At 71.5% G+C, this 57,327-nt stretch carries 51 protein-coding genes (1 of these 51 only partly in view); 34 read left to right on the top strand and 17 right to left on the bottom strand.

The window, feature by feature from the left end; all coding sequences use genetic code 11:
• Together ABZ454_RS07750 and ABZ454_RS07745 are read left to right on the top strand one after the other, a co-directional pair.
• On the top strand, positions 1-594 hold the 3' portion of the coding sequence (locus ABZ454_RS07750) for a winged helix-turn-helix transcriptional regulator (RefSeq protein ID WP_359536509.1). The gene continues 90 nt to the left of window position 1, outside the view; the window shows 594 of its 684 coding nt (coding positions 91-684); its start codon lies off the left edge, out of view; the stop codon is at positions 592-594.
• 197 nt (positions 595-791) lie between these two features.
• Complete coding sequence (locus ABZ454_RS07745) at positions 792-1,289, top strand: cupin domain-containing protein (protein WP_359536717.1); 498 nt, start codon at positions 792-794, stop codon at positions 1,287-1,289.
• Positions 1,290-1,343: 54 nt separating this feature from the next.
• Here ABZ454_RS07745 and ABZ454_RS07740 read toward each other — a convergent pair whose 3' ends face one another.
• Entirely contained in the window at positions 1,344-1,709 is a 366-nt protein-coding gene (locus ABZ454_RS07740) for a nuclear transport factor 2 family protein (protein ID WP_356321624.1), read from the bottom strand.
• A 62-nt stretch (positions 1,710-1,771) separates the two neighbouring features.
• Between ABZ454_RS07740 and ABZ454_RS07735 the strand changes: the two genes are divergently transcribed.
• Positions 1,772-2,023 (top strand): hypothetical protein, encoded by a 252-nt coding sequence (locus ABZ454_RS07735; RefSeq protein ID WP_359536508.1) that lies wholly within the window; start codon positions 1,772-1,774, stop codon positions 2,021-2,023.
• An 18-nt stretch (positions 2,024-2,041) separates the two neighbouring features.
• Positions 2,042-2,689: a uridine kinase gene (locus tag ABZ454_RS07730; protein ID WP_356321627.1), complete on the top strand. Its 648-nt coding sequence runs from the start codon at positions 2,042-2,044 to the stop codon at positions 2,687-2,689.
• 15 nt (positions 2,690-2,704) lie between these two features.
• On the opposite strand, the gene ABZ454_RS07725 is transcribed toward ABZ454_RS07730, so the two are convergent.
• Positions 2,705-3,607 carry a sugar kinase gene (locus ABZ454_RS07725; RefSeq protein WP_359536507.1) on the bottom strand — a complete coding sequence of 301 codons (903 nt, stop codon included), beginning with the start codon at positions 3,605-3,607 and terminating at the stop codon, positions 2,705-2,707.
• Positions 3,604-4,545, bottom strand: a complete 942-nt coding sequence (locus ABZ454_RS07720) for a pseudouridine-5'-phosphate glycosidase (protein WP_359536506.1) — start codon at positions 4,543-4,545, stop codon at positions 3,604-3,606. Before ABZ454_RS07720 ends, ABZ454_RS07725 begins: the two co-directional genes overlap by 4 nt.
• A gap of 155 nt (positions 4,546-4,700) precedes the next feature.
• Here ABZ454_RS07720 and ABZ454_RS07715 point away from each other — a divergent pair, with 155 nt between their 5' ends.
• A complete protein-coding gene (locus tag ABZ454_RS07715; RefSeq protein ID WP_359536505.1) occupies positions 4,701-5,066 on the top strand; it encodes a cupin domain-containing protein in 366 nt (121 codons plus the stop codon).
• Positions 5,067-5,156: 90 nt separating this feature from the next.
• Here ABZ454_RS07715 and ABZ454_RS07710 read toward each other — a convergent pair whose 3' ends face one another.
• The 3 genes from ABZ454_RS07710 to ABZ454_RS07700 all read right to left on the bottom strand — a co-directional run bounded on the left by ABZ454_RS07710 (position 5,157) and on the right by ABZ454_RS07700 (position 8,382).
• On the bottom strand, positions 5,157-6,455 hold the full coding sequence (locus ABZ454_RS07710) for an MFS transporter (protein WP_356321631.1): 1,299 nt from the start codon (positions 6,453-6,455) through the stop codon (positions 5,157-5,159).
• A 314-nt stretch (positions 6,456-6,769) separates the two neighbouring features.
• On the bottom strand, positions 6,770-7,312 hold the full coding sequence (locus tag ABZ454_RS07705) for a methylated-DNA--[protein]-cysteine S-methyltransferase (RefSeq protein WP_359536504.1): 543 nt from the start codon (positions 7,310-7,312) through the stop codon (positions 6,770-6,772).
• Between the two features lie 122 nt (positions 7,313-7,434).
• A complete protein-coding gene (locus tag ABZ454_RS07700; protein ID WP_359536503.1) occupies positions 7,435-8,382 on the bottom strand; it encodes a glycerophosphodiester phosphodiesterase family protein in 948 nt (315 codons plus the stop codon).
• 210 nt (positions 8,383-8,592) lie between these two features.
• Between ABZ454_RS07700 and ABZ454_RS07695 the strand changes: the two genes are divergently transcribed.
• The 5 genes from ABZ454_RS07695 to ABZ454_RS07675 all read left to right on the top strand — a co-directional run bounded on the left by ABZ454_RS07695 (position 8,593) and on the right by ABZ454_RS07675 (position 15,884).
• On the top strand, positions 8,593-9,483 hold the full coding sequence (locus ABZ454_RS07695; protein ID WP_356321634.1) for an MHYT domain-containing protein: 891 nt from the start codon (positions 8,593-8,595) through the stop codon (positions 9,481-9,483).
• A gap of 62 nt (positions 9,484-9,545) precedes the next feature.
• Complete coding sequence (uvrB, locus tag ABZ454_RS07690; RefSeq protein WP_359536502.1) at positions 9,546-11,669, top strand: excinuclease ABC subunit UvrB; 2,124 nt, start codon at positions 9,546-9,548, stop codon at positions 11,667-11,669.
• 132 nt (positions 11,670-11,801) lie between these two features.
• Positions 11,802-12,380, top strand: coding sequence for a TerD family protein (locus ABZ454_RS07685; RefSeq protein WP_136328667.1), 579 nt, complete (start codon positions 11,802-11,804; stop codon positions 12,378-12,380).
• Between the two features lie 277 nt (positions 12,381-12,657).
• Positions 12,658-14,622 (top strand): TerD family protein, encoded by a 1,965-nt coding sequence (locus ABZ454_RS07680; protein WP_359536501.1) that lies wholly within the window; start codon positions 12,658-12,660, stop codon positions 14,620-14,622.
• A gap of 251 nt (positions 14,623-14,873) precedes the next feature.
• Positions 14,874-15,884 (top strand): TerC family protein, encoded by a 1,011-nt coding sequence (locus tag ABZ454_RS07675; protein WP_359536500.1) that lies wholly within the window; start codon positions 14,874-14,876, stop codon positions 15,882-15,884.
• A 45-nt stretch (positions 15,885-15,929) separates the two neighbouring features.
• On the opposite strand, the gene ABZ454_RS07670 is transcribed toward ABZ454_RS07675, so the two are convergent.
• Both ABZ454_RS07670 and ABZ454_RS07665 read right to left on the bottom strand, forming a co-directional pair.
• The gene (locus ABZ454_RS07670) at positions 15,930-16,586 is read right to left on the bottom strand and encodes an MBL fold metallo-hydrolase (protein ID WP_356321638.1); all 657 of its coding nucleotides are present in this window, start codon (positions 16,584-16,586) and stop codon (positions 15,930-15,932) included.
• 10 nt (positions 16,587-16,596) lie between these two features.
• On the bottom strand, positions 16,597-17,286 hold the full coding sequence (locus ABZ454_RS07665) for a maleylpyruvate isomerase family mycothiol-dependent enzyme (RefSeq protein ID WP_359536499.1): 690 nt from the start codon (positions 17,284-17,286) through the stop codon (positions 16,597-16,599).
• 175 nt (positions 17,287-17,461) lie between these two features.
• Here ABZ454_RS07665 and uvrA point away from each other — a divergent pair, with 175 nt between their 5' ends.
• Positions 17,462-20,521, top strand: a complete 3,060-nt coding sequence (uvrA, locus tag ABZ454_RS07660; RefSeq protein WP_356321640.1) for an excinuclease ABC subunit UvrA — start codon at positions 17,462-17,464, stop codon at positions 20,519-20,521.
• 256 nt (positions 20,522-20,777) lie between these two features.
• A complete protein-coding gene (locus tag ABZ454_RS07655; RefSeq protein WP_356321641.1) occupies positions 20,778-21,206 on the top strand; it encodes a Rieske (2Fe-2S) protein in 429 nt (142 codons plus the stop codon).
• 59 nt (positions 21,207-21,265) lie between these two features.
• Here ABZ454_RS07655 and ABZ454_RS07650 read toward each other — a convergent pair whose 3' ends face one another.
• Positions 21,266-21,433: a hypothetical protein gene (locus ABZ454_RS07650; protein ID WP_359536498.1), complete on the bottom strand. Its 168-nt coding sequence runs from the start codon at positions 21,431-21,433 to the stop codon at positions 21,266-21,268.
• Positions 21,434-22,271: 838 nt separating this feature from the next.
• On the opposite strand from ABZ454_RS07650, the gene uvrC reads away from it, so the two are divergent.
• The 12 genes from uvrC (at position 22,272) to ABZ454_RS07590 (ending at position 35,484) form a co-directional block, all read left to right on the top strand.
• Positions 22,272-24,434 carry an excinuclease ABC subunit UvrC gene (gene uvrC / locus ABZ454_RS07645; protein ID WP_359536497.1) on the top strand — a complete coding sequence of 721 codons (2,163 nt, stop codon included), beginning with the start codon at positions 22,272-22,274 and terminating at the stop codon, positions 24,432-24,434.
• The gene (rapZ, locus tag ABZ454_RS07640) at positions 24,431-25,396 is read left to right on the top strand and encodes an RNase adapter RapZ (protein WP_356321645.1); all 966 of its coding nucleotides are present in this window, start codon (positions 24,431-24,433) and stop codon (positions 25,394-25,396) included. Before uvrC ends, rapZ begins: the two co-directional genes overlap by 4 nt.
• Positions 25,393-26,424, top strand: a complete 1,032-nt coding sequence (yvcK, locus tag ABZ454_RS07635) for a uridine diphosphate-N-acetylglucosamine-binding protein YvcK (RefSeq protein ID WP_356321646.1) — start codon at positions 25,393-25,395, stop codon at positions 26,422-26,424. Before rapZ ends, yvcK begins: the two co-directional genes overlap by 4 nt.
• Positions 26,415-27,404 carry a DNA-binding protein WhiA gene (whiA, locus tag ABZ454_RS07630; protein ID WP_030919772.1) on the top strand — a complete coding sequence of 330 codons (990 nt, stop codon included), beginning with the start codon at positions 26,415-26,417 and terminating at the stop codon, positions 27,402-27,404. The genes yvcK and whiA overlap by 10 nt, the downstream gene beginning before the upstream one ends.
• Before the next feature lie 258 nt (positions 27,405-27,662).
• On the top strand, positions 27,663-28,673 hold the full coding sequence (gap, locus tag ABZ454_RS07625; RefSeq protein ID WP_136328654.1) for a type I glyceraldehyde-3-phosphate dehydrogenase: 1,011 nt from the start codon (positions 27,663-27,665) through the stop codon (positions 28,671-28,673).
• A 108-nt stretch (positions 28,674-28,781) separates the two neighbouring features.
• Positions 28,782-29,993: a phosphoglycerate kinase gene (locus tag ABZ454_RS07620; protein ID WP_359536496.1), complete on the top strand. Its 1,212-nt coding sequence runs from the start codon at positions 28,782-28,784 to the stop codon at positions 29,991-29,993.
• A 39-nt stretch (positions 29,994-30,032) separates the two neighbouring features.
• Positions 30,033-30,788, top strand: a complete 756-nt coding sequence (gene tpiA, locus ABZ454_RS07615) for a triose-phosphate isomerase (protein WP_359536715.1) — start codon at positions 30,033-30,035, stop codon at positions 30,786-30,788.
• 111 nt (positions 30,789-30,899) lie between these two features.
• Positions 30,900-31,136, top strand: coding sequence for a preprotein translocase subunit SecG (gene secG, locus ABZ454_RS07610; protein ID WP_018104607.1), 237 nt, complete (start codon positions 30,900-30,902; stop codon positions 31,134-31,136).
• 108 nt (positions 31,137-31,244) lie between these two features.
• Complete coding sequence (locus ABZ454_RS07605) at positions 31,245-31,580, top strand: RNA polymerase-binding protein RbpA (protein WP_078622699.1); 336 nt, start codon at positions 31,245-31,247, stop codon at positions 31,578-31,580.
• A 172-nt stretch (positions 31,581-31,752) separates the two neighbouring features.
• Positions 31,753-33,405 (top strand): glucose-6-phosphate isomerase, encoded by a 1,653-nt coding sequence (gene pgi / locus ABZ454_RS07600; protein ID WP_359536495.1) that lies wholly within the window; start codon positions 31,753-31,755, stop codon positions 33,403-33,405.
• Positions 33,406-33,409: 4 nt separating this feature from the next.
• On the top strand, positions 33,410-33,931 hold the full coding sequence (locus ABZ454_RS07595) for a PH domain-containing protein (protein ID WP_356321649.1): 522 nt from the start codon (positions 33,410-33,412) through the stop codon (positions 33,929-33,931).
• A complete protein-coding gene (locus tag ABZ454_RS07590; protein WP_359536494.1) occupies positions 33,928-35,484 on the top strand; it encodes a PH domain-containing protein in 1,557 nt (518 codons plus the stop codon). The genes ABZ454_RS07595 and ABZ454_RS07590 overlap by 4 nt, the downstream gene beginning before the upstream one ends.
• Before the next feature lie 277 nt (positions 35,485-35,761).
• On the opposite strand, the gene ABZ454_RS07585 is transcribed toward ABZ454_RS07590, so the two are convergent.
• Complete coding sequence (locus ABZ454_RS07585) at positions 35,762-36,907, bottom strand: SagB/ThcOx family dehydrogenase (RefSeq protein ID WP_359536493.1); 1,146 nt, start codon at positions 36,905-36,907, stop codon at positions 35,762-35,764.
• A gap of 729 nt (positions 36,908-37,636) precedes the next feature.
• Between ABZ454_RS07585 and ABZ454_RS07580 the strand changes: the two genes are divergently transcribed.
• The 6 genes from ABZ454_RS07580 (at position 37,637) to ABZ454_RS07555 (ending at position 43,501) form a co-directional block, all read left to right on the top strand.
• On the top strand, positions 37,637-38,023 hold the full coding sequence (locus tag ABZ454_RS07580) for an SCP2 sterol-binding domain-containing protein (RefSeq protein ID WP_359536492.1): 387 nt from the start codon (positions 37,637-37,639) through the stop codon (positions 38,021-38,023).
• 54 nt (positions 38,024-38,077) lie between these two features.
• Positions 38,078-39,304, top strand: coding sequence for an acyl-CoA dehydrogenase family protein (locus ABZ454_RS07575; RefSeq protein WP_359536491.1), 1,227 nt, complete (start codon positions 38,078-38,080; stop codon positions 39,302-39,304).
• Positions 39,301-40,296 carry a hypothetical protein gene (locus ABZ454_RS07570; RefSeq protein ID WP_359536490.1) on the top strand — a complete coding sequence of 332 codons (996 nt, stop codon included), beginning with the start codon at positions 39,301-39,303 and terminating at the stop codon, positions 40,294-40,296. Before ABZ454_RS07575 ends, ABZ454_RS07570 begins: the two co-directional genes overlap by 4 nt.
• A complete protein-coding gene (locus ABZ454_RS07565; protein ID WP_359536489.1) occupies positions 40,293-41,222 on the top strand; it encodes a ThiF family adenylyltransferase in 930 nt (309 codons plus the stop codon). Before ABZ454_RS07570 ends, ABZ454_RS07565 begins: the two co-directional genes overlap by 4 nt.
• Positions 41,223-41,315: 93 nt before the next feature.
• The gene (locus tag ABZ454_RS07560) at positions 41,316-42,749 is read left to right on the top strand and encodes an MFS transporter (RefSeq protein WP_359536488.1); all 1,434 of its coding nucleotides are present in this window, start codon (positions 41,316-41,318) and stop codon (positions 42,747-42,749) included.
• 50 nt (positions 42,750-42,799) lie between these two features.
• A complete protein-coding gene (locus tag ABZ454_RS07555; RefSeq protein WP_359536487.1) occupies positions 42,800-43,501 on the top strand; it encodes a response regulator transcription factor in 702 nt (233 codons plus the stop codon).
• A gap of 97 nt (positions 43,502-43,598) precedes the next feature.
• Here ABZ454_RS07555 and ABZ454_RS07550 read toward each other — a convergent pair whose 3' ends face one another.
• Positions 43,599-44,123: a helix-turn-helix domain-containing protein gene (locus ABZ454_RS07550; protein ID WP_359536486.1), complete on the bottom strand. Its 525-nt coding sequence runs from the start codon at positions 44,121-44,123 to the stop codon at positions 43,599-43,601.
• Positions 44,124-44,637: 514 nt separating this feature from the next.
• Here ABZ454_RS07550 and ABZ454_RS07545 point away from each other — a divergent pair.
• Both ABZ454_RS07545 and ABZ454_RS07540 read left to right on the top strand, forming a co-directional pair.
• Positions 44,638-44,874: a hypothetical protein gene (locus ABZ454_RS07545; protein WP_356321660.1), complete on the top strand. Its 237-nt coding sequence runs from the start codon at positions 44,638-44,640 to the stop codon at positions 44,872-44,874.
• Complete coding sequence (locus ABZ454_RS07540; RefSeq protein ID WP_359536485.1) at positions 44,855-46,108, top strand: beta-ketoacyl-[acyl-carrier-protein] synthase family protein; 1,254 nt, start codon at positions 44,855-44,857, stop codon at positions 46,106-46,108. Before ABZ454_RS07545 ends, ABZ454_RS07540 begins: the two co-directional genes overlap by 20 nt.
• 8 nt (positions 46,109-46,116) lie before the next feature.
• Here ABZ454_RS07540 and ABZ454_RS07535 read toward each other — a convergent pair whose 3' ends face one another.
• Positions 46,117-47,844 carry an alpha/beta fold hydrolase gene (locus tag ABZ454_RS07535; protein ID WP_359536484.1) on the bottom strand — a complete coding sequence of 576 codons (1,728 nt, stop codon included), beginning with the start codon at positions 47,842-47,844 and terminating at the stop codon, positions 46,117-46,119.
• A 333-nt stretch (positions 47,845-48,177) separates the two neighbouring features.
• Between ABZ454_RS07535 and ABZ454_RS07530 the strand changes: the two genes are divergently transcribed.
• Complete coding sequence (locus ABZ454_RS07530) at positions 48,178-49,221, top strand: alpha/beta fold hydrolase (protein ID WP_359536483.1); 1,044 nt, start codon at positions 48,178-48,180, stop codon at positions 49,219-49,221.
• 69 nt (positions 49,222-49,290) lie between these two features.
• Here the strand turns inward: ABZ454_RS07530 and pgl are convergent, their stop codons facing one another.
• Genes pgl through tkt form a run of 5 tightly spaced genes read right to left on the bottom strand, consistent with a single transcriptional unit; the run spans position 49,291 to position 55,864 of the window.
• Positions 49,291-50,076 (bottom strand): 6-phosphogluconolactonase, encoded by a 786-nt coding sequence (gene pgl / locus ABZ454_RS07525; protein ID WP_359536482.1) that lies wholly within the window; start codon positions 50,074-50,076, stop codon positions 49,291-49,293.
• Positions 50,073-51,089: a glucose-6-phosphate dehydrogenase assembly protein OpcA gene (opcA, locus tag ABZ454_RS07520; protein ID WP_356321664.1), complete on the bottom strand. Its 1,017-nt coding sequence runs from the start codon at positions 51,087-51,089 to the stop codon at positions 50,073-50,075. Before opcA ends, pgl begins: the two co-directional genes overlap by 4 nt.
• Positions 51,086-52,618 carry a glucose-6-phosphate dehydrogenase gene (gene zwf, locus ABZ454_RS07515; protein ID WP_356321665.1) on the bottom strand — a complete coding sequence of 511 codons (1,533 nt, stop codon included), beginning with the start codon at positions 52,616-52,618 and terminating at the stop codon, positions 51,086-51,088. Before zwf ends, opcA begins: the two co-directional genes overlap by 4 nt.
• Positions 52,619-52,623: 5 nt before the next feature.
• Entirely contained in the window at positions 52,624-53,742 is a 1,119-nt protein-coding gene (gene tal / locus ABZ454_RS07510) for a transaldolase (RefSeq protein WP_359536481.1), read from the bottom strand.
• Between the two features lie 34 nt (positions 53,743-53,776).
• Positions 53,777-55,864 (bottom strand): transketolase, encoded by a 2,088-nt coding sequence (gene tkt / locus ABZ454_RS07505; protein ID WP_356321668.1) that lies wholly within the window; start codon positions 55,862-55,864, stop codon positions 53,777-53,779.
• Between the two features lie 468 nt (positions 55,865-56,332).
• Between tkt and ABZ454_RS07500 the strand changes: the two genes are divergently transcribed.
• Complete coding sequence (locus tag ABZ454_RS07500; protein ID WP_356321669.1) at positions 56,333-57,286, top strand: heme o synthase; 954 nt, start codon at positions 56,333-56,335, stop codon at positions 57,284-57,286.
• Positions 57,287-57,327: the final 41 nt, after the last annotated feature.

Raw genomic sequence — 57,327 nt, 5'->3', positions numbered from 1 at the left:
GGCGACCGGTGGACCCTGCTGATCGTCCGTGAACTGCTGGCGGGCCCCCGCCGGTACACCGATCTGCATGCCGACCTGCCCGGGGTGAGCACGGATGTCCTGGCCTCCCGGCTCAAGGACATGGAGCAGGGCGGGCTCGTCACCCGTCGCAGACTGCCGCCGCCCGCGGCGGCGTCGGTGTACGAACTCACCGAGCGGGGCCACGGGTTGCTGCCCGTCCTCGCGGCGCTCGCCGAGTGGGGGGCGCCGGCCCTCGTCGAGCGGCGGCCCACGGACGCGGTCCGGGCACACTGGTTCGCCCTTCCGCTGCTGCGCGTGCTGGAGGCGTCGGGGGGAGCGGAGGCGGGCGGGGGCGGGGTGGTCGATGTGCGCCTGGACGAGGGCGAGTTCCACGTCCGTACGGGGAAACCGGAGGCGGGAGAACCGGTCTACGGGGACGGGCCCGCCGCACGCGCCGATGCGCGGATCACGCTGGACGCCGAACTGTGTCTGGCGCTGGGGCGGGGCGAGCTGACGTTCGCCGAAGCGGTGAAGGACGGGCGGATCGAGGTGTCCGGCGACGGACCGCTGGCCGTGGAACTGCGCGGCGCGTGACGGGCGCGGTGGCGTGATTCATGCGGTCGACTTCTGGGTAGCGTCGGGGCATTTGGGATGTCCGGGGCGCCGACAGGGAGGAGCCGACCGTGAGATCTGGCAGACAGCAGGAGCATCTGAGCCGACAAGGGCGGACGGGCCGTACGGGCCGACGGGGACCGGTGAGCCGCGAGGAGTGGCCAGGCCGTGAGAGGTGGCTGAGCCGCGAAGGGCGGCGGGGACCGGCGGGCCGTGGGGGGCGGCTGGGCAAGGCGCTCGTCATCGCGGGCTGTGTGGGCGCGCTCGGCTTCGTACCGGCGGCGGCCGTCGCCACCCCCGGCAGCGGGGTGAGCGGCACCCTGGTGGCGGAGGGCACCTCGGCGGGCAAGCTGAAGGTGAAGGCGCCGAAGGGGCGCACCGACGTCACCTTCCGGACGATCACCGTCGAGCCGGGCGGTTCCACCGGCTGGCACACCCACCGCGGCCAGTTGATCGCCGTCGTCAAGTCCGGGACGCTGACCCGCACCCTGGACGACTGCACGGTCGAGGTGACCCCTGCGGGCACGTCCTTCATCGAGCCGTCCGGCACCGGCCACCGCCACATCGGACGCAACCTGGGCACCGAACCCGTCGTCCTGTGGGTGACCTATCTGCTGCCCGAGGGCAGTCCCCTCTCCGACGACGCCGACGCGGTGGACTGCGGCGGGAGCGAGTAGGGCCCGGCACCCGCCCACTGGCGCCCCGGCCGGCGTGCCGCCGGGCGCCGACCGTCAGCGGGCGAGTGTCTCCCCGTACGCGCCGAGGCCGGCGATCACCAGGCCGTCGCGGAAGGTCAGCACCTCGTACACCCGGCCGCCGATCTGATTGCGGTAGTCGATCACCAGCGTGTCGACGCTCGCCCGCACATCCATCACCTCGAACGCGAGGTCGGGGATGAGCTCCAGCCCCCGCGACCAGTACGCGCGCAGCTCACTCTTGCCGTGGACCGTGCCGGAGGCGTCGCCGGTGAACCGCGCGATCATGGGGGAGCTGAACGTCACGTCCTCGTGATAGTGCGCCAGAACGCGTTCCAGATCGTGGGAGTTCCAGTCGTCCTGCCACTGCGTGGCGAACTTACGGGCGAATGCGAGGTCCATGGACCGGATCGTAGGCGACGGGACCGAAGAGGGCTCGACCATTCCGGCTACGGGAGGGAGCCGTGGGAACGAGCATGGAGGCCGTGGGGGAGTGGTGGGCGGTCGTGGGTGAGGGGGAACCCGGGGGCCTCGACCCGGCGTGCCGCCCCGCATCGGCGCAGGAGTTGCCCAGGGCGCTCGGCGCCGGCTGCCCGGGTTCGCGGGCGAAGTCGCACGGCTCCCCGCCCGGGGACGGCGGCCGCGGTGTGCCGTTCCGCTTCGCGAGCCCCACGGTGCCGGACGACGGTCCCCGGCGCTGGGACGGCCGTCGCTGAGACGGTCATGATGGGCACGTGCGATTCGAAGCGATCACCTGGGAGCGGCTGGCGGACGAGCTCGCCGCGCACGCCGACGCGCTGAAGCCGGCCGACGGCGGACCCTGGCTCAAGATCGCCGTGGACGGCGCCCCGGCCGCCCGGACCGGCGAGCTGGCCGAGTCGCTCGCCCAAGGGCTGCGGCTGCTCGGCCGGGCCGTGCTCCCGGTGTCCACGGCGGGGTTCCTGCGGCCGGCCAGTCTCCGGTACGAGTACGGCAGGCGCGACCCCGACTCGTACTACGGCAGCTGGTTCGACACCGGGGCCCTGTGGCGTGAGGTGTTCGGCCCGCTGGAGCCGGGCGGCAGCGGGCGGGTGCTGCCCGACCTGTGGGATCCGGTGACGGACCGGGCCACGCGGAGCGCGTACCGCCACCTGCCGGAGGGCGGAGTGCTGGTCCTGCACGGGCCGTTGCTGCTGGGGCACTGGTTCCCCTTCGACCTGAGCGTCCATCTGCGGCTGTCGGCGGGTGCGCTGCGGCGGCGTACCCGCGAGGACGAGCAGTGGACCCTGCCCGCCTTCGCCCGTTACGAGGACGAGGTGGCGCCCGCCGGGAGCGCGGACGCGGTCGTCCGGGCCGACGATCCGCACCATCCCGCCTGGACGGGGCTGCGGCAGGACGGGTAGGCAGCGGCGGCGGTGTCACTCCCGGGGCAGCGGAGGCCGGCCGCCCACGGTGGTGACGGCCTCCGCGCCTGCCCGGCACCCCACCGCCACGGCCGTCGCGTCGTCGGCGCCCGCCAGCCGGGCCGCCAGGAAGCCTCCGGTGAACGCGTCGCCGGCCCCCGTGGAATCCACGGCCGCGGACACGGGTGCGGCCGGAACGCGAGCGGTCACCGTCCCCGCCGTGGCCAGCAGCGCGCCGCCCTCGCCCAGGGTGACGACCACCTGACGGACCAGCAGGCTCAGTTTGGCGGCGGCGTCCGCCGGGTCGGGGAGCCCGGTGAGCAGCCGGGCCTCGTCCGCGTTGGGCAGCAGGAGATCCGCACCCTCCGTCAGCGCCAGGAACCGGTCGACGCCCAGTTCGGCGAGGAATCCGGCCGACGCCGGGTCGATGCTCACCGGAATGTTCCGCCGCCCGGCCTCCCTCAGCGCGAGCAGGGCCGTCGCGCGGCTGGTGGCGGCGAAGAGGAGATAGCCGGACAGATGGAGATGCGCGATGCCGTCGAGCATCGAAGGCGACCAGTCGTCGGGCGCGAGCCGCAGTACCGCCCCGCTGTCGGTGAGGAAGGTGCGCTCGGCGGACGGATCGACCAGCGCGACGACGGTGCCCGTCGGTGTCTCCTCGTCCACGGCCAGCAGCGCGCGCACTCCCGCGCGTCGGAGCAGGTCCCGGTGCCAGTCCGCGGAGTCCGCTCCGACCCGGGCCACCAGCCCCACGTCCCGGCAGCCCGAACGCACGGCCCAGCACGCCACGTTGGCCCCGGCGCCGCCTGCGCGCGTCCGGATCCTGGCTGTCGTGTCCGTACCGTGGACCAGCGCCGAACCGTGCCGTGCGACCACGTCCGTGACCACCTCCCCGACGACGAGAAGGCCGCCGGTCACCGGGCGGCCCAGGCGGTGGCGATCCGTGCGGCGAGCGCCACGTTGCCTCGGACGGCCGCCAGGTTGGCCTCCAGCGAGGCGCCTTCGGTCCCCCGCATCAGATGGCCGAGCAGATAGGGCGTGACCGCCTGTCCGGTGATGCCGCCCTCCCGGCACGCCGCCAGCGCCTCGGCCAGCACCCGGTCGTGCAGGGCGGGGTCCAACTGCTGCTCCCGCGGCACGGGGTTGGCCACGATCAGAGCCGCCCGCGGACCGCCGAGCGCGTCCTGCGCCGCCATCACCTCGGCCACCTCCTCGGGCGACCGCACGGTCCAGTCGACGGGCTCACCCGAACTGCTCAGGTAGAAGCCGGGGAACCGGTCGGTGCCGTAGCCGAGCACGCCGACCCCGAGCGTCTCCAGACGCTGCAGCGTGGCGGGCACGTCCAGGATCGACTTCACTCCCGCGCAGACCACGGTGATGCCCGTCCGCGCCAGCAGCCGCAGGTCCGCGGACTCGTCCTGCGTCTCGGTCCAGCCCCGGTGTACGCCCCCGAGGCCGCCGGTCGCGAAGACGCGCAGGCCCGCCCGTGCGGCGAGGAAGGCGGTCGCCGACACCGTCGTCGCCCCGCTCGCGCCCGTCGCGAGTGCCGGTGCGAGGTCGCGGTGACCCAGCTTGCGCATCGCCGGGTCCTCGGCGACCCGTTCCAGCTGGTCCTTGTCCAGCCCGACCCGGGCGCTGCCGTCCAGCACGGCGATCGTGGCGGGCACGGCACCGGCCGACCGCACGACGCCCTCCAGTTCCTCGGCGACCCGCAGATTGCGGGGGCGGGGCAGGCCATGGGCGATGATCGTCGACTCCAGGGCGACGACGGGCCGGTGCGCGGCGAGGGCGGCCCGTACCTCCGGGGAGAGGACCGGAGCGTAGGGGGCGGTGTCGAACGACTCGGTCAGTGACATGTCCACATCCCTGTCGCGGGCGGGCCGCACTCAAACGTGTGCCGTCCGGGGCGGCCGGAAGTTGCTCCGTTCCGCGTCCGCCCCGGGGCGTGAGGCCGTCCTTCAGCCCGTCCTGGTGGCGAGACGCCCGGAAGCGGTGGCTAAGGTGACCGGCCATGACCCCATCTGATCAAGCTCCCGTCTCCTCCTTTGCCGTGCACATTCCCGACGCCGAACTCGTACCGGAACCACTCGCACCTGAACAGATCGTCTCCGGTGCACCCGAAGTCACCGGCAAGGTGCTGTGGGAGTCGGCCGACGGCAAGCAGGTGCGTGGGATCTGGCAGATCACGCCGGGTGTGGTCACGGACACCGAGGCGGACGAGCTGTTCGTCGTCGTCAGCGGGCGCGCGACCGTGGTGGTCGAGGGCGGTGCCACGCTGGAGATCGGACCCGGCGACGCCTGCGTGCTGCGGGAGGGCGACCGTACGACGTGGACCGTGCACGAGACGCTGCGCAAGGCGTACCACGTCAGCGTCTGAGCGGCTCCGGCCCCGGCTCCGGCCCCGGGCCCCGGGCTTGAGGCCCGGTCTCGGGAGGGGCGGCCCGGCTCGGGGCGGTGGCCCCCGGGGTCAGGCCTTGGCGCGGCCGGCGAGGGTCCGTCGCAGGGCCAGTGCGGCCATCGGCAGCAGCAGGGACGCGCCGGCCAGGTTCAACCAGCCGTAGCCGGCCTGGGAGACGATCACCCCGGCGACCGCCCCGCCGATGCCCGCCGCCGCGTTCATGGTCAGGTCCGACAGACCTTGTACGGCGGCGCGCGCGGCCTGCGGCACGGAGTCGGTGAGCAGCGCCGAACCCGCGACCAGGCCCGCGGACCAGCCGAGCCCGAGCACGAACAGGCCGGCGGCGGTCCTTCCGTGTGCGGCTCCCGCGGTGCCCGCGAGCAGGGCGGCGAGGGCGAGCAGCCCCGCGGCGAGCCCGATGACGGTGAGGCGGCCGAAGCGGTCCGACAGCCAGCCCATCACCGGCGAGAACGCGTACATCCCGGCGATGTGGCCACTGATCACCAGGCCGATCAACTGGAGGTCCGCGCCGTGGTGACCGAGGTCGACCGGCGTCATCACCATGATCGAGACCATCGCGGTGTGCGAGACGGCCACGGTCACCAGGGCGAGCCGGGCCATGGGCGACGCCCGCACGGCCGCGACCCCCGCGCGCAGCGAACGGCCCCCGGCCGACGGGCCCTCCTGCGGGGCGGCGAGGGCGCGGGCGGTGAGGAGTGGGTCGGGCCGCAGCAGCGCCGCGACCACGACGGCCGCGAGCAGGAAGATGCCGGCAGCCCAGACGAACGGGCCGGCCGTCTCCGAGACGCCGGTACCACGGAAGACCCGGCCCGCCGGGGCCGCGATGTTGGGCCCGAGCACCGAACCGATGGTGGTGGCCCAGATGACGGTCGAGATCGCCCTTCCGCGCCGGTCGGGCTCGGCGAGATCGGCGGCGGCGAATCTGGCCTGCAGGTTGGCCGAGGACCCCGCCCCGAATCCGGCCATGCCGAGCAGCAGCAGCGGGAAGCTCTCCACCACGGTGGCCAGTACCACGAGGCCGGCACCGAGCGCGCCGATCAGATAGGCCAGCACGAGCCCGGGGCGGCGGCCCCGCGAGGTCATCAGCGCGGCCAGCGGCAGCGACAGCAGGGCCGTGCCGGTCACCGAAGCGGTGGGGGCGAGGCCCGACAGCGCCTCGGAGCCACTGACCCGAGTCGCCAGCACGGGGGCCAGGGCGATGCCGATGGGCACGCCGAGGCCGCCGAGTATCTGACTGGTGATGAGTACGGCGGACGTCCTGCGTCGGAGTCCGGGCAGATCGGCCGCGGTGACCGCCCCGGGACTTGGTTCGCCGGGGGTGCCGGGAGCATCGAGGGTGTTGGTCACCGAGGCAGTGTGCCAGGTGGCCCCTCCACACTGAACAGGGCGGACGACACCGGCGGGCGGCGGCCGGGCAGAAGCGCCCGAGGAGAGCCGGTGGGCGGGGCGGGCGGCTTCTGTCCGCCCCGGCCGGAACACCCACGTATGCGTCCGCCGGGCGACCAACAGCGGAAACCGCCGCCCGCCGACAGGACCGTGGCTGAGGCCGCCGTCCGCCGTCTGCCGTCAGGACAACGGCGCTGAGGCTGCCGTCCGTCGTCCGGACAATGGCTGAGGCTGCTGTCCGCCGTCGGACCGACGGCTGAAACCGTCGTCCGCCGTCAGAACAACGGCTGAGGCAGTACTCCCTCCAGAGCCAGCAGCTGCCGCTTGGTCTCCAGCCCGCCGCCGAACCCGCCGAGCCCGCCGTCGCTCTCCACCACCCGGTGGCAGGGCACCACGACGGGCAGCGGGTTCGACCCCATGGCCGCGCCGACCGCCTGGGCCGCCCCGGGCTGCCCCACCCGCTCGGCGAGGTCCCCGTACCCGGCCACCGCGCCGTACGGCACGCCCGCCGCCAGCTCGCGGAGCACCTGACGGTTGAAGCCGCTCGTCAGCGACCAGTCCAGGTCGAGAGAGAACTCCCGCAGCGTGCCCGCGAAGTACTCCGCGAGCTGGCGTATCGGCTCGGCGAGGCGTGCGGAACCGGGCGCCTCCACGGGCTCCGCGCCGAACCGGGCGGCCAGCCGCTCCAGAGCCCGGTCCCGTACAGCCGGCCGGGCGTGGAAGACCACGGTGACCAGGCCCGTATCCGTCGCGGCCAGCATGAGCGGTCCGATGTCGCTGTCGACGACGGCCCACTCGACCACCCCGTTGCTGTTCATGACCACCACCGTACGACCGCCCACTGACAACGGACGGTGGCGGGCGGCCGTCACCGCGCTTCCCGGCGACGCTGAGCAGCCCGGGGCAGCAGGCCTGAGCGGCCGCCGCCGGCGCGCAGCGGTCAGTCGGTGGCCTCACGCACCACGTCGGGAGCGTTGGTGATGATGCCGTCCACGCCGTAGCCGGCCATCCGCACCGCGTGCTCCGCGTCGTCGACCGTCCAGGCGCTGACCTGGAGCCGCTTGTCGTGGGGGCCCTTCAGCGCGTGTACCGCCGCTACGTACGCGCTCGTGACCGAGGCGTACGCCGGGTTGATCTGGTCGGTGAACTCCGCGTACGAGGGCAGAGCGGCGACGGCCGGGGTGCCGAGGAAGCCGGTGATGACGTCCGGGTGCTGCTCGTGCACCGTGCGCACGCTGCCGGCGCCGAAGCTCTGGATCACCAGACGGCTGCGCACGTGCTCGCGGTCGAGCCACCCTTCCTGACGCAGGACCCGCAGGGTCGCCTGCTCGATCCCGGGATAGATCTCGGGACTCTTGATCTCCAGGAGCAGGTTCTGGTGGTTGCGCCCGATCCGGACCAGGTACTGCCGGAGGGTGGGCACCCGTGCCCCGGCATGCGCGGGAGCGAACCAGCTGCCCGCGTCCAGCCTGGCGATCTCGGCTGCCGTGAAGTCCTTGACCGCCCACGGCGCACGGTCCGGGAAGATCTCCTCGGCGTCCGTGGTCCGCTTCAGGCTGGTGTCGTGGACGACGACCGGTACGCCGTCCCGGGACAGCTGGACGTCGTTCTCCACCCAGTCGAAGCCCAGGTCGTCGGCCTTGTCCACGGCCGCCAGGGTGTTCTCCGGCGCGTACGCCGACGCTCCCCGGTGGGCGATGACGAGCGGGTCGTCCGTCCGGGGCCCGGACCCGTCGCTCACCGTCCGGACGCCGGCCGCCGCCACGGGGCGGTCGGCCGCCCCGGCGTCCCTGCCCGGTGCGTCGGCGGTCGTACCTGACAGCAGCAGCGTGCCGGCGCCCAGCAGGGCGGCGGCAGCGACGGAGGCGGTAGCGGTGCCTGCGTGCACGTGGACTCCTTGCGTCGGAGTTGCGGACGGCCCGAGGGTCCCAGCCGTCCCCGAACGGGGGACAGGTGAAGGGTGGCCATCATGTGAACGCACCCGGGACCGGGTCACGGGCCACTGCCCCGGTCGATAAAATGCGGCTCTTCAGTTGGTCTGCCGGGCCGTGCGCCTTAGGGTCATCCGCACCCGGGCTTCTGCGAAGGGCGTACGAGCATGCAGGGCACCATCGACGGTTTCGGCTACGGAGCGGTCACTCCCGTGGCCGCGTTTCTCATGGCCTGTCTCGGCGCGGCCCTGGGCCTGCGCTGCACCACCCGGTCGCTGCGCACCGAGCGCTCCTTCAAGGCCGGCTGGCTGGCTCTGGGCGCGACCTCCATAGGCTCGGGCATCTGGACGATGCACTTCATCGCGATGGTGGGGTTCACCGTCGAAGAGGTGCCGATCGGCTACGACAAACCGGTCACCTTCGCCAGCCTCGCCCTCGCGATCGTCATGGTCGGTATCGGGATCTTCCTGGTCGGGTACCGCGGCGCCACCCCCATGGCGCTGGTGACGGGAGGAACGATCACCGGGCTCGGCGTGGCCTCCATGCATTACCTCGGCATGGTTGGTATGCGGCTTGATGGGCAGTTCGAGTACGACACGATCACCGTGTCGCTCTCCGTGGTCATCGCCGTGGTGGCCTCGACCGCGGCCCTCTGGGCCGCGGTCTCCATCCACGGCTTCCTGCCCAGCCTCGGCGCCAGCGTCGTCATGGGTGTCGCCGTGAGCGGCATGCACTACACCGGAATGGCCGCACTCAGGGTCCACCTCCACCCCACGGCCCTCTCCGGAGCCTCCTCCGGCTCCGGCGACAGCGCGACCGCCCTGCTCCTGCCCATGCTGATCGGCCCGGCCTGCTTCCTGCTGCTGGCCGCCGTCGTCGTGATGTTCGACCCGCTGGTGGTCATGGGCACCCCGGACCGGAACGACCCCGCGGCCGTCCGCGGAGCACGGATGCCCGGTATTCCCGCCCAGCGTCAGGTGCCCCGGTTCGGTACGCACGCCGACCCGGCGTCGTACCACTCGCGGCGCCAGGACTTCGCGGAGCCCCAGGACTGGTGACCGGGGGCCGCCGCGGGCGCTGACCCCGCCCGGTTGTCAGTGGGGGGTCGTACGGTGGTTGCATGCGGCCCGTTTCGAAGATCGAACGTTCGGTGGCGCCTTTCGAGGTCGTCAGTCCCTACCAGCCCAGCGGCGACCAGCCGGCGGCCATCGCCGAGCTGGAGCGGCGCGTCCTGGCAGGTGAGAAGGATGTCGTGCTCCTCGGCGCGACCGGCACCGGTAAATCGGCGACCACCGCCTGGATGATCGAGAAGCTGCAGCGCCCCACCCTGGTGATGGCGCCGAACAAGACCCTCGCCGCCCAGCTGGCCAACGAGTTCCGCGAGCTCCTGCCGAACAACGCCGTCGAGTACTTCGTCTCGTACTACGACTACTACCAGCCCGAGGCGTACGTCCCGCAGTCGGACACCTACATCGAGAAGGACTCCTCGATCAACGAGGAGGTCGAGCGGCTCCGCCACTCCGCCACGAATTCGCTGCTCACCCGGCGGGACGTCGTCGTGGTCGCCTCCGTGTCCTGCATCTACGGCCTCGGCACCCCGCAGGAGTACGTGGACCGGATGGTCCAGCTCAAGGTGGGCGACGAGATCGACCGCGACCAGCTGCTGCGCCGCTTCGTCGAGATGCAGTACACCCGCAACGACCTGGCGTTCACCCGCGGCACCTTCCGGGTGCGCGGCGACACCATCGAGATCTTCCCGGTCTACGAGGAGCTCGCCGTCCGCATCGAGATGTTCGGTGACGAGATCGAGGCCCTCTCCACGCTCCACCCGCTCACCGGCGAGATCATCAGCGAGGACAGCTCGCTCCACGTCTTTCCCGCCAGCCACTACGTCGCCGGCCCCGAGCGCATGGAGAAGGCGGTCGGCCGCATCGAGACGGAGCTGGAGCAGCGCCTCGCCGAGCTGGAGAAGCAGGGCAAGATGCTGGAGGCCCAGCGGCTGCGCATGCGCACGACGTACGACATCGAGATGCTCCGCCAGATCGGCACCTGCTCCGGCGTGGAGAACTACTCGATGCACTTCGACGACCGCGACCCCGGCACCGCCCCGCACACCCTCCTCGACTACTTCCCCGAGGACTTCCTCCTGGTCCTGGACGAGTCGCACGTCACCGTGCCGCAGATCGGCGCGATGTACGAGGGCGACGCCTCCCGGAAGCGGACCCTCGTCGACCACGGCTTCAGGCTCCCCTCCGCCCTGGACAACCGCCCGCTGAAGTGGGAGGAGTTCCTCAAACGGATCAACCAGACGGTCTACCTCTCCGCCACCCCCGGCAAGTACGAGCTCTCCCGGGGCGACGGCTTCGTGGAGCAGATCATCCGGCCCACCGGCCTCGTCGACCCGGAGATCGTCGTCAAGCCCACCGAGGGCCAGATCGACGACCTGGTGCACGAGATCCGCAAGCGCACCGAGAAGGACGAGCGGGTCCTGGTCACCACTCTCACCAAGAAGATGTCGGAGGACCTCACCGACTACTTCCTGGAGCTGGGCATCCAGGTCCGCTACCTGCACAGCGACGTCGACACCCTGCGCCGTATCGAGCTGCTGCGCGAGCTGCGCTCCGGCGAGTACGACGTGCTGGTCGGGATCAACCTCCTGCGCGAGGGCCTCGACCTGCCCGAGGTGTCGCTCGTGGCCATCCTCGACGCCGACAAGCAGGGCTTCCTGCGCTCGGGCACCTCGCTGATCCAGACCATCGGGCGCGCGGCTCGTAACGTGTCGGGGCAGGTCCATATGTACGCCGACAAGGTCACGCCGGCGATGGCGCAGGCGATCGACGAGACCAACCGCCGCCGCGAGAAGCAGATCGCCTACAACACCGAGCGCGGGCTCGACCCGCAGCCGCTGCGCAAGAAGATCAACGACATCGTCGCCACGATCGCCCGGGAGGAGGTCGACACCGAGCAGCTGCTCGGTACCGGCTACCGCCAGACGAAGGGCGCCAAGGCTCCCGTACCCACGCTGGGCATCAAGGCCGGTGCCGCGAAGGGGAAGGCCGGCGGGGACAAGGCGGCGGTGACGGACCGCCCGGCCACCGAGCTCGCCGGGATCATCGAGGAGATGACCGACCGGATGCGCGCTGCCGCCGCGGACCTGCAGTTCGAGGTGGCCGCCCGACTCCGGGACGAGGTGGGGGAGTTGAAGAAGGAGTTGCGCCAGATGCGGGAGGCGGGTCTGGCCTGACCCCCGCCGCACCTGGTGTGTTGCAAGACCGACACAAAACGGCCCGCAGCGGCTGTGCCCGTGGTGGGACTGCGTAGGGTGCTGGAAAACCGCGCAAGGACGGTTGCGGGGACAGCGGAGAGGGGACAGCGCGTGACGGTCAATATGACCAAGGGTCAGGCCATCAGCCTGCAGAAGAGCGACGGGGGGACCCTGACCGCGGTACGGATGGGGCTCGGGTGGCAGGCGGCTCCGCGCCGCGGTCTGTTCGGCTCACGCACCCGGGAGATCGACCTGGACGCCTCGGCGGTGCTGTTCGCCGACAAGCAGCCGGTCGACGTGGTGTTCTTCCGGCACCTCGTCAGCGACGACGGCTCGGTCAAGCACACGGGGGACAACCTGGTCGGTGGCGCCGGTTCGGGCGGCGACGACGAGGCGATCCTGGTGGACCTCCAGCGGGTGCCCGTCCACATCGACCAGATCGTCTTCACGGTGAACTCCTTCACCGGCCAGACGTTCCAGGAGGTGCAGAACGCCTTCTGCCGCATCGTGGACGAGACCAACGGCCAGGAGCTCGCCCGCTACACGCTGGACGGCGGCGGGCAGTACACCGCTCAGATCATGGCGAAGGTGCACCGCTCGGGGAACGGGTGGCAGATGACCGCCATCGGTACTCCGGCCAACGGCCGCACCTTCCAGGACCTCATGCCGGCGATCCTGCCGCACCTGTAGGCAGTGCCGGGCCCACGGGTCCGCAGCGTCACGCGCAGCTCCCGGCGGCATCGGCCGCCGGGAGCTGCACCGCATGGCGGCGACGGGGTCACCGGCGCCTCCCGGCACCCCGCGGTCCCGTACGGCACGGCGCCACCGCAGCACGCCGTGCCACCGCACGGCGCACGAGGGCACGGCAGCCCCGCGTACGGCCGCACCGCACCATGTGCGCCCGCACGACACCGCACCACGTACGTCACCGCATCGCGCAGCAGCAACTCGTCGAGGGGACAGGGCAATGACGGCCGAGCTGGTCCGGGGGCAGAACCACACCTTGCCCCAGACCCGTCTGGAGATCCGGGTTTCGGCCGGCGTACCCGTCGTGGCCGGTGCCACGCTCGGGGACGAGCGCGGCACGGTGCACGGGGCCGAGTGGATAGCCCACCCCGGATCGCCGCAGCTGCCGGGGCTCGAGGTGTCCAAGCAGGCCGCGGCCGAGCACCGGCTCGCCGTCGACCTCGGAGCCCTGCCCGACGCGGTGCACCGGGTCACGGTGCTGCTGGCGCTGCCGCTGGAGGCGGGCGGCCCGGCCCGTTTCGGGGCCGTCGCCTCGCCGTTCGTCGCGGTCACCGGGCTCGACGGCACGGAGATCGCCACCTTCACCCTGACCGGCCTGGACACCGAGTCCGCGGTCGCCGCCCTGGAGCTCTACCGCAGGCAGGGGGCCTGGAAGGTCCGTGCGGTCGGCCAGGGCTACGCCGGCGGCCTCGCCGCGATGCTCGCCGACCAGGGGGTCACCGGAGCGGCCGAACTGGCGAGGTCGATCCAGGAAGCCGTCGCCCGCGGACTGGCCCGCTCGGTGGCCCCGCCCCCGCCCCGCACCCCGGAGGGGGACCGGGTCAGGCACGCCGGCGGCCCCGCGTCGCCGCCGGGCGGCGCCCGGCCCCAGGCCGCCCCACAGCCCGCGGGCCCTCTGGACGAGCCCTCCTCGTCCTCTGTCCCCACCACCCCGATCGCCCCCGCATCGCCCGCCGCGGGAGGCCCCGTCAACTACGCGCACCCTCGCCGCGAGGCGACCGCACCCCCGCCGCCTCCGCCCGCGGCGCCCCCCGCCCAGCCCGGCCGCCCCGCGGCCCCCGTGGCCGGGGACGCGACCGGCTGGTCCATGGACGAGCGCCTCTACAACCAGGTCTGGGGCATGTTCGAGGACCTGGCCCGGGCCACCGCCGCGTACCGCAGCGCCGTCGACTTCGCCGAGTCCCGGATGGACCAGGAGCTGGAGCGGACCCTGTCCGATCCGCGCAGCCGGATCGGCGGCGCGGGCGACCGGGCCCGTGAACAGGCCCGTGCCAAGCGCGACGAACTGACCGGCCGGGCCCGCGAGGCACTGGACCGCGATCTCGCCCAGCTCGCCGCCGAGGCCGCCGTGGTGGAACCCGCGCTCCCCGCCGCGTACGCGGGCTGGGACAACCCCGTCTGGCACGCCTACCGCGTCCCCATGGAGATCCCCATGGCCCTGCGGATCGGTGACCTCCATCTGCCGGAGAGCGCGGGGATGAGCATCCCGCTGCTCGTCCGGCTGCCGCTGGAGCGCGGCATGTGGATCGACAGCGGGCGCACGGCGTCCGAGGCCGCCGCCCTGACGGGTGCGGACCAGCTGCGCCGGCTGGCCATGGAGAGCGCCGTCCTGCACGCGGCGCGGTTGCTTGCCGTCTACCCGCCGAACGAGTTCTCCGTCCACGTCATCGACCCGGCGGGCTCCGGCGCCGCGGCGCTGGCACCCCTGGCCGGCTCCGGGGTGCTCGCGAGCCCGCCCGCGTCCGGTCCGGGCGGAGTGTCCTCGGTCCTCGCCCACCTCACGCGGCGCGTCGACCTGGTGCAGATGGCGATCAGGGCCGGGGCCGCCGATGCGCTGCCGCCCGACCTGGACCCGGCCGAGCAGCTGCTGATCGTCAACGACTTCCCGCACGGCTTCGACGACCGCGCCGTCACCCAGCTGCGCTACCTCGCCGACGAGGGCCCGGCCGTCGGCGTGCACCTCATGATGGTCGCCGACCGGGAGGACGCCTCCGCGTACGGTCCGGTGCTCGACCCGCTGTGGCGGTCGCTGCTCCGGGTCACCCCGGTCGCCGACGACCACCTGGCGGATCCGTGGGTCGGTCACGCCTGGACGTACGAGCCGCTCGCGATCCCACCCGGCAGCCGCGTGCTGGAACAGGTACTGGCCCGGGTGGCGGCCGCGCGCCGTACCGGACACCGCTGACCCGCCCCCTCCGTCACCAGCTCCGACCTGGCGCTTTGAAGATCCTTTACCCTCCCCTTTACCTTTCCTTGGTAATCCCTGTACTGTTCTTCGAGCGGAGGGGAGTACTCCCGAACGCGGCGTTCCCGTCAGTACGGACCGTGACCGGTCCCGGGGCGCCGGCCCAGCGCGCAATCCCGTGCGCCCGGGTGGAAGAGACCTCCGGCAGCGACGACGCTGATCAGTAGCCGTAGCGAACTGCCGGAGGCGCAGTGGACGTTTCATGGACCCTCTGGGCGCTGACCATTCTTGGTCTGAGCGCCCTCATCGCCGTCGACTTCTTCATCGGGCGCAAGCCCCATGACGTTTCGACCAAGGAAGCCGGAATCTGGACGATCATCTGGATCGCCCTGGCCGCCCTCTTCGGGCTGGGCCTGCTCGTGTTCGGCGAGAGCCAGGCCTCGGGCGAGTTCTTCGCCGGCTTCATCACCGAGAAGTCGCTGAGTGTCGACAACCTCTTCGTCTTCGTCCTGATCATGGCGAAGTTCTCGGTGCCCTCCCACCTCCAGCAGCGGGTGCTGCTCATCGGCGTGCTCATCGCACTGGTGCTGCGAGCGATCTTCATCGCCGCGGGCGCCGCGGTCATCGCCAACTTCTCGTGGGTCTTCTACATCTTCGGCGCGTTCCTGATCTACACCGCCTGGAAGCTCGTCCAGGAGGCGCGGGCCGACGAGGAAGAGGAGGAGTTCGAGGAGAACCGCCTGCTCAAGAACATCGAGCGCCGTTTCGGCGTCGCCGACCGGTACCACGGCACCAAGCTCTTCATCCGCAACAACGGCAAGCGCGTCATGACCCCCCTGATGGTCGTCATGCTCGCCATCGGCACCACCGATGTGCTGTTCGCGCTGGACTCCATCCCCGCGATCTTCGGCCTGACCCAGGACCCGTACATCGTGTTCACCGCGAACGCCTTCGCGCTGATGGGGCTGCGGCAGCTGTACTTCCTGATCGGCGGCCTGCTCAAGAAGCTGGTCCACCTCAGCTACGGGCTCTCGGTCATCCTCGGCTTCATCGGCGTCAAGCTGGTGCTGCACGCGCTGCACGAGTCCGGGGTGCACGTCCCCGAGATCTCCATCCCGGTCTCGCTCGGCGTCATCTGCGGGGTCCTGGTGATCACCACGATCACCAGCCTGATCGCCAACAAGAAGCAGGCCGAGGCCGATGCGGCCGAGGCGGCGAAGGCCGGGGAGCGCGCGGACAAGGGCGCCGGCATAGACGCCTGAGCGGGGAGCGGCGGGGGTACGGGCCACGGGCCCCTACCCCCGTCGTCACCAGCCGCGCGCGCGCCACTCGGGCAGCTGCCCTCGCTCGTCGCCCAGGGTCGTGTCGTGCCCGTGGCCCGCGTAGACCCACGTCTCGTCGGGCAGCGGGTCGAACAGCTTGGTCTCGACGTCGTGCAGCAGGCTCGCGAAGGCCTCGGAGTCCCCGAAGGTGCTGCCGACGCCGCCCGGGAAGAGGCAGTCCCCGGTGAACAGGTGCGGAGCGCCGTGCGGGTCGTCGTAGAGGAGCACGATCGAGCCCGGGGTGTGGCCGGTCAGGTGGAGGGCGGTCAGTGTGACCTGCCCGACCCGGATCGCGTCGCCGTCCTCGACGAGCACGTCCGTCGGCACCGGGATCCCCTCGGCGTCGAACCGCCCGGCGTACGTGCGCGCACCGGTGGCCGCGACCACCTCGGCCAGCGCCTGCCAGTGGTCGCCGTGCCGGTGGGTGGTGACGACCGAGGCGATCGAGTCGTCACCGATGAGCCGCAGCAGCGTCCCGGCCTCGTCGGCCGCGTCGATCAGCAGTTGCTCGCCGGTGGCGCGGCAGCGCAGCAGATAGGCGTTGTTGTTCATCGGGCCCACGGCGACCTTGGAGATCATCAGATCCGTCAGCTCGTGTACGGCCGCACGCCCGCCGACCTTGACCGCTCCGCTGTACGTCATGCCTCTCAGCCTATAGCGGGGGCAGCGCCGGAAGAGCTGCGCCCTCGACGGTCAGGGCGGACCCGTCGCGCCGCCCACTGAGCCAGCCGAGCAGCTCGGCCGCCGTGCCGCGTACGGCGACGGGTTCGCCCTGCGCACCGCCGCCGGTCGTCCACGACCTGCCCGTCCCGTCGGCCAGGCCCGTCGGGGCGACCGCGGGGTGCCCGGCGAACCTCTCGGCCAGGTAGTCGATCTGCCGTGCGGTGAACTCGTCCGGCAGGTCCTCCAGCTCGTAGCCGACCCCCAGGTCGACGTGGTGCAGCTCGACCTCGATGCGCCGGCGGAAGGGGATCCGGGAGGCCGAGTCCGTCACGCCGTTACGCAGCGCGACGGTGCGCGACCAGTCGGCCGGGGCCGAGGCGGCGTCCACGAAACGTGCCGCGCTCGCCACCAGGTCGGCGAGCTGCTCGGCCTGCGGCCGGGGGGCGTCACGCGCGATGTCGCGGTCGCGGGTTTCGCTGTCTGCGTACATCGGCCGGCCCTGGAGAACATTTACGAGCGCGTCGGCGTTACGAGAGAGGTGCGCGACGACATGACCGCGGCTCCAGCCCGGCAGCCGTGACGGTTCGGCCAGTGCCGCGTCGTCCAGTTTCTCCGTGGCGCTGAGCAGTCGATCGGTCGCTTCACGCAGTGCGGCCAGGTCGTGCACATGATCAGTCATGGGGCCGAGCCTAGTCCCGCCACTCATTCGGGTGAAGGAGTTATCAGCCGTCCGTAAATCGAATGCGCGTGCTATACGCTCGGAGTTGAAACCTCCGTACACCGCTGTGGCACCCCCCATACCCTGGGGCAGGGGCTCAGTTCCCCCGCTTCTCTCTAGAAAGGTGCGGACCGGCGTGGCCGACCGTCTCATCGTCCGTGGCGCTCGCGAGCACAACCTCAAGAACGTCTCGCTCGACCTCCCTCGCGACTCCCTCATCGTCTTCACCGGGCTCTCCGGGTCGGGCAAGTCGTCGCTCGCGTTCGACACGATCTTCGCCGAGGGCCAGCGGCGCTACGTGGAGTCCCTCTCCTCGTACGCCCGGCAGTTCCTCGGCCAGATGGACAAGCCGGACGTCGACTTCATCGAGGGCCTGTCGCCCGCCGTCTCCATCGACCAGAAGTCGACCTCGCGCAACCCGCGCTCGACGGTCGGCACCATCACCGAGGTCTACGACTACCTCCGGCTGCTCTTCGCCAGGATCGGCAAGCCGCACTGCCCGGAGTGCCGCCGCCCCATCTCGCGCCAGTCACCGCAGGCCATCGTGGACAAGGTCCTCGGCCTGCCCGAGGGCAGCCGTTTCCAGGTGCTCTCGCCGCTGGTGCGCGAGCGCAAGGGCGAGTTCGTCGACCTCTTCTCCGACCTCCAGACCAAGGGCTACAGCAGGGCCAGGGTCGACGGCCGCACCATTCAGCTCTCCGAGCCGCCCACGCTCAAGAAGCAGGAGAAGCACACCATCGAGGTGGTCATCGACCGCCTCACGGTGAAGGACAGCGCCAAGCGCCGGCTGACGGACTCCGTCGAAACGGCGCTGGGCCTCTCCGGCGGCATGGTCGTGCTCGACTTCGTCGACCTGCCCGAGGACGACCCCGAGCGTGAGCGGATGTTCTCCGAGCACCTCTACTGCCCGTACGACGACCTGTCCTTCGAGGAGCTGGAGCCGCGCTCCTTCTCGTTCAACTCCCCCTTCGGCGCCTGCCCCGACTGCACGGGCATCGGTACGCGGATGGAGGTCGACCCGGAGCTGATCGTCCCGGACGAGGAGAAGTCCCTCGACGAAGGCGCGATCCACCCCTGGTCGCACGGGCACACCAAGGAGTACTTCGGCCGCCAGATCAACGCCCTGGCCGAAGCCCTCGGCTTCCGTACGGACATTCCCTGGGCCGGGCTGCCGCAGCGCGCCAAGAAGGCCCTGCTCTTCGGTCACAAGATCCAGACCGAGGTCCGCTACCGCAACCGGTACGGGCGCGAGCGCGCCTACACCACCCCCTCCTTCGAGGGCGCGGTCCAGTTCGTCAAGCGGCGCCACTCGGACGCCGAGAGCGACTCCAGCAGGGAGCGCTTCGAGGGCTACATGCGCGAGGTGCCCTGTCCTACCTGTGAGGGCACCCGGCTGAAGCCGATCGTCCTCGCGGTCACGGTGATGGAGAAGTCCATCGCCCAGGTCGCCGCGATGTCGATCAGCGAGTGCGCCGAGTTCCTCGGCCGGCTGAAGCTGAACGCCCGCGACAAGAAGATCGCCGAGCGCGTGCTCAAGGAGGTCAACGAGCGTCTGAGGTTCCTGGTCGACGTCGGCCTGGACTACCTCTCGCTGAACCGCGCGGCGGGAACCCTGTCCGGCGGCGAGGCGCAGCGCATCCGGCTCGCCACCCAGATCGGCTCCGGCCTCGTCGGCGTGCTGTACGTGCTGGACGAACCCTCCATCGGGCTGCACCAGCGCGACAACCACCGGCTGATCGAGACCCTGGTCCGGCTCCGTGACATGGGCAACACGCTCATCGTCGTCGAGCACGACGAGGACACCATCAAGGTCGCCGACTGGGTCGTCGACATCGGCCCCGGCGCCGGCGAGCACGGCGGCAAGGTGGTCCACTCCGGATCGCTCAAGGAACTGCTGGCCAACGACAAGTCCATCACCGGTCAGTATCTGACCGGCAAGAGGGCGATCGCGATGCCCGAGGTCCGGCGTCCCGTGGACCCGTCGCGGCTGCTCACGGTCCACGGCGCCCGGGAGAACAACCTCCAGGACATCGACGTCTCCTTCCCGCTCGGCGTGCTGACCGCCGTGACCGGCGTCTCAGGCTCCGGGAAGTCGACCCTGGTCAACGACATCCTCTACACCCACCTGGCCCGCGAGCTGAACGGCGCCAAGTCGGTGCCCGGCCGGCACACCCGGGTCGACGGCGACGACCTCGTCGACAAGGTGGTGCACGTCGACCAGTCGCCGATCGGCCGGACCCCCCGGTCCAACCCGGCGACGTACACGGGCGTCTTCGACCACGTCCGCAGGCTGTTCGCGGAGACGATGGAGGCCAAGGTCCGCGGCTATCTGCCGGGCCGGTTCTCCTTCAACGTCAAGGGCGGCCGCTGCGAGAACTGCGCCGGCGACGGCACGATCAAGATCGAGATGAACTTCCTGCCGGACGTGTACGTCCCGTGCGAGGTGTGCCACGGAGCGCGCTACAACCGGGAGACGCTGGAGGTCCACTACAAGGGCAAGTCCATCGCCGAGGTGCTGGACATGCCGATCGAGGAGGGCCTGGAGTTCTTCGAGGCCGTCCCGACCATCGCGCGCCACCTGCGGACGCTCAACGAGGTCGGTCTGGGATACGTCAGGCTCGGCCAGTCCGCGCCGACACTGTCCGGTGGTGAAGCACAGCGGGTGAAGCTGGCCAGCGAGCTCCAGAAGCGCTCCACCGGACGCACGGTCTACGTCCTGGACGAGCCGACCACCGGTCTGCACTTCGAGGACATCTCGAAGCTGATCAAGGTGCTCTCCGGCCTGGTCGACAAGGGCAACTCGGTGATCGTCATCGAGCACAACCTCGACGTCATCAAGACCGCCGACTGGGTCATCGACATGGGGCCCGAGGGGGGCAAGGGCGGCGGCCTGGTCATCGCCGAAGGCACCCCGGAGTACGTGGCCGGCGTGCCCGCCAGTCACACCGGGAAGTTCCTCCAGGGCATCCTGGACGCGGACCGGGTGAGCGAGGCGGCCGTGCCCGCGGCGCGCAAGCCGGTGCGGAAGACGGCCGCGAAGAAGGCGGTCGCCGCGAAGTCCACCCCCGTGCGGAAGACGGCGACGGCGAAGACCGCCACGGCCAGGACCCCCCGGAGCACGACGGCGAAGGCCGCCGGGACGGCAGCGGCGAAGAAGCCCGCGGCCAAGAAGGCGGCCCCCGCGCGCAAGGCCTGACACCAGGATCACGCGGTGGTGAGGTGGCGGCCCCTCCCGAGGGGCCGCCACTTCGTCGCGTCCGTCGCGTCAGTCGCGTCCGTCGCGTTATGAACCGGTCCTGACCAGGCATGACCGCGGTCGACCGGCCCGGGCGCAAGGGCGTCGGTCTCCGCCGGTATCGTCGGTTACGTCACCGCTGTCCCTGCCACACCTGCCGCCTCAGGTGCCCCGGGCAGCCCTGGCGCCCTCTACCCCATCGACCCGTGGAGACCGCATGTCCGGCCAGCCCACCCCCCGCCGCACCGTGCTGAAGGGCGCCGCTCTCGCGGGCGTCGCCGGGCTGGGAGTGGCCGCCTGCTCGACCGAGTCCAAGCTCGGGCACGCCGAGACGCCGACCCCCACCGCGCCCGTCGAGCTCGGCACCCCCGACGAGATCCCGGTGGGTGAGTCCAAGCTCTACCGCGAGCAGCGCGTCATCGTCAGCTGCCCGGCCAAGGGGCAGTACAAGGCCTTCAGCGCCCAGTGCACCCACGCGGGGTGCCTGCTGGACAAGGTCGAGAAGAACGAGGGGCACTGCCCCTGCCACGGCAGCCTCTTCGACACCACGACCGGCAAGGCCGTGCACGGCCCCGCGACGGTGCCGCTGCCCTCGGTCCCGGTCAAGGTCGAAGGCGGAAAGCTGATCGCGGGCCCCGACGCCTGAGTAGTCGGCCGACGCCTGTCCCGGCCGGACATCCGGGCTCCGCCGCGCGCCCGCCGTGGTCAGTACCCACCGGGCCGGGAGCGCATCACGCACCCCCTGCTCCACCGGGCCACCTCCGCGTCGGAAGTAACCTCGGCGACCCCCTCCGTGCCCTCGGTGCGGGGTGCTCCGCCGTACTCCCCGGCGAGCCGGTCCAGGGCGCCCCCGGCTGTCCCCAGCTCGTTCATCCGCGCCGGCCTGCAGCACTTTCCCCGCTAGGTCCGGCGGGGACGGAATCAGCTGTGCGGGCAGTTCGTCGGTGACGGTCACCAGCCTTTCTCGCCGAGGCCGTCGATCGCGGTCGACCCCGTGTGCTGTGTGGCCGGTGCGCCCGGTCCGGTCGGAGGCGGCGCGGCTGCCATGGGGCCGTACGCATCAGGACTCCTCACACGCGCTCAACAGCCGTGCGCGTACCGGCAACTGATGCTGGGTCACACCAAGGGGGACCAGCCGAACGTCCGGACGATGCCGCGCACGCCGGGACCTGGTTGCACGCAGGTCGCAGGAGCCGGACGCGAAGGGGCGGCCGTGCGCCGGATGACGCCTTGTCGCCACGCCGGTCCGTTCGTGTAACGGCCCCCGCGACGCGAGGGTCCGCCGGCGTTGACGGCAGCCTCCCCCTCGCTTTCACCGCTTCGGTCGGGACCGCCGCTCCCCGCTTCCTCTGCGTCATGCGCTCCCCGCATCCGGTCACCCGCGCGGGCGGCGCCGGGTTCTGCGGAGGGGATCAGTCCCGGATGACGGTCGGCGTCCGTCCCCGCGTCCGGACCGGCCCTCGCGTCGGCCGCTGCCGCGGACACCGCGCTGACCGAGACCTTTGGCGGCGCGACCACGGACGTCCTCGCCGTGCTCGCCCTCCGCGGCGCCACGGCCCCGCGCGACCGCCACAGGGCCGGCGGACAAGGCTGACCAGGAGCGCCGCGCGCCTGACGGCCCCGTGCCCAAGGACGCGCCCCCCATGCCCCGGAGTACGGGGGCCCCGCGCGCGACACCGTGCTGTCACTGCCCGCAAGTAGGGTGGGAGACATGGCAGACCCCTCAAGCTACCGCCCCAAGCCGGGACAGATCCCCGACTCCCCGGGGGTCTACAAATTCCGCGACGAACACCGCCGGGTGATCTACGTCGGGAAGGCGAAAAGCCTGCGCCAGCGCCTGGCCAACTACTTCCAGGACCTGGCCGGCCTCCATCCGCGCACGCGCTCGATGGTGACCACTGCCGCGTCCGTGGAGTGGACCGTCGTCTCCACGGAGGTCGAGGCGCTCCAGCTCGAATACTCCTGGATCAAGGAATTCGACCCCCGGTTCAACGTCAAGTACCGCGACGACAAGAGCTACCCGTACCTCGCGGTCACGCTCAACGAGGAGTTCCCGCGCGTCCAGGTCATGCGCGGCGCCAAGAAGAAGGGCGTGCGCTACTTCGGTCCGTACGGGCACGCCTGGGCGATCCGCGAGACGGTCGACCTGATGCTGCGGGTCTTCCCGGTGCGTACGTGCTCCGCGGGCGTCTTCAAGAACGCCGCCAGGACCGGCCGCCCCTGCCTCCTCGGCTACATCGGCAAGTGCTCGGCCCCCTGCGTCGGCCGGGTCACCCCCGAGGAGCACCGCGAACTGGCGGACGAATTCTGCGACTTCATGGCCGGCCGCACCGGCACGTACATCCGCCGCCTGGAGAAGGACATGATGGCGGCGGCCGAGGACATGGAGTACGAGCGCGCGGCCCGCCTGCGGGACGACGTGGGGGCGCTCAAGCGCGCCATGGAGAAGAGCGCGGTCGTCCTCGCCGACGCCACCGACGCCGACCTGATCGCGGTCGCGGAGGACGAGCTGGAGGCCGCGGTCCAGATCTTCCACGTCCGCGGCGGCCGGGTGCGCGGCCAGCGCGGCTGGGTCACCGACAAGGTGGAGAACGTCGACACCTCAGGTCTCGTCGAGCACGCCCTCCAGCAGCTGTACGGCGAGGAGAGCGGCGACTCCGTCCCCAAGGAGGTCCTCGTCCCGGCCCTGCCCGAGGACCCCGAGGCGGTCTCCCAGTGGCTGGCCGGCCGCCGGGGCTCCCAGGTCAGCCTGCGCATCCCGCAGCGCGGAGACAAGAAGGACCTGATGGCCACGGTCCAGCGCAACGCCCAGCAGGCCCTCGGACTGCACAAGACCAAGCGCGCCTCCGACCTGACCACCCGCTCCCGGGCCCTGGAGGAGATCGCCGAGGCACTCGGCCTCGACACGGCCCCGCTGCGCATCGAGTGCTTCGACATCTCCCACCTCCAGGGCGACGACGTGGTGGCGTCGATGGTGGTCTTCGAGGACGGTCTGGCCCGCAAGGGGGAGTACCGCCGCTTCCAGATCAAGGGCTTCGAGGGCCAGGACGACGTGCGCTCCATGCACGAGGTGATCAGCCGGCGCTTCCGCCGCTACCTCCAGGAGAAGGAACGGACGGGGGAGTGGGAGGAGGGCCCCGCCGCCACAGGAGCCGTCCCGGCCGACCCGCGGGCCGTCGCCGCGCAGGAGCCCGATGAGGTGCCCGTCCCGGAGACCGCCGGGCTCGGCACGCCCGCCGGGGCCGGCGTACCCGTCGTCTCCGGCGCCTCTGCCGAGTTCGGTCCAGCCGCGCCGGCGCCCGAGGAGACTCTCGTGACGGAGCCCGCCGAGCCCCGGGAGGACGACGGGCGGCCCAAGCGGTTCGCCTACCCGCCGCAGCTCCTGGTGGTCGACGGCGGGCAGCCCCAGGTCGCCGCGGCCAAGCGGGCCCTGGACGAGCTGGGCATCGACGACATCGCCGTCTGCGGCCTGGCCAAGCGTCTGGAAGAGGTCTGGCTGCCCGATGACGACGACCCGGTGGTCCTGCCCCGCTCCAGCGAGGGCCTCTACCTCCTCCAGCGCGTGCGCGACGAGGCGCACCGCTTCGCCATCACCTACCAGCGCGCGAAACGGGCCAAGCGCATCCGCTCCAGCCCCCTGGACGCGGTCACCGGCCTCGGAGAGACCCGGAAGCAGGCCCTGATCAAGCATTTCGGCTCCGTCAAGAAGCTGAGGCAGGCGACAATCGAAGAGATCTGCGAGGTTCCGGGGATAGGCCGCAGGACGGCGGAATCAGTGGCTGTCGCCCTCGCCGCGGCCGCCCCGGCCGCGCCCGCCGTGAACACGGCCACCGGAGAGATCATTGAAGAGGACGACGGGGGCAGCACGACATGACCGAGAACGAGAACGAACACCGGCACGACCGCACAGACCGAGCATACGGAGCAGCACACGTGAGTACGGGCACCTCGAACGAGACGGGCGACAGCACGGTGGCCATCCCGGAGCTGGTCATCATCTCCGGAATGTCGGGCGCCGGGCGCAGCACGGCGGCCAAGTGTCTGGAGGACCTCGGCTGGTTCGTCGTCGACAACCTGCCGCCCGCGCTGATCCCCACCATGGTGGAGCTCGGCGCCCGCTCGCAGGGCAACGTGGCACGGATCGCCGTCGTCGTCGACGTCCGGGGCCGCCGCTTCTTCGACAACCTGCGGGAGTCCCTCGCCGACCTGGAGTCCAAGGGCGTCACCCGGCGGATCGTCTTCCTGGAGTCCTCCGACGACGCCCTGGTGCGCCGCTTCGAGTCGGTCCGCCGGCCGCACCCCCTCCAGGGCGACGGCCGCATCGTCGACGGGATCGCCGCCGAACGCGACCTGCTGCGCGAGCTGCGCGGCGACGCCGACCTGGTGATCGACACCTCCAGCCTCAACGTGCACGAACTGCGCGCCAAGATGGACGCCCAGTTCGCGGGCGACGAGGAGCCGGAGCTCCGGGCCACCGTGATGTCCTTCGGCTTCAAGTACGGGCTCCCCGTCGACGCCGACCTGGTGGCGGACTGCCGCTTCCTGCCCAACCCGCACTGGGTCCCCGAGCTGCGCCCCTTCACCGGGCTCAACGAGGAGGTGTCCGCGTACGTCTTCGACCAGCCGGGCGCCAAGGAGTTCCTCAACCAGTACACGGAGCTGCTCCAGCTCGTCGCCGCGGGTTACCGACGCGAGGGCAAGCGGTACGTGACGATCGCCGTCGGCTGTACCGGCGGCAAGCACCGCTCCGTGGCCATGTCGGAGAAGCTGGCCGCCCGGCTCGCCGCCGAGGGCATCGAGACCGTGCTCGTGCACCGGGACATGGGGCGCGAGTGACCAGTCGCAACATGCGCCTGCGCAGACTGCGCAGGGGCGCCCCGCTGTCGGGCCGCAAACGCGGCGCCCAGCCCAAGGTCGTCGCGCTCGGCGGCGGCATGGGCCTGTCCGCCTCGCTCACCGCGCTGCGGCGGATCACCGGCGACCTGACCGCCGTGGTCACCGTCGCCGACGACGGCGGATCCAGCGGCCGGCTCCGCGAGGAGCTGGGCGTCCTGCCGCCGGGCGACCTCCGCAAGGCGCTGGCCGCTCTGTGCGGTGACGACGCGTGGGGCCGGACGTGGGCCCAGGTCATCCAGCACCGCTTCCAGTCCAAGGGCGACCTGCACGAGCACGCGGTCGGCAATCTGCTGATCGTCGCCCTGTGGGAGCAGCTCGGCGACCCCGTACAGGCCCTGGACCTGGTCGGCAAGCTCCTCGGCGCGCACGGCCGGGTGCTGCCGATGTCCGCCGTGCCGCTGGAGCTCCAGGCCCTCGTGAAGGGCCACGACCCCCAGCGGCCGGAGGACGTGGACACGGTGCGCGGCCAGGCCACCGTGGCGCTCACCCCGGGCGAGGTCCAGTCCGTGCACGTGGTTCCGCACGACCCGCCGGCCGTCCCCGAGGCGGTCGCCGCGGTCCTGGACGCGGACTGGGTGGTGCTCGGTCCCGGGTCCTGGTTCTCCTCGGTCATCCCGCATCTGCTCGTCCCCGATCTGCTGGACGCGCTGATCGAAACGAAGGCCCGGAAGGTCCTCTCGCTGAACCTCGCACCGCAACCCGGCGAAACAGATGGCTTCTCTCCGCAGCGTCATTTGGAGGTTTTGGGACGACACGCCCCTAAACTCGCCCTGGACGTGGTGCTGGCCGACGAGGCCGCCGTGCCCGACCGCGAGTCCCTCGCCGACGCCGCAAAACGGCTCGGAGCCGCGGTCGAGCTGGCGCCCGTGGCCTCACCCGACGGCGATCCGATTCATGATCCGGAGCTGTTGGCCGCCGCGTACGACCGTATTTTTCGGATGCATGGAAGGATCGGCCCATGGCGATGACGCCAGCGGTGAAGGACGAAATCTCTCGGCTTCCCGTCACCCGGACCTGCTGCAGGAAGGCAGAAGTCTCGGCGATTCTTCGGTTCGCGGGTGGGCTGCACCTGGTGAGCGGCCGGATTGTGATCGAGGCGGAGCTGGACACCGCGATGGCGGCGCGCCGGCTGAAGCGGGACATCCTCGAGATCTTCGGGCACAGCTCGGAGCTGATCGTGATGGCCCCCGGCGGCCTGCGGCGCGGCTCCCGCTACGTCGTGCGGGTAGTGGCGGGCGGCGACCAGCTGGCCCGCCAGACGGGCTTGGTGGACGGTCGCGGCCGTCCCATCCGCGGGCTTCCCCCGCAGGTGGTCTCGGGGGCCACCTGCGATGCCGAGGCCGCCTGGCGCGGGGCCTTCCTGGCCCACGGCTCGCTCACCGAGCCGGGCCGCTCCTCCTCCCTGGAGGTGACCTGCCCGGGTCCGGAGGCCGCCCTCGCGCTGGTCGGCGCCGCGCGCAGGCTCTCCATCGCGGCGAAGGCCCGTGAGGTACGCGGCGTGGACCGGGTCGTCGTCCGGGACGGCGACGCGATCGGCGCCCTGCTCACCCGCCTCGGCGCCCATGAGTCGGTGCTCGCCTGGGAGGAGCGGCGGATGCGGCGCGAGGTGCGCGCCACCGCCAACCGGCTCGCCAACTTCGACGACGCGAACCTGCGCCGGTCCGCGCGTGCCGCGGTGGCCGCGGGCGCCCGGGTGGGCCGCGCCCTGGAGATCCTCGGCGAGGAGGTCCCGGAGCACCTCGCGGCGGCCGGGCGGCTGCGCATGGAGCACAAGCAGGCCTCCCTGGAGGAGCTGGGCGCCCTCGCCGACCCGCCGCTGACCAAGGACGCCGTCGCGGGCCGTATCCGCCGGCTGCTCGCCATGGCCGACAAGCGGGCCCAGGACCTCGGGATCCCGGGCACGGAATCCACCCTCAGCGAAGAGCTGGCCGACGGCCTGGTCGGCTGATCCGCGCCCCCGCGGGCGAGCGGCGGGGGGAACGCACCGCGTTCGCGCGGGCGTTGACGCTGCGTAATCGCCGCAGCGGGCGGGGGAAGACGTCCGGAGGCCCGTACTCCTACTGGGGAGTACGGGCCTTCGGTGTTCCTACGGCCCTGCTCGATGTCACCCCGAGGGCTTCGGAGGGGTAGGGTCGTAGGCGGTCGGGGACATCCCATACAACTCGCCGGCGTCGAAAACCGGCGTACCTAACGAGGAGATCGGTTCGTGACGATCCGCGTAGGCATCAACGGCTTTGGCCGCATCGGTCGTAACTACTTCCGCGCGCTGCTGGAGCAGGGTGCGGACATCGAGATCGTGGCTGTCAACGACCTGGGTGACACTGCGACCACGGCCCACCTGCTGAAGTACGACACCATTCTGGGTCGTCTCAAGGCAGAGGTGAGCCACACCGCCGACACCATCACCGTCGACGGCCACACCATCAAGGTGCTCTCCGAGCGCAACCCGGCGGACATCCCGTGGGGCGAGCTGGGCGTCGACATCGTCATCGAGTCGACCGGCATCTTCACCAAGAAGGCCGACGCCGCCAAGCACATCGCGGGCGGCGCCAAGAAGGTCCTCATCTCGGCTCCGGCCAAGGACGAGGACATCACCATCGTGATGGGCGTCAACCAGGACAAGTACGACGCGGCCAACCACCACGTCATCTCCAACGCCTCCTGCACCACCAACTGTGTGGCGCCGATGGCCAAGGTTCTCGACGAGAACTTCGGCATCGTCAAGGGCCTGATGACGACGGTCCACGCGTACACGAACGACCAGCGCATCCTGGACTTCCCGCACTCCGACCTGCGTCGCGCCCGCGCCGCCGCGGAGAACATCATCCCGACCACGACGGGTGCCGCCAAGGCCACCGCCCTGGTCCTGCCGCAGCTCAAGGGCAAGCTCGACGGCATCGCGATGCGCGTCCCGGTCCCGACCGGCTCCGCCACCGACCTGGTCGTGACCCTGCAGCGCGAGGTCACCAAGGACGAGGTCAACGCCGCGTTCAAGAAGGCGTCCGACGACGGCGACCTCAAGGGCTTCCTGACGTACACCGAGGACCCGATCGTGTCCTCGGACATCGTCGGCGACCCGTCGTCCTGCACCTTCGACTCCTCCCTGACCATGGTCCAGGAGGGCAACACGGTGAAGATCCTCGGCTGGTACGACAACGAGTGGGGTTACTCCAACCGCCTCGTCGACCTGACCGTCTTCGTCGGCGGCCAGCTCTGATCCTCGGATCGGCAGGCACCTCGATGTGAGCACGGGGCTCGAACAGCGCAACGCAGCGCCGTTCGGGCCCCGTCGCATGCTCCCTCGTCCTCCAAGGAGTCCAGACAGATGAAGACGATCGACGAACTTCTCGCCGAAGGGGTCACCGGCAAGCGCGTATTCGTCCGCGCCGACCTCAACGTGCCGCTGAGCGGCACCACCATCACCGACGACGGCCGCATCCGTGCCGTCCAGCCGACCGTGGCGAAGCTGGCCGGGGCCGGTGCCCGGGTCGTCGTCGCCTCGCACCTGGGCCGCCCCAAGGGCGCCCCGGACCCGGCGTTCTCGCTGGCGCCCGCGGCCGCCCGCCTCGGCGAACTGCTGGGGACGGACGTGGCCTTCGCGACCGACACGGTCGGCGAGTCCGCCCGCGCCACCGTCGCCGCGCTCACCGACGGCCAGGTCGCCGTCATCGAGAACCTCCGCTTCAACGCCGGCGAGACGTCGAAGGACGACGCCGAGCGCGGCGCCTTCGCCGACCAGCTGGCCGAGCTCGCCGATCTGTACGTGGGCGACGGCTTCGGTGCCGTCCACCGCAAGCACGCCTCGGTCTTCGACCTCCCGGCCCGGCTCCCGCACGCCGCGGGCGACCTGATCGCCACCGAGGTCGGCGTCCTGAAGAAGCTCACCGACGACGTTCAGCGTCCCTACGCGGTCGTGCTCGGCGGCGCCAAGGTCTCCGACAAGCTCGGCGTCATCGACCACCTCCTGGAGCGCGCCGACCGCATCCTCATCGGCGGCGGCATGGCGTACACCTTCCTCAAGGCCCAGGGCCACGAGGTCGGCAGCTCGCTGCTGCAGGAGGACCAGATCCCGGTCGTGCGGGAGTACCTCCAGCGCGCCGAGGAGAAGGGCGTGGAGTTCGTTCTTCCGGTCGACGTCGTGGTCGCCCCGGCGTTCCCGGACCTCAAGACGAAGGCCCCGGCCCACCCCGCCACCGTCGCCGCCGACGCCATGCCGGCCGGGCAGATGGGGCTGGACAACGGCCCGGAGACCAACAAGCTCTACGCATCGAAGCTCGCCGACGCGGCCACCGTCTTCTGGAACGGCCCGATGGGCGTCTTCGAGCACCCCGACTTCGCCGAGGGCACCCGGGCCGTCGCCCAGGCCCTCGTCGACTCCTCGGGCTTCAGCGTGGTCGGCGGTGGCGACTCCGCCGCCGCGGTCCGCATCCTGGGCTTCGACGAGAACGCGTTCGGACATATCTCGACCGGTGGCGGCGCCAGCCTCGAATACCTCGAGGGCAAGACGCTTCCCGGCCTCGCCGCACTGGAGGACTGACCTTTCATGACCGCTACCGCCCAAGGCCGGACCCCGCTGATGGCGGGCAACTGGAAGATGAACCTCAACCACCTCGAGGCCATCGCCCACGTCCAGAAGCTCGCCTTCGCCCTGGCCGACAAGGACTACGACGCCGTCGAGGTCGCCGTCCTGCCGCCCTTCACCGACCTGCGCTCCGTGCAGACGCTGGTCGACGGCGACAAGCTGAAGATCAAGTACGGTGCCCAGGACATCTCGGCGCACGACTCCGGCGCGTACACCGGTGAGATCTCCGGCGCGATGCTCGCCAAGCTGAAGTGCACCTATGTGGCCATCGGCCACTCCGAGCGCCGCCAGTACCACCACGAGACCGACGAGATCGTCAACGCGAAGGTCAAGGCCGCCTACAAGAACGGTCTCACCCCGATCCTGTGCGTCGGCGAGGAGGAGTCGGTCCGCGAGGAGAGCCGCCACGTCGCGCACACCCTCGCGCAGGTCGACGGCGGGCTCAAGGACATTCCGGCCGAGCAGGCCGGGTCCATCGTGATCGCGTACGAGCCGGTCTGGGCCATCGGGACCGGCAAGGTCTGCGGCGCCGACGACGCCCAGGAGGTCTGCGGGGCAATCCGCAGCCGGCTCGCCGAGCTGTACTCCCAGGAGCTGGCCGACGCGGTCCGCATCCAGTACGGCGGCTCGGTGAAGTCGGGGAATGTCGCGGAGATCATGGCAAAGCCCGACATCGACGGCGCGCTGATCGGCGGCGCCGCACTGGACGCCGACGAGTTCGTCAAGATCGTCCGCTTCCGCGACCAGTGAGTATGCGCTAGCGCGGATCCGTCGTACCCTTGCGGGGGCCGAGGAGGGCAGCCTCCCGGCCCCCGTTGTTCGCACGTGCAGTCAGGAATTTTCGGAAAGTAGGGACCAGCCGTGATTTTGGGGTTCGAGATCGCCCTGATCGTCTTCAGCCTGCTGCTGATGCTGCTGGTGCTGATGCACAAGGGGAAGGGCGGCGGTCTCTCCGACATGTTCGGTGGCGGCATGCAGTCGTCCGTCGGCGGTTCCTCGGTCGCCGAGCGCAACCTCGACCGGATCACCGTCGTGGTCGGTCTGGGCTGGTTCGCGTGCATCGTGGTGCTTGGTCTGCTCATCAAGCTGGACAACTGACCCGTCGTACGCGATTCCGGTGAGGGTGTAACTCCAACCACTGGACGCGCGTTGGGCCTTACGTAGACTGGGGCATCTTCGAGCACCATCACGCAGGGAGTTACGACCGTGGCAAGTGGCAACGCGATCCGGGGAAGCCGGGTCGGAGCGGGGCCGATGGGGGAGGCCGAGCGCGGCGAGTCCGCGCCCCGGGCCCGCATCTCCTTCTGGTGCTCGAACGGGCACGAGACGCAGCCGAGCTTCGCCCATGACGCGCAGGTACCGGAGACCTGGGACTGCCCGCGCTGTGGATTCCCGGCCGGCCAGGACCGGGACAGCCCGCCGGACCCGCCGCGCACCGAGCCGTACAAGACGCATCTCGCGTACGTACGCGAGCGGCGCAGCGACGCGGACGGGGAGGCCATCCTCGCCGAGGCCCTCGCCAAGCTCCGCGGCGAGATCTAGAGCCTTCGTGCCTCACTGACAGTCGTTCACCGGCCGGACACCCCCTGGGTGCCCGGCCGGAACGCTTCTGCCGTGCCGCAGCCCGCCGCCGTCCCGTCCGCCGCCCTGATCAATTAAGTTGGAGGGGCAGCGGGGAACTGCGGTTACGAGAAGAAGTGGGCTGATGTCCGGGATGAACGCACAAAGCCGAGCCAGGCTCAACCAGACGCCGGAATGGACCGCGCTGGGAAAGCACCGTGAGCAGCTCGGGACGACCCATCTGCGACAGCTGTTCGCGGACGATCCGGAGCGCGGCACGCGATACGCCCTGCGCGTCGGTGACCTGTACCTCGACTACTCCAAGCAGCTGGTCACCGACGAGACGCTCCGGCTGCTCCGTGAGCTGGCCGGGGCCACCGGTGTCGCCGAGCTGCGGGACGCCATGTTCCGCGGCGACAAGATCAACACCACCGAGGACCGGGCCGTCCTGCACACCGCGCTCCGCGCCCCGCGGGGCGCCGTGATCGAGGCCGACGGCGAGAACGTGGTGCCCGCCGTGCACGCGGTGCTCGACAAGATGGCCGCCTTCTCCGACCGCATCCGGTCGGGCGAGTGGACCGGTCACACCGGCCGGCCCATCAAGAACATCGTCAACATCGGTATCGGCGGCTCCGACCTCGGTCCCGCCATGGCGTACGAGGCGCTGCGCTCCTTCACGGACCGCTCGCTCACCGTCCGCTTCGTCTCCAACGTCGACGGCGCCGACCTGCACGAGGCCGTGCACGACCTCGACCCGGCCGAGACGCTGTTCATCATCGCGTCGAAGACCTTCACCACGATCGAGACGATCACCAACGCCACCTCGGCCCGCGACTGGCTGCTGACCGGCCTGAGGGCGGATCAGGACGCGGTGGCCAAGCACTTCGTGGCCCTGTCGACGAACGCCGAGAAGGTCTCGGACTTCGGCATCGACACCGCCAACATGTTCGAGTTCTGGGACTGGGTCGGCGGCCGCTACTCGTACGACTCGGCCATCGGCCTCTCGCTGATGATCGCCATCGGTCCTGACCGGTTCCGCGAGATGCTCGACGGCTTCCACCTGGTCGACGAGCACTTCCGCACCGCCCCGGCCGAGGAGAACGCCCCGCTGCTGCTGGGCCTGCTGGGCGTCTGGTACGGCGCGTTCTTCGACGCCCAGTCGCACGCCGTGCTGCCCTACAGCCACTACCTGTCCAAGTTCACGGCGTACCTGCAGCAGCTGGACATGGAGTCCAACGGCAAGTCCGTGGACCGGGACGGCAATCCGGTCGACTGGCAGACCGGCCCGGTCGTCTGGGGCACCCCCGGCACCAACGGTCAGCACGCCTACTACCAGCTGATCCACCAGGGCACCAAGGTCATCCCGGCCGACTTCATCGGCTTCGCCGAGCCGGTCGACGCCCTGCTGCCCGGCCTGGTCGCCCAGCACGACCTGCTGATGGCCAACTTCTTCGCCCAGACCCAGGCCCTGGCCTTCGGCAAGACGCCGGACGAGGTGCGCGCCGAGGGGGTCCCCGAGGAGCTGGTGCCGCACAAGACGTTCCGGGGCAACCACCCGACGACGACGATCCTCGCCGACCGGCTCACCCCCTCCGTGCTCGGCCAGCTGATCGCGCTCTACGAGCACAAGGTCTTCGTCCAGGGCGCCATCTGGAACATCGACTCGTTCGACCAGTGGGGTGTCGAACTCGGCAAGGTCCTCGCCAAGCGGATCGAACCGGTGCTGACGAAGGGCGAGGGCGCCGAGCAGCTGGACAGTTCGACGGCCGCGCTCGTCGCCTCGTACCGCGAGCTGCGGGGGCGCTGAGCCGATGACCGTGGGGGAGGGGGCGGTACGGTCCGGATCGACGGCCGGTCTCAGGGCTCCGGCCCACACGGTGGATCCGCGGGCCGTCCGCTGGTGGCGGGCGCGGTGGCTGCTGCTGACGGCGTTGCCGGTGGTGGTCCTGGCCGTGCTGGGCGCGTTCCTCGCGTCCGCCCGGTTCTGGCTGCTGCTGCCCGCCGCGGTGCTCGCTGTCCTCGGTACGGGCTGCGCCGTCCTCGTCCCCCTCTGGTGGTTCCGTACCCACCGCTGGGAGGTCACGGACGAGGCGGTGTACGTGCGGACGGGGGTGCTGTGGCAGGAGTGGCGGATCGCGCCGATGTCACGGATCCAGACCGTGGACACCGTGCGCGGGCCGCTCGAACAGCTCTGCCGCCTCGCCACGGTCACCGTCACCACCGCCTCGTCCAAGGGCGCGGTCCGGATCGAGGGCCTCGACCACGAGCTGGCGGCCGAGCTCGCCGAGCGGCTGACCCGGATCACCCAGGACACCCCCGGCGACGCCACATGACCACGGCGGACACCGTCCCGGACGAGACAGCCCCGGACGGCGCGGACGAGGCCGGCCCGGCCGCCGCCCCCGGATGGCGCCGCCTGGAGCGGCGTACCGTCCTGGCCACCGGCCTCGTCACGGCGGGCGTGGCGGCCGGAGCCGCCGTGCCGACGACCCTCGGGCTGTCGGGACGGTTCGGGTTCGCCGCCGCCGTCGCCTGGGTGCTGACCGGGGCGGCTCTTCTGATCGGCGCCAGCGCGGGCGCCGACTACATACGGTGGCGCCGCACCCGTTACCGCGTCGGCGCCGACCGGGTGGAGCTCCACACCGGCCTCCTGCTCGTCCGGAAGCGCTCCCTGGCCCGGGAACGGATCCGCAGCGTCGACCTCACCGCCCACCTCCTCCAGCGTGTCCTCGGCCTGGTCACCGTCCGGATCGGCACCGGTGAGCACACCGGCGACGACTCGGCCCTGGAACTCGACCCGGTCCGGCGCGCCGAAGGCGAGCGACTGCGCCGCGCGCTCCTGGCACGGGACCTCACCGGGACGGCCGGCAGCCACCGTGAGGGCGAACTCGTCACGCTCGACCCGCGCTGGATCCGCTACGCACCGGTCTCGTTCGTCGCACCCGCCCTCGGCGGCGCCGCCGCCGGAGCCGTGCTGCAGGTCAGCGACTGGTTCGGGGCGCAGGGACAGGTGATCGAGTGGGTCGGCGACCGGCTCCGGGACCTCTCCCTGCCCTCCGCGATCGTGCTCCTCGCCCTGGCCGCGACGCTCGCCGGCGTCGTCGGCGCGCTGGGGCTCTGGGTCGAGATGTGGTGGAACTACCGCCTCGAACGAGAGCCGGGCGGCACCCTGCGCATCCGACGCGGACTGCTCACCTCCCGGTCCGTCTCCATCGAGGAGCGGCGGCTGCGCGGTGTCGACCTCGTCGAGCCGCTCGGCGTCCGGCTGCTGGGCGCCGCCCGGATCGACGCCATCACCACCGGACTCGCCAAGGACGACGAGGAACAGCACGGCGGCCACCACACCCTGCTGCCCGCCGTGCCCCGGCCCGTCGCCGACCAGGCAGCCGCCGCCGTGCTGCGCGAGACGGTGTCCCCGACCGGCGCCCCGCTGACCGCGCATCCGCCCGCCGCACGGGGCCGGCGGCTGCGCAGAGCGTACGCGGCGGTCCTGGCACCCGTCCTGGTCCTTTCCCTGCTCGGCGCCCTGCTCACGCCCGTCCTGTTCTGGGCGGCCCTGGGCTGCGCCGCCGTCGGGCTGCCCGTCGGGGTGCTCCTGGCCCGCGACGCCTACCGCGGTCTCGGCCACACCCTCAGCGGTGGCTACCTGGTGACCCGCTCGGGCACCCTGCGCCGCTCCACGGCCGCGCTGGAGCGGGCCGGGGTGATCGGCTGGACGGTGAGGCAGTCGTACTTCCAGCGGCGGGCCGGGGTACTGCACGTCACCGCGACGACGGCCGCGGGAGCGGGGGCGTACACGGTGTACGACGCGGACGCGTCCGAAGGCCTGGTCTTCGCCTCCGAAGCCGTCCCCGGCCTGCTGGAACCCTTCCTCGACCGGGCCTGAGCCCGGGGGCCCGTACGGGCTCCGCCGCGGAGTCTTCGATTCATGTCGCCCCTGCTCGATCGAGCGTGTTCTTGAGCCGGTCGAAGCACCACGTATCGCCCGCTGGACTACAGCTTGCCCGGCACCACCCACTCCGTCATCGCCGCAGCGGCCGCCCGCACAGTGAGCGGGTCAGTCGAGGCGGCTTCTCACTCCTCGACGTCAGCGACGTGGTCGTCCCTCGACGTCAGCGACGTGGTCGTCAGAACAACTGCATCGGCCCGTACGGCCCCCGGGCTCAGGGAGCGACCAGGGTGGTGGCCTCGAAGGCGGCGACGCCGGCCGGCGGCGGGGCGTCCCGGGCCTCCGGCTCGGGATGGCCGGCGGCCAGGACGTACAGCGGGGTGTGGCCGGTGTTGTCCAGGCCGCAGCGGCCGGCGACCGCGGAGTCCCTGAAGGCACCGGTCTGGGCGGGGCCGAGGCCGAGGGCCGTCGCGGTCAGGGCGAAGGTCTGGCCCAGGTGTCCGGCATCGAGCAGACAGACGCGGTAGGCGCGCGGCGTCGGGTACTTCACGCTCATCCGTTCCAGACGCGCGGCGAGCACCACGAAGAAGGCGGGCCGAGCGGCCCACGACTGGTCGGCGCAGAGATGGGCGGCGTCCTGGGGCGTGAAGCCCTCGGAGAGCAGTTCGAGCGCGTGCAGCAATCCGTTGTAGTGGTACCAGCCGGGGGAGAGACCGCTGACCCCGAGGACGCCGACGTAGGCGTCGATCTCCTGCCGGGAGCCGCCCTGCGGGCTGGTTCGGCGGTACAGCGCGCCCCGCCCGCAGTCGATGAAGTCGACGGGCCCGAACACCGCGGCCAGCAGGGCGGCCAGGGTGTCGAGGGACACCGGCGCGCCGGTGAAGTCGCGGTGGGTGCGCCGTTCGTACAGGACCTCTCCCAGCGGGGTCCGGAGCTCGGCCGGCCGCCGCGGCAGCAGGACCCGGGGAGCCGCCGGGTGACTGGTGAACAGCGGCGGGAGCGGCCCGGCGGGTGCTTCGGCGCCCGCAGGGCCGCCGGCCTCGCCGTCGGGCGGGGCCGGGGCGTCCCCGGCCGGGTGCCCGTCGTACACGTCCGACGTGGCGTAGTGGAAGAACGACGCCTCCGGCATCCACGCGCCCCACTGCCCGGCGATCAGCTCGTCGCGCCGGGCGGCCGTGCTGCCCTGCGCCAGCAGGGCCCCCGCGTCGACCAGTGCCGCGACGGCCTCCTCGATCGTGTCCGGAGTCAGGTGGCCGAGCCGCCCGGCCGCCTCGTCGGGGGTGCTCCACTCGTCGAAGGCGGTCAGGATCTCCGCCGCGGCGGGGTGCAGTTCCATCGACGTGCCGTGCGGGTGGGGGTGGACGACGAACGCGCCCTCGTGCCAGTAGCACGTCAGGCAACGGGAGCGGCGAAGGCGCAAGGTGACTCCTCGGCGGTGCGCGAAGGGCGGGGGCGGGAAGGGCGTACGGGAAGGGCGTACGGAAGGTGAGCTGACACCCGCGTGGGGCCGGAGGGAACGGGGGAGCCGGCCCCACGCGGACGCGATCAGGCCGCTCGGTAGGCCCACGTCCAGTTCCAGCTGGAACGTTCGCCGGCCTGGGGGCGGTCGGCCCGGACGGCCGTCCGGTGCTTCATCTCAATCCTGCGCATGGTGGGTCACCTCCTTTCGGAGCTATTCGCCGCGGGTGCCGCGGCGGGGACTTCTCCATGACGCAGCACGCATTCGGTAAATGCAAGAAGAGCCCGCTCATGTCACCCGTTCGTGGCCGGGTCCATGGCCTTGGATTTCTCTTTGCGTCGCATCTGTGGGGTGCGATGTCACCTATGGTGCACCGTTGTTTCCGGCGGGCGTGAAATCGGGACCGTGTGTGGATATGGGTGCGCTCTCATCGTCCGTCCCCGCTCGTGAGAGTTGCGGCCGGACCGAGTGGATGGCGCATCGCCGCTGGTCACAGAGGTTTGCGGACGGTCCTTACTGATTTCTTTCCGTTTCTTTTCGGTTACCTGTCGGCGCGGGCCGGGGTCTCCGGGAGGTGCCATAACGTGCTGACACCGACGCTCGACGAGCAGACGCATTCTCCTCCATTCTGCCGGGTCGACCCCGAGCGGCAGGGCGGGCGCCGGTCCGTAGATATCGCGAAGGAAAAGCATGAGCGTATTTCCGTCCGGAGAAATGGCCGCCGATGTGTTCGGGCGGCTTTTCACCGTGCTGCTGGAGAATGAGCAGTTCGTGGAGAAGGCCCGCAAGGAGTCCCTGTCCGTGCACCTGGTGCACAGCAGGCCGGACTGCCGGATCTTCGTCTCGCCCGACGGGGTCGTCGTCGGGGGCGAGGCGCCGTCCAAGGCCGCGATCACTCTCAAGATGTCCTGCGACACCGCGCACGCGCTGTGGCTGGGGCGGCTGCCGGTGCCCGCAGCCATCGCCACCGGAAAGCTCCGGATCCGAGGCCGGATCGCCAAGGTGCTGGAGCTGGTCCCCCTGCTCCAGCCCGCTTTCGACCGCTACCCGGAGATCGCGGCGGACGCCGGCGTCTGACCCGGCGCACCGTCCCTCCCCCGCCACCACACGCCCTCAAGGAGCCTCGCCACCATGACCATCGACGTGCCGGGAGACCTCTCCCCGGAACTGAACTTCGACGAACTGCCGCCCGGAGTGCGGCAACTCAAGGACGCCGCACGGCGGTTCGCTCAGGAGGAGGTGCATCCCCGGGTGCTGGAGCTGGACCAGGCACCGGCCGAGGACTTCGACTGGGACCTCATCCGCCGCGGCCACAAAGCCGGCCTGACCCGGGCGGCCGTCCCCACCGACTACGGCGGCCTCGGCCTCGGCATGCTCGGAGTCGCCACGGCTCTGGAGGAAGTGGCCGCCGTCTGCCCGGGCACCGCACTCGTCTTCGGCGCCACCATGCTCGGCCAGGCCCCCCTCCTGCTGTCCGGCGACCCCCGGCTGCAGGCCCGCTACCTGCCGCTGTTCTCCGGTGACGAGCCGGTGCTCGCCTGCAACGCCGTGACCGAGGAGGACGCGGGCTGCGACCTGATCATCCCGTCCCACGCCGTACACGCACGCAACGTCATGACCGCCCGCCGGGACGGCGACTCCTACCTGCTCACCGGCAGGAAACGCTTCATCACCAACGCCCGGTTCGCCGCCTTCGCCTCGGTGTTCGCGAACATGGAGGGCAGCCCGGGAGCGACCGGACTCACCTCCTTCATCGTGCCGCTGGACCTGCCCGGCGTGGTCCGTGGCCCGGTCGCCGACAAGATGGGTTACCGGGCCTGCCTGGGCAGTGAACTCACCTTCGACGAGGTCCGGGTGCCCGCGGAGAACATGATCGGTGGCGAGGGCGAGGGCATGGCCATCAACATGGCGCAGAGCAACATGGCCCGTGCCGCCGTCGCCGGGATCTCCACCGGCGTGGCGCGGGGCGCCCTGGAACAGGCCGTCACCTGGGCGGGCGAACGGGTGCAGGGCGGTGCGCTGCTGTACCGGCACCAGTTCACCGCGGCGAAGCTGGCCGACATGAGCGCCAAGGTCGACGCCGCCCGCCTGCTCTACCTGCACGCGGCGAACACCGTGGACACCCAGCTGCCGCCACCCGCCTACGAGCCGGCCGTCGCCAAGCTGTTCGCCGACCGGGCGGCCATCGACGTGGCCGACGCGGCCTGTTCCCTCGTCGGCGCCCGGGGCTACCTGCGCTCCCACGGCGTGGAGAAGATGCTCCGTGACGCCTACGGGACCCGCATCTACGAAGGAACCCCCGAGGTGCTGGCCCTCGCCATCACCGAAAGCCTCTACGCCGAGGACGATGCCGAGTGAGCGCGCCCTCTTCGCGCACGAGCGGCGACCGCCCCGGGCGCACCACCGTCCCCACCTCCGCCGACCCCACGGGATCGCGCGCCCTGCGCTACGTCGCGGACATCATCGAACTGCACGAGCGGCTCAGCTACCGGCGGCTTCCCGCGGAGATCGACGGTCCACCGCTGAACTGCGCGGAGGACCCGGACAGCGGCCTGATCACCCTGACCGCGCGGGACAGCCAGTTCCCCGCCCGGTACCTGAGGGGCATCCTCGGCTTCCGGCTCGCCCAGTACCTGCGGCTGAGCTGGATCTCGGCCGACCTGGTGTACCGGACGGCCGCGTTCCACGAGCCCCTGCCCCGCACCGGCGAGGCCGAGAACATCCATACTGTGACCCTCTGTTCACGGACCGGCCGGATCCGCGGTTACGTCGGGCTGAGCTGCTCCGGGGACCCCGTGAGCCTGCCCCTCGACTCGGCCCGTCGCGCCCCGTTCCCCACCGAGGCGGCACACGGGGTGGACCTGCTGGCGCCGTACGCGCGCCCCGGCCTGGGCACCCACCAGGTGTTCGAGCTGAAACGCTTCCTGCGCGACCAGTCGATGCCGCGCGGCCTCCAGCACGACCGGGTGCCGTGGCACCTCATGCTCGGCATGGGCGAGGCGATGATCCAGCTCGGCGACGCCATCCGCCTCGTGCTCGGCGACGCCAAGGAACACGTGGCCCTGCGCCACCTGCGCCTGGCGGGTTTCGACCTGCACGTGATCGAGGACACCTCTCCGAGCCTGCCCCCGTCCGATCCGCTCGCCCCCATCTACCACCAGGGCGTCGTCGCCAAGCCCTTCGTCGCCCCGGTGCCCGCGGACCTGGCCTGGTACCGCGACGTTGTCCGCTCCTACCTGGACGGCACCAGCGACCTGACCTCGTACCACGACATGGTCGCCAGGCTCGCCGCGCGCAGGCGGAAACCGGCCGGCCTCGCGATCCCCCGCCAGCGCGGAGGCTCCCGGTGACGGCCGGGGACGTGAGCCGGCAGCTGACCGGTCACCAGGAGTCCCGGGCGCACCGGACCTTCTACGACGAACTGGTCACCCGCAACGCCGGTGTCGTCTCGGCAGGGGAGCAGCGGGCGCTCCGCGAGGCGACGGTCCTCGTCGCGGGCTGCGGGTCGATCGGCGGCGCCACCGTGGAACCTCTGACCCGGCTCGGCGTACAGCGCTTCCTGGTGGCCGACCCCGGCACGTTCGAGCTGAACAACCTCAACCGGCAGAGCGCGGTCGCCGCCGACATCGACCAGAACAAGGCCGCGGGCGCCGCCGAACGCATCATGGCGATCAACCCGCACGCCCGGGTGACGGTGTTCACGGAAGGGGTGACCCCGCAGACCGTGCAGCGGCTCACCGCGCCCTGCCAGATGATCATCGACGGGGTGGACGTCACCACCGCCGACGGCTGGCGTGCCAAGCACCTCCTGCACCGCGTGGCGGTGCAGCGGCGGCTGCCACTGATCACCGGCTGGGACATGGCGGGGACCCAGTACGTGCGCTGCTACGACTACCGGCGCGTCCGGGAGCCGTTCGCGGGCGCCATCACCGTGGACGACATCGTGCGGATGGACACCTGGGACCTGCTGCGCCGTGCGGTACCGCTGCGCAGGGTCCCGGCCGAGATGCTCGCCGAGATCCGCGAAAACCACCTGCGCACGGACTACAGCTTCCCTCAAGTGGCCTACACCGCGACGGCGTTCGGGGTGCTGAGCTCCTACATGGCGGTACGGCTCCTCGCCGGCAGGCCGGTGCGGCGCGAGATCCGCGTGGACGTGCACCAGTTGGCCCGGCCGTTCGGCGAGCGCTGGCTCAGCCGCTTGTCGTGGCCGGTCGAACTCGCGGCCCTGGTACCGCCGATGCTCCGCCTCATGCGCCGGCAAGGCGCGCGCTGAACGAAGCCCTCCCCGCGGTGCCGGGGCGGCCGCGCCGACACCGGGCGCGCCCGTCCCGGCATCCGGCGCGGCACACCCCCAGAAAAGGCAATCATGAACGTCTCGAAGCGGAACGTCCTGTGGACGTTCCTGTGCTGTGGCCTGGGCGTGGCCATGGTGTCCCTCGACAACCTGGTCGTCATCACCGCCCTGCCCGCGATCCGCGAGAGTCTCGGCGGCGACATCCAGCAACTCGAGTGGACGGTCAACGCCTACACGCTCACCTACGCCGTCCTGATGCTGCCCGGCGCGGCCCTGGGCGACCGGTTCGGCAGGCGCCGCATGTTCCTCGTCGGCCTGGCCCTCTTCACCGTCGCCTCCGCGGCGGCGGCGCTCGCCCCCGGCATCGGCGCCCTGATCGCGGCCCGTGCCGTGCAGGGGCTCGGCGCCGCCGCGCTGATGCCGCTCAACCTGACCCTGCTCACGGCGGTCGCGCCCGCCGCCCGCCGCGGGGCCGTCCTCGGAGCGCTGAGCGCCGTCGAGGGGCTCGCCATCGCCATGGGCCCCCTCATCGGCGGGATGATGGTGGAGCACCTGGCCTGGCAGTGGATCTTCTGGGTCAACGTGCCGATCGGACTCCTGGTGCTCCCGCTCGCCCGGTGGAGGCTCGCCGAGAGCCGTGGCGCGAACGCCCGGCTGGACGTGGTGGGCACCGTCCTGGCCGGTACCGGCCTGTTCGGGATCGTGTTCGGCCTCATCCAGGGGCCCGCCGACGGCTGGGCCGGCGCACGGGTCCTGACCGCTCTGACCGGCGGCGCCCTGGTCCTGGCGGTCTTCGCCGCCTGGGAGCTGCGCACCCCGATGCCCATGTTCCCGATGCGGCTCTTCCGTCACCGGACCTTCAGCGGGATGAACGCGGCCGGGCTGCTGATGTTCGCGGGGATGTTCGGCTCGGTCTTCCTGCTCACCCAGTTCTTCCAGGGACCGCGCGGCTACTCGCCGATGGAGGCCGGCCTGCGCATCCTGCCCTGGACGGTGGTGCCGGTCTTCGTCGCGCCCGTGGTCGGCTTCCTCTCCGACCGGATCGGCAGCCGTTCCATCGTGGCCCTCGGGCTGACCTTCCAGGCGTGCGGACTGGGCTGGATCGCGGCCCGCGTCTCACCGGACGTGAGCTACCCGTCCCTCGTCCCCGCGCTGGTCCTGTGCGGGCTGGGCATGACCTTCTACTTCTCCCCGACGGCGAACCTGGTGATGAGCTCGGTGGCCGCCGGGGACCGGGGCATGGCCTCGGGCGCCGTGAACGCGCTGCGGGAGCTGGGCGGGGTTCTCGGAGTCGCGGTCCTGGCGTCCGTCTTCACCGCGCACGGTGACCTCGCCACGGCGGACAGCTTCACCGACGGCATGATTCCCGCGCTGTGGACCGGCGCCTGCCTGATCGCGGTCGGCGCCCTCGCGGTTCTCGCGACACCGAGGCGCCGACGCGCCGGGCGGCCCGGCCTCGCGCCCGCCGGTGCGGCTGTTCCCGGGGCGGAGGGCGCCGGGACCTGAGGCCGCGTCGTCCACGTTCCGAAGGAGAGGAGAGACCGATCACCGCACGTGTGCGCGTCCTGCTCGTAGGTGACCGTGCCATCACCCGCGCCGGCATCCGGGCCGTTCTCGACCGGGACGCGGCCATCGAGGTCGTCGGGGAGGCGTCCGATGTCACGGACGCCGAACACCGGGCGGCGGAGCTGAGCCCCGATGTGGTGCTCGTCGACGCTCAGTCACCGGACCTCGACGTCGTCCGCCTGGTGGCCGCGCTGGCCCCCCGCCCGGGGAGGGGCGCGCCGGGGGCCCTGCTGATGGTCCACAGGACGGACGAGTCCGTGCGGACAGCGCTACGGGCCGGCGCCAGGGGGGTGGTGCTGAGCCGCGCCACCCCCGCGCACCTGCTGTCCGCCGTCCACATGGTCTCCGCCGGGTACGCCGTCCTCGAAGCCCCCGGGGCCTCAGAGCCGGCCGCGGACGGGAGCCCGTGGCCCGCGCCGCCCTGCCGGCAGGGCTCTGCCGAGGAGCGGTCGCGGGCCGAACTGCTGACGCGGCGGGAGCGGGAGGTGCTGACGCTCCTCGCCTGCGGTCTCAGCAACGCCGAGATGTCGGCCGAACTGGTCCTGGGCGAGAGCACCGTCAAATCACATGTGCAGCATCTGCTCGACAAGCTGGAACTGCGCAACCGGGTCCATGCCGTGATCTACGCCCACCGGAACGGGCTGGCGCCGGCTGCCTGCGACTGTTGCGGCCGGGGACGGCCGGCCGTCTGACCAGAGATCCGACGGCGCCCTGCCGGGACAGGCCCGGCCGTCCGGAGACAGTACGGAGGCCCCTTGCCGGAGATTCTCCGGCAGGGGGCCTCTCCGGTCAGGCCGGCCCCTCCAGCAGGTACCCGCGCCGGCTGGCCGTGCGCAGTCGCAGGCCCAGGGGCAGGACCCGCCGGCGGATCCGCATCACGTGCAGGTCCAGGGCGTTCCTGCTCGCGGTGGAGCCCCGGGTGCTCAGCAGGGCCAGCAGTTCGTCGCGGGCCACCAGGCTTCCGAAGCGCTGCACCAAGGGCCGTAACAGATACATCTCGGTCGGGGACACGGGTACGACGCGGCTGCCGTACCGCAGCAGGCCGTCGTGGTCCAGGGCCGGCAGGTCGTGCGACGCGGCCCTGGCGCGCAAGGCCGCGATACGAGCGGTGAAGTCCTCCCGCGTGATCGGGGACCGGACCCAGTCCTCCCGCGGGTCGGTGGTCGTCGGTGGCGTTCCCCCGTTCTCGATCACGAGGAGGCGCAGGGCGCCCGTGCGTCGGTGGCGCTCCAGCTTCGACGCCTCAAGGGGCCAGCGGACTACATGGACGTTCTCCTCGGCCGAGGACGTGCGAGCCGTTCTGGTGTGCGACATGGAGTTCCCTTTCAGGATTTTGCAGGAGAAAAATAGACCGGCCTGAACGCCCCGCCATTCTGCGCGTAATTTATATTTGAAGCGCAGGGACTCGGGGTGAGGTCGAAAACTGTTCTCCGCACCATCTATCTTCACTATGCAGCACACTCGAGCGTTGTGGCAATAAGAAGTAAACGAAGGCATTGTACGACAAATAAGACAGTATTTGATCATGGTTCCGAGGTCGTGGCACTTCGTTGTGAGGAAAGGGTTCAGCGCCTCCTCCCCAAGGCGGTGACCGGCGCATTCGAGCCCCTCCTAATGGGTGATCCATCCCCCGGGCAGGGGAGGGGGAAATCAGCAGAACGCCCGAGGCGGCCGGCGGCTCGCGGTGCATAGATTGGGTTCCGGGCGCAGTGACGCAATCTGTCGCCGAAGCCCCGTTCACACCTCGCTGGCATTCTTTGGACCCGTTCGGTCCTACGGCATCTTCAAGCCACCTCAGGCGTAAAAGAATTAGGGAGACGGTATGTGTGTGACCGATGAATTGAACGCATATGAAGAGGGGGGAGGCCCGGGCCCGGCGCGCACGGCAGCCGCGGATGCGCGGACGGACGCCGGGCCCGCCCCGGAAGCCGCCCTGGACCCGCCGGCCGGCGCGGGTGAGCTGCTCCGCGCCGTGATGGCCCTCACCGTGGCGGGGCTGAAGAGCCGCACGCCGCTGACGGCCGGGCCGGGGGACGGGGGCCGCCGTGCGGCGCACGCGGGCTGAGCACGCGCGTGCGCGCACCCGGCCGGCCGACGAGGTGCTGGTGACGGGGATGGGGGCCACCACGCCACTCGGCGCCGACGTCGCGGGCACCTGGGAGGCCCTGCTGGCGGGCAAGTCCGGCATCGCGCCGATCGGCGCCCCCTGGGCCGACCGCCTGCCGGTCCGCATCGCGGGCGGCATGTACCGCGACCCCTACAGCGAGGTCGAACGCGTGCGGCGGCGCCGGCTGGACCGCAGCCAGGCGGCCGCGCTGGTCGCGGCCGAGGAGGCGTGGGCGGACGCGGGCCGGCCGCGGGTCGAGGCCGAGCGGCTGGCGGTCGTGGTGGGCACCGGCATCGGGGGCGCGCTGACCATGCTCGACCAGTACGACGTGCTGAACCAGCGCGGACGGCGTGCCATGTCCCCGTACACGGTGCCGCGGCTCATGCCCAACGGGGCCTCCGCGGTGGTCAGTCTGATGCTCGGAGCGCGGGCCGGCACCCATGCGCCGACCAGTGCGTGCGCGTCGGGGGCCGAGGCCATCGCGGTGGGCGCCCTGCTGATCCGGGCCGGACGCGCCGACGTGGTGGTGGCAGGGGGCACGGACGCCTGCCTCCACCCCCTCTCCCTGGGCGCCTTCGCCCAGATGCGGGCCCTCTCGCTGCGCAACGACGCCCCCGAGCAGGCGTCCAGGCCGTTCGACCGGCAGCGGGACGGCTTCGTGATGTCCGAGGGCGCGGGCATGGTCGTCCTGGAACGGGCGGACTTCGCACGGTCACGTGGTGCCCGGGCGCACGCGGCGCTGGCCGGGGCCGGCGTCACGTCCGACGCCCACGACATCACCCTGCCCGACGCGAAAGGACAGGTGCGCGCTATCGAGGAGGCGCTGCGCGACGCCGGGCTGACCGGCGGCGACATCGGCCACGTCAACGCCCACGCGACGGGAACGCCCCAGGGGGACGTCGCGGAGTCCCGGGCGGTGATGAGCGCGGTGGGCGGCCACCCGGTGGTCACGGCCAACAAGTCCTCCACCGGCCACCTCCTGGGCGCGTCGGGCGCCGTGGAGGCGATCCTCACGGTGCTGGCGCTCAAGGAGTCCGTGGTGCCACCGGTCCGCAACCTGGAGGAGGCCGGGGACGGCATCGAGCTCGACCTGGTGAGGGGGCAGCCCCGCAGGGCCGAAGCCGGGGCGGCCCTGTCGACCTCCTTCGGGTTCGGCGGCCACAACGTCGTGCTGGCGTTCACCCGTGTCTGACGAGGGCGCTACCCGTCCGTCGCCCGCTTCCGTACCGCGACCAGGTGACGCGCGACCGCGTCGGGGTGGGTCAGCTGGGGGTAGTGGCCGGCCGAGGCGATCTCGGTGACGGGCAGGGCGCCGGTCTCCTCCAGCGGATCCTGGGATCCGATGACCAGCTCCACCGGAGACGTGGCCCGGCGGACGGCGTTTCGCAGGGCGCCGCGCTGCCCGTACGCCGAACGCAGGGCGGAGACCACCCGGAGCGCCGCCCCCGACCGCCGCAGATCGGTGACCGGCCCCCGCAGACACCTCCCGTCCGGCAGGCCGAGGGAGCCGGCCAGCCGCTCGGTGGTCATCCGGCTCAGCACCGGCACGGCGAGAGGGGAGCGCGTCAGCCACGAGGACGCCGGCTGGAGGAAGGCGGGAGAGACGAGCACCAGCGCGGCGACGCGCTCGGGATCGCGCAGCACGTACCGCAGGGCAGGCCCGCAGGAGTACGAGTGCGCGACCAGCACCGGCCGGCTTCGCACGGGTGCCAGCAGCGCGGCGAGCCAGTCGTCGTGCGACTGCCGGGGCTCCGGCGTGGACCGCCCGAACCCCGGCAGATCGGCCGCGAGGGCGGGGCCGTCCACCCGCTCGGCCACCGGCGACCAGGAGTCCGCGTCGATCGGCATCCCGTGCAGGAACACGTAATCGGGCCGCTCCCGCTCTCCCACCACCCAGGTCCGGTCCGTGCCGACCTCCTGGAACCCGTACGCCGTCCAAGGCGCCCGGGCCTGGCCGAAGCGTGTGGCGACCAGGTCGTCGGTCCAGTCACGCAGGGCGTCGCCCACCGGCGGCATCTTCAGCCCCATGGAGTCCGCGAGGTCCCGCGCGGACGCCGTGTCGTACCGGTCGCTGGAGAGGAAGGACAAGGTCTCCGGGTCCGCCCCGGTCAGGGCGCGGGGCAGCCGCTTGACGAGACCGACCGGGACGGAGCGGCGCGGCGCCGGCACGCCCATGTGCTCGGCGACCAGGGCGACGAGCCCCGGCAGCTCCGGCGTGGCGTCGTCCAGCAGCCAGTAGGTGCCGTCCGCGCTCTCGGCCCGTTCCGGAACGGAGGCCAGGAACTGTACGAAGTAGTCGAGCGCCACGACCGGAAGGAAGACGTCCGGACCGCCGGGCAGCGCGAGGAGACGGCCCCGCCAGACCTCCCGCACCAGGTCCGCCAGACCGACCCACTGGCCGGGTCCGATGACGGTGCTGGGGTTGGCGACGGTCAGCGGGACGCCGAGGGCGCGGGCACGTGCCCGTACCGCCGCGTCCCCTTCACGCTTGGACGCCTCGTAGGCGCCGTCGCGCCGGTAGTCGGGCGAGGCGGCCTCGGCCGCGGCCATCCGGTAGCCGCTGATGTGCACCAGCCGGCGCAGCCGGGGGCGGGTGGCGGCCCACTCGGCGACGTGCACGGCCCCGTCGACGTTGACCGTCCTGGCCTCGTCCGGGGTCATGCCGAAGGCGAAGCGCGCCGCGGTGTTGTACACGTCCCGCACGTCGTCCAGGCCGTCCGCCGGCAGGCCCAGCCCCGCCCGGGTGATGTCGGTGCGCACGACGGTGAGGCGGCCCGTGTCCACCTCCTGCTCCGCGAGCCATCGCAGGAGCCCCTCCCCGCCGCCGTGCACGGCGGCCGCGACGTCCTGGCCCCGGCGCAGGAGTTCCCCCACCAAGGAGCGGCCGATGAAGCCCCCGGCACCGAAGACGATCGAATTCGCGGGCATGCCATCTCCTTGCGGCCGTGTACGAGTGGACGTCCGGCGTCGAGGAACGCGGCGGGCACACCGGCCCGGACCCGGTGACTCCCACCGTACCGGCACTGTCACTCAGTGTGAACGACGTGCGGCGCCACGTCACTCGAACGCGCGGCGGCACCCGGCCCACTCGCCCGCCGCGCGCGGGAAGGCCGGCCCGGTTCCGGGGAGGGAACCGGGCGGCCGGGGCGCCCCTCGCGGGGCCAGGGACCCACCGGCGCCGTGACGCACCACCCCATCGGATGACCCCTTTCAGCTCGCGGCCCCGCACGGGCCGCGGGAAACCGTCCGGGAGGTTCCTCCATGCAGTTCCCGCCCCTCCGCCCGAACGACCGGCGAAGCCCTGAGGACGTTGACCCGCCGCACAGCCGGCCCGGCCGGCGCCGGTTCCGGCGGGCGGCCGCCCCACTGGCCGTCCTCGCCGCCGTGTTCCTCGCCGCGGCCGCCATGGCGCCGCGCGACCACACCGCACCGACCAGCGCGCCCCCGAGCGAGCCGGACCTCGGCTACCGCCTCTGGGAGCGGGCGTTCGTGGTCTCCACCACCCGTCCCGACGCCCCACCGCCCGGCGCCGACGACTGGCACTGCGACCCCGGCGCCCGGCACCCCAGGCCCGTCGTCCTCGTGCACGGCACGTACGAGAACGCGTACAACAACTGGAGCGCCCTCGCCCCCCGGCTGCGGGCCGACGGCTACTGCGTCTTCGCCGTCAACGTCGGCGCCCCGCGGGGCGACGTCATCAAGGGCAGGGCCGCCGTCCCCGAGTCCGCCGCGCAGCTGGCCCGGTTCGTCGACCGGGTCCTCGAACGGACGGGCGCCCGACAGGCCGACCTGGTGGGCCACTCCCAGGGCGGCGGGATCCTGCCGCGCTACTACCTGAAGTTCGCCGGCGGCACCGATGCCCGGGACCCCGCCCGCAACAAGGTGCACCACCTGATCGGCATCGCCCCGGCCAACCACGGCAGCACGGTCTCCGGTCTGGCCACCCTCGCGAAGCGGCTCCACCTCCTCGCCCCGGCCGCCCGGTTCGGCGGCCAGGCACTGGCCGACCAGACGATCGGCTCGGCCGTGAACAGCAGGCTCGACGCGGGGGGCGACACCCTGCCGGGCGTGCGGTACACCACGGTGGTCACGCGCGAGGACCGGATCGTGACCCCCTACGCACGCCAGTACCTCCACCCCGGACACCCCGTCGACCGGGTCGCCAACATCACCGTCCAGGACATCTGTCCGCAGGACCGGACGGGCCACATGGGCAGCCCCTACGATCCGGTCGTCGTGGAGCTCGTACGCAACGCCCTCGACCCCACGACGGCGCGTCGGCCCGACTGCGCGACGGCGCTCTGAACCGGCAGCCGGCACGGCGAACGGCCCAGCCCGCCCTAGGGGCGGACCGGGCCGTTCGGGGACGGACGCTCAGGCGGAGGCCGGCGGGTACAGGGCGCGCGGCAGCTGTGAGGCCGCCGCGGCGTCCAGCAGCCACAGCGTGCGGCCGCGACCGTAGGCGCCCGCCGCCGGGGCCTGGATCTCCCCGGCCCCCGACAGGGCGATGGCCGCGGCCTCCGCCTTGTCCTCGCCCGCCGCGAGCAGCCACACCTCGCGCGCCGCCCGGATCGCGGGCAGCGTGAGCGAGACGCGGACGGGCGGCGGCTTGGGCGCCCCGCGCACACCGACGACGGTGCGCTCGGTCTCCCGTACCGCGGGCAACTCGGGGAAGAGCGACGCGACATGGGTGTCCGGGCCGACGCCCAGCATCAGCACGTCGAACACCGGCACCGGTCCGTGGTCCTCCGGACCGGCCGCTGCGGCCAGTTCGGCGGCGTACGCGGCCGCTGCCGCATCGACGTCCGGGCCCGAGGGCCCGTCCGATGCGGGCATCGCGTGCACCCGGGACGGGTCCAGCGGCACCGCGTCCAGCAGGGCCTCGCGGGCCTGCGTGACATTGCGCTCCGGATCGCCCTCCGGCAGGAACCGCTCGTCGCCCCACCACAGGTCGAGCCGCGACCAGTCGATCGCGTCCCGGGCGGGCGCGCCGGCGACCGCGGCCAGCAGGCCGTTGCCGTTGCGCCCGCCGGTGAGCACCACCGAGGCATGCCCGCGTGCGGCCTGGGCGTCCACGATCTTCGTGATCAGCCGGGCCGCCGCGGCCTGTGCCATCAGCTCCTTGTCGCGGTGCACGACGAGCTGGGGGACGACGCTCACTTCGAGGCCGCCTTCTTCGCCGGCGCCTTCTTGGCGGCGGCGGGCGCCTCCGAGGTGGCGGCCGGCTTCGCGGGCGAGGACTCGGCCGCGTGCCCGAGGCGCTCCACCCCGAACTTCACCGTCGACTCGTAGATGTTGTCCGGGTCCAGACGCCGCAGCTCCTCCGCGAGGAGCTCCGCCGTCTCCCGGCGCTTCAGCGCCACCGCACGGTCCGGCTGGCCGACCATGTTGAGCGTGGCGAGCGAGCCGTCGGCCCGGTCCAGGACGATGTCCCCGCTCTTCGTGGTCATCCGGACGGCCGTCAGGCCGGGGCCGCCGGACGTGGTGCGCTCCACCGGCACCTGGAGCCGGTCCGCGAGCCACATGGCCAGCAGCTCGCAGCTCGGGTTGTCCGACTCGCCCTCGACCGTGGCGGAGACGACCTCCGCGGGCTGCTGGTCGAGCGCCGCCGCCAGCATCGAGCGCCACGGCGTGATGCGGGTCCAGGCCAGATCCGTGTCGCCCGGCTGGTACGTCGCCGCACGCACCGCCAGCTCGTCGAGCGGGTGCTCGGCGGAGTAGGTGTCCGTGATGCGCCGCTGGGCGAGCGCGCCCAGCGGGTCCTTGGCCGGGTCCGCGGGGGCGTCCTCGGGCCACCACACCACCACCGGCGCGTCCGGCAGCAGCAGCGGCAGGACGACCGACTGGGCGTGGTTGGCCAGCTCGCCGTGCAGACGCAGCACGACGGTCTCGCCGGAGCCCGAGTCGGACCCCACCCGTACCTCGGCGTCGAGCCGCGCGTCGCGGCGGGCGCGCGGCGAACGGCTGACCCGCTTGATCACCGCGATGATCCGCGAGGGGTGCTCGCGCGAGGAGTCGCTCGCGGCCTTGAGCGCGTCGTAGGCGTTCTCCTCGTCGGTGACGATGACGAGGGTGAGCACCATCCCGATGGCCGGGGCGCCGACCGCGCGCCGGGCCGAGATCATGGCCTGGTTGATCTTGCTGGACGTGGTTTCCGTGAGATCGATCTTCATGGCCGGCGCCAGCTCCGTCCGTCGCGTGCGAGCATCTCGTCCGCCTCGGCCGGACCCCAGGTCCCGGCCGGGTACTGGGCGGGCTTGCCGTGCTTGTCCCAGTACTCCTCGATCGGGTCGAGGATGTTCCAGGAGAGCTCGACCTCCTGGTGACGCGGGAAGAGGTTGGCGTCGCCGAGCAGGACATCGAGGATGAGCCGCTCGTACGCCTCCGGGCTGGACTCCGTGAAGGACTCGCCGTAGGCGAAGTCCATCGTGACGTCCCGCACCTCCATGGAGGTGCCGGGCACCTTGGAGCCGAACCGCACCGTGACGCCCTCGTCCGGCTGGACCCGGATGACCAGGGCGTTGCCGCCCAGTTCCTCGGTCGCGCCGGACTCGAAGGGCAGGTAGGGGGCGCGCTTGAAGACGACCGCGATCTCCGTGACCCGGCGGCCGAGCCGCTTTCCGGTACGGAGGTAGAACGGCACGCCCGCCCAGCGGCGGTTGTTGATCGTCAGCTTGATCGCGGCGAAGGTGTCGGTCTTCGACTTGGGGTCGATACCGTCCTCCTCCAGATAGCCGACGGCCTCCTCGCCGCCCTGCCACGCGTGCGTGTACTGGCCGCGCACCGTGTGCTTGCCCAGGTCCTCCGGCAGTTCCACCGCCGTGAGCACCTTGAGCTTCTCGGCGACCAGCGCCTTGGGGTGGAAGGAGCCCGGCTCCTCCATCGCGGTCAGCGCCAGCAGTTGGAGCAGGTGGTTCTGGATGACGTCACGGGCCGCGCCGATGCCGTCGTAGTAGCCGGCCCGGCCGCCGATGCCGATGTCCTCGGCCATCGTGATCTGCACGTGGTCGACGTAGGACCTGTTCCAGATCGGCTCGAACATCGTGTTGGCGAACCGCAGCGCCAGGATGTTCTGGACCGTCTCCTTGCCCAGGTAGTGGTCGATCCGGAAGACCTCGTTCGGCGGAAAGACGTCGTGCACGAGGTGGTTGAGCTCCTGTGCGCTCTCCAGGTCGTGGCCGAACGGCTTCTCGATGACGGCCCGGCGCCAGGAGCCTTCCTTCTGGTCGGCCAGCCCGTGCTTCTTGAGCTGCTGGACGACCTTGGGGAAGAACTTGGGCGGCACGGAGAGGTAGAAGGCGAAGTTGCCGCCCGTCCCCTGCGCCTTGTCGAGCTCCTCGATCGTGGCCCTCAGCGTCTCGAAGGCGACGTCGTCGTCGAAGTTGCCCTGCACGAAGCGCATGCCCTGGCTGAGCTGCTGCCAGACCTCTTCGCGGAAGGGGGTGCGGGAATGTTCTTTGACGGCGTCGTGGACGACCTGGGCGAAGTCCTCGTCCTCCCAGTCGCGGCGCGCGAAACCGATGAGCGAGAAGCCCGGCGGCAGCAGGCCGCGATTGGCCAGGTCGTAGACAGCGGGCATCAGCTTTTTACGGGACAAATCGCCCGTGACGCCAAAGATGACCAGGCCCGACGGCCCCGCGATGCGCGGGAGCCGTCGGTCCTGGGCGTCACGGAGCGGGTTGGCTCCGGGAACACCAGACAAAGTGGTCAGCCCTCCGAAGGAGCGAGGCGCTTGAGCTCTGCCTCGGTCGAGTTGAGCAGATCGGTCCAGGCGGCCTCGAACTTCTCGACGCCCTCGTCCTCGAGGAGCTGGACGACGTCGTCGTAGCTGACCCCGAGCTTCTTGATGGCTTCGAGGTCGGCACGGCCCTGGTCGTACGCACCGGCGACGGTGTTGCCGGTGATCTCGCCGTGGTCGGCCACCGCGTCCAGAGTCGCCTCCGGCATGGTGTTGACCGTGTTCGGCGCGACGAGGTCGACGACGTACAGGGTGTCCTTGAGGGACGGGTCCTTCACGCCGGTCGAGGCCCACAGCGGGCGCTGCTTGTTGGCGTGCGCCTTGTCGAGGGCGGCCCAGCGCTCGCCGGCGAAGACCTCCTCGTACGCCTCGTAGGCCAGGCGCGCGTTCGCGAGGGCGGACTTGCCCTTCGCGGCCTTGGCCTCGGCGCTGCCGATCGCGTCGAGCCGCTTGTCGATCTCCGTGTCCACCCGGGACACGAAGAACGAGGCCACCGAGTGGATCTTGGACAGGTCCAGGCCCGCGGCCTTCGCCTTCTCCAGGCCCGCCAGGTAGGCGTCCATGACCTCGCGGTAGCGCTCCAGGGAGAAGATCAGCGTCACGTTGACGCTGATGCCCCGCCCGATGGTCTCGGTGATCGCCGGCAGGCCGGCCTTGGTCGCCGGGATCTTGATGAGCGTGTTCGGCCGGTCCACCAGCCAGGCGAGCTGCTTCGCCTCGGCGACCGTGGCCAGGGTGTTGTGCGCCAGGCGGGGGTCGACCTCGATGGAGACCCGGCCGTCCTGCCCGTCCGTCGCGTCGAAGACCGGACGCAGGATGTCGGCGGCGTCCCGCACGTCCGCGGTGGTGATCATGCGGATCGCTTCCTCGACGGTCACCCGGCGGGCGGCGAGGTCGGTGAGCTGCTGCTCGTAACCGTCGCCCGAAGAGATCGCCTTCTGGAAGATCGACGGGTTGGTCGTGACACCCACGACGTGGCTCTGGTCGATCAGCTCCGCCAGATTGCCCGAAGTGATCCGCTTGCGCGAGAGGTCGTCGAGCCAGATCGCCACGCCCTCGTCGGAGAGGCGCTTGAGTGCGTCTGTCATGAGAATTGCATCTCCTACTAGTCGTATAACGGCATCAGCGCGTAGCGGCGGCGAGAGATTCCCGCGCGGCGGCGGCAACGTGCTCGCCGGTGAAGCCGAACTCGCGGAACAGGACCTTGGCGTCGGCCGAGGCGCCGAAGTGCTCCAGGGACACGATCCGGCCGGCGTCCCCGACGAACCGGTACCAGGTCAGGCCGATGCCCGCCTCGACGGCGACGCGCGCCTTCACCGACGGCGGCAGGACGCTGTCCTTGTACGCCTGGTCCTGCTCCTCGAACCACTCGACACACGGCATCGACACCACACGGGTGGGAATGCCGGCCGCCTGGAGCTCCTCGCGCGCCTCGACGGCGAGGTGGACCTCTGAGCCCGTGCCGATCAGCAGGACCTGGGGCTCGCCGCCCTCGGCCTCGAAGAGCACGTAGCCGCCCTTGGCCACGTCCTCGTTCGCCTCGTACGTCGGCACGCCCTGGCGGGTCAGCGCCAGACCGTGCGGAGCGCCCTTGCCGAACACCTTGGTGTAGCGGCGCAGGATCTCGCGCCAGGCGAGGGAGGTCTCGTTGGCGTCGGCCGGGCGCACGACGTTGAGGCCCGGGATGGCGCGCAGCGAGGCCAGGTGCTCCACCGGCTGGTGGGTCGGGCCGTCCTCGCCGAGACCGATCGAGTCGTGCGTCCACACGTACGTCACCGGAAGGTGCATCAGCGCGGACAGTCGCACGGCGTTGCGCATGTAGTCGGAGAACACCAGGAAGGTGCCGCCGTAGATGCGGGTGTTGCCGTGCAGGGCGATGCCGTTCATGGTCGCGGCCATGGCGTGCTCGCGGATGCCGAAGTGGATCGTGCGGCCGTACGGGTCCGCGCCCGGCAGGGGGTTGCCGGCCGGGAGGAACGACGACGTCTTGTCGATCGTGGTGTTGTTCGAGCCCGCGAGGTCGGCGGAGCCGCCCCACAGCTCGGGAACGATGTCACCGAGCGCCTGCAGCACCTTGCCGGAGGCGGCGCGGGTGGCGACGCCCTTGCCCGGCTCGAAGACGGGGAGGCTGTCCTCCCAGCCCTTGGGCAGCTCGCCCGCGGCGATCCGGTCGAACTCGGCGGCACGCTCCGGGTTGGCGGAGCGCCAGGCGTCGAAGGTCTTCTGCCACTCGGCCTTGGCCTCGCGGCCCCGGTCCAGCGCCTGACGGGTGTGCGCGATGACCTCGTCGGCCACCTCGAAGGACTTCTCCGGGTCGAAGCCCAGCACGCGCTTGGTCGCGGCGACCTCGTCGTCGCCGAGCGCCGAGCCGTGGGCGGCCTCGGTGTTCTGGGCGTGCGGGGCGGGCCAGGCGATGATCGAGCGGGCCGCGATGAACGACGGGCGCTCGGTCTCGGCCTTGGCGGCCAGCAGGGCCTTGTACAGACCCGCCGGGTCCAGGTCGCCGCTGGGCAGCTGCTCGACGCGCTGGACGTGCCAGCCGTACGCCTCGTAGCGCTTCAGGGTGTCCTCGGAGACCGCGGTCTCCGTGTCGCCCTCGATGGAGATGTGGTTGTCGTCCCACAGCAGGACCAGGTTGCCCAGCTTCTGGTGCCCGGCCAGCGAGGACGCCTCCGCGGAGATGCCCTCCTGGAGGCAGCCGTCACCGGCGATGGCCCAGACCATGTGGTCGAAGGGGGAGGTGCCGGGGGCCGCCTCCGGGTCGAACAGGCCGCGCTCGTAACGGGCGGCCATGGCCATGCCCACGGCGTTGGCCACGCCCTGGCCCAGCGGGCCGGTCGTCGTCTCCACACCGGTGGTGTGGCCGTACTCCGGGTGCCCCGGGGTCTTGGAGCCCCAGGTGCGGAAGGCCTTGAGGTCATCGAGCTCCAGGCCGTAGCCGGCCAGGTAGAGCTGGATGTAGAGGGTCAGGCTGGTGTGGCCCGCCGAGAGCACGAACCGGTCGCGACCGGTCCAGTCCGCGTCGGCGGGGTCGTGCCGCATCACCTTCTGGAAAATGGTGTACGCGGCGGGAGCCAGGCTCATGGCCGTACCCGGGTGGCCGTTTCCGACCTTCTGTACGGCGTCCGCTGCGAGGACGCGGACGGTGTCCACGGCCCGCTGGTCCAATTCGGTCCACTGGAGGTCTGTGGTGGTCGGCTTGGTGCTCACCCTGAGTCAGGGCTCCTCTCCACTGTCGTCAAACCGGTGACTGGGACGCACCGGGCGTTGTCGAGCCTACCCCCGTCACGACCCGCTATTTCCGGCTCCTACCAGGGTGCGGGCGGCCCGCGGAATCCGCCTCCCGTATGAGCGCGGAGGCTCACCGATGGGCTCACTCCGATGAGCGTGCGGGCTCACTCCTGAGGTCTCCGATGAGCGCCCGGGCCCACTCCTGAGACCTCGTCGCGGGCGCTCGGGAGCACACCTGTGCGAGCGGTGCGCGCGCCTCTTCGGGCCGGCGCTCCACGGCGATGCGTGCGGGCGTTCGCACGGGCGCCGAGGCAGCGCCCCGCGCCACATCAACACGACCCCACCCCCGCGAAGGACGGCGTGTCCCCAACGTCTACAGTGGTCTGGTTCGCGCAAGTCTTTACCGGGCCTTCACGCCCGGAGCTTGCTGGGATTTCTCTGTCAGGGGTGTGCGTGACGGCCGTCGAGTCCCGACCCGCAGGGGTCGCCTTGACTCCGGGCCCAGGGGGCCATCGCCCGCTCGGGGCCCGTGTCAAGGCATTCGTGGCACTGACCAAGCCTCGGATCATCGAGCTGTTGCTGATCACCACTGTTCCGGTGATGTTCCTGGCCGCTCAGGGTGTACCCGACCTGTGGCTCGTACTCACTACCACCATCGGCGGCTATCTGTCCGCCGGCGGTGCCAATGCACTGAACATGTACATCGACCGCGACATCGACGCGATGATGGACCGTACGTCGCAGCGCCCGCTGGTCACCGGCATGGTGAGCCCGCGCGAGTGCCTGGCCTTCGGCATCGCCCTCGCGGTGATCTCGACGGTGTGGTTCGGGCTGCTGGTGAACTGGCTGTCGGCGGCCCTGTCGCTCGGCGCCCTGCTCTTCTACGTCGTCGTCTACACGATGCTGCTGAAGCGCCGTACGTCGCAGAACATCGTCTGGGGCGGCATCGCGGGCTGCATGCCGGTCCTCATCGGCTGGTCGGCCGTCACGAACTCGATGTCCTGGGCCGCGGTGATCCTCTTCGCCGTCATCTTCTTCTGGACGCCGCCGCACTACTGGCCGCTGTCCATGAAGGTGAAGGACGACTACGCGCGGGTCGGCGTCCCCATGCTTCCGGTCATCGCCTCCAACCGGGTGGTGGCCCGCCAGATCGTCCTCTACAGCTGGGTGATGGTGGCCGTCTCGCTGCTGCTGACCCCGCTGGGCTACACCGGCTGGTTCTACACGGTGGTGGCGGTCCTGACCGGCGGCTTCTGGCTCTGGGAGGCGCACGCCCTGCTCAGCCGGGCGAAGGCCGGCGTGACCGGCGGGAAGCTCAAGGAGATGCGGCTGTTCCACTGGTCGATCACCTATGTGTCCCTGCTGTTCGTCGCCGTGGCGGTGGACCCCTTCCTGAGGTAGAACCCCCTGTGACCTGCCGACGGGCGGGGAGCGTGGCACAG

Origin of the sequence: Streptomyces sp. NPDC005803 (genome assembly GCF_040630435.1) — a bacterium.
Lineage (GTDB): Bacteria > Actinomycetota > Actinomycetes > Streptomycetales > Streptomycetaceae > Streptomyces.
This window is presented reverse-complemented; position numbering and strand designations above follow the sequence as displayed.

Excerpts from the sequence above, each read along its gene's own strand:
- ABZ454_RS07530 (WP_359536483.1), top strand. The coding sequence starts at position 48,178 with ATGCAGTTCCCGCCCCTCCGCCCGAACGACCGGCGAAGCCCTGAGGAC.
- ABZ454_RS07665 (WP_359536499.1), bottom strand. The coding sequence starts at position 17,286 with ATGACTGATCATGTGCACGACCTGGCCGCACTGCGTGAAGCGACCGAT.
- ABZ454_RS07695 (WP_356321634.1), top strand. The coding sequence starts at position 8,593 with ATGCAGGGCACCATCGACGGTTTCGGCTACGGAGCGGTCACTCCCGTG.
- ABZ454_RS07575 (WP_359536491.1), top strand. The coding sequence starts at position 38,078 with ATGACCATCGACGTGCCGGGAGACCTCTCCCCGGAACTGAACTTCGAC.
- ABZ454_RS07550 (WP_359536486.1), bottom strand. The coding sequence starts at position 44,123 with ATGTCGCACACCAGAACGGCTCGCACGTCCTCGGCCGAGGAGAACGTC.
- ABZ454_RS07580 (WP_359536492.1), top strand. The coding sequence starts at position 37,637 with ATGAGCGTATTTCCGTCCGGAGAAATGGCCGCCGATGTGTTCGGGCGG.
- tpiA (WP_359536715.1), top strand. The coding sequence starts at position 30,033 with ATGGCGGGCAACTGGAAGATGAACCTCAACCACCTCGAGGCCATCGCC.
- tal (WP_359536481.1), bottom strand. The coding sequence starts at position 53,742 with ATGACAGACGCACTCAAGCGCCTCTCCGACGAGGGCGTGGCGATCTGG.
- ABZ454_RS07740 (WP_356321624.1), bottom strand. The coding sequence starts at position 1,709 with ATGGACCTCGCATTCGCCCGTAAGTTCGCCACGCAGTGGCAGGACGAC.
- whiA (WP_030919772.1), top strand. The coding sequence starts at position 26,415 with ATGGCGATGACGCCAGCGGTGAAGGACGAAATCTCTCGGCTTCCCGTC.
- ABZ454_RS07650 (WP_359536498.1), bottom strand. The coding sequence starts at position 21,433 with ATGAACGAGCTGGGGACAGCCGGGGGCGCCCTGGACCGGCTCGCCGGG.
- pgi (WP_359536495.1), top strand. The coding sequence starts at position 31,753 with ATGAACGCACAAAGCCGAGCCAGGCTCAACCAGACGCCGGAATGGACC.
- uvrB (WP_359536502.1), top strand. The coding sequence starts at position 9,546 with ATGCGGCCCGTTTCGAAGATCGAACGTTCGGTGGCGCCTTTCGAGGTC.
- ABZ454_RS07620 (WP_359536496.1), top strand. The coding sequence starts at position 28,782 with ATGAAGACGATCGACGAACTTCTCGCCGAAGGGGTCACCGGCAAGCGC.
- ABZ454_RS07670 (WP_356321638.1), bottom strand. The coding sequence starts at position 16,586 with ATGACGTACAGCGGAGCGGTCAAGGTCGGCGGGCGTGCGGCCGTACAC.
- ABZ454_RS07590 (WP_359536494.1), top strand. The coding sequence starts at position 33,928 with ATGACCACGGCGGACACCGTCCCGGACGAGACAGCCCCGGACGGCGCG.
- uvrC (WP_359536497.1), top strand. The coding sequence starts at position 22,272 with ATGGCAGACCCCTCAAGCTACCGCCCCAAGCCGGGACAGATCCCCGAC.
- opcA (WP_356321664.1), bottom strand. The coding sequence starts at position 51,089 with ATGAAGATCGATCTCACGGAAACCACGTCCAGCAAGATCAACCAGGCC.
- ABZ454_RS07705 (WP_359536504.1), bottom strand. The coding sequence starts at position 7,312 with ATGAACAGCAACGGGGTGGTCGAGTGGGCCGTCGTCGACAGCGACATC.
- ABZ454_RS07535 (WP_359536484.1), bottom strand. The coding sequence starts at position 47,844 with ATGCCCGCGAATTCGATCGTCTTCGGTGCCGGGGGCTTCATCGGCCGC.
- ABZ454_RS07655 (WP_356321641.1), top strand. The coding sequence starts at position 20,778 with ATGTCCGGCCAGCCCACCCCCCGCCGCACCGTGCTGAAGGGCGCCGCT.
- ABZ454_RS07595 (WP_356321649.1), top strand. The coding sequence starts at position 33,410 with ATGACCGTGGGGGAGGGGGCGGTACGGTCCGGATCGACGGCCGGTCTC.
- rapZ (WP_356321645.1), top strand. The coding sequence starts at position 24,431 with ATGACCGAGAACGAGAACGAACACCGGCACGACCGCACAGACCGAGCA.
- ABZ454_RS07680 (WP_359536501.1), top strand. The coding sequence starts at position 12,658 with ATGACGGCCGAGCTGGTCCGGGGGCAGAACCACACCTTGCCCCAGACC.
- ABZ454_RS07720 (WP_359536506.1), bottom strand. The coding sequence starts at position 4,545 with ATGTCACTGACCGAGTCGTTCGACACCGCCCCCTACGCTCCGGTCCTC.
- ABZ454_RS07715 (WP_359536505.1), top strand. The coding sequence starts at position 4,701 with ATGACCCCATCTGATCAAGCTCCCGTCTCCTCCTTTGCCGTGCACATT.
- ABZ454_RS07560 (WP_359536488.1), top strand. The coding sequence starts at position 41,316 with ATGAACGTCTCGAAGCGGAACGTCCTGTGGACGTTCCTGTGCTGTGGC.